Origin of the sequence: Thomasclavelia sp., from assembly GCF_047249845.1 — a bacterium.
In the GTDB taxonomy this organism is placed as follows: domain Bacteria; phylum Bacillota_I; class Bacilli_A; order Erysipelotrichales; family Coprobacillaceae; genus Thomasclavelia.
The window spans coordinates 1-57,671 of the sequence record NZ_JBKTWO010000009.1 but is presented as its reverse complement, the minus strand read 5'-3'; the positions used below and the strand labels follow the sequence as shown (position 1 = coordinate 57,671).

Below are 57,671 nucleotides of genomic sequence, written 5' to 3'. Positions count from 1 at the left end.
TAATATTTGGCTTGATGAGATTCATCATAATAAGATTGGAATAGATGGTGGTTTAGCTTGTGGAACAGTAGGACAGTTAAATTGTTTATGTTTAAATGATGGTCAAATTACAATAATTCATAAGGAGGGTTAAAGATGAGAGGGGCTTTTTATAATTTGATAAATTTCATTAATACAAATAACATTAATGATGTTTATGCAAATGCTGCAAAAATGATATTGAAAAATATTTATTTAATACCTGATAGCACGATTACTGATGTTGCCAATTATTGTTATGTTTCAACTGCAACAATTTCAAGATTATGTAGAAAACTCAATTATGAATCTTTTGCAGATTTTAAGATGGATGTTACAATGAATCTTAATTATTTTAATAAAGATGCTTTAAGACTTCAATTTGACCATCAATTACCACAACGAGAATATTTACACCGTGGTAAAGAGGTATTCAAGAATCATTTTGAAAATATTATAAGTAATTTACGTGCTACATATGACAGTATTAATTATGAGGACTTAGAATTTATTGTTGATAAAATTTATGAATCCAGTAGAATTTGTTTTGCAGGAAATTTTTTCACACAATCAGTTTCAATGCAGTTACAAATTGAACTCTCATATCTAGGAAAAGAATGTAGTGCAATGTATCCATTACAACAACAGCTTTTAGTAATTGAACAATTAACTAAAAATGATTTAATAATTGTTTCAAGTATTGCTGGTGGTTTTATGATTAGTCATCCTGATATAATGAGAGCTATTTCTAAATCGCCAGCATATAAAATCGTTATTACACAATTAGATGAGTTTGTATATAGTGAAATGGTAGATATGATCTTGCAAGTAGGGACAGATCATCATTCATTAATAGGGAAATTTTCAATCACATATATATTTGAAGTATTAGAAGCAATGTATCATCTTAAATATGGAAATAAAAATATTAATAATGAAAACTAGACAGGGTATTTATAGTACTCTGTCTAATTTAATGGAAATCATTTTGTTTGACTCGTTTGATTGAGCCCCAGGAATGTTTTTTCTTTTTATATCCGATTAATGCGGTAGTTCTTACAAATGCTAGGATATAGCGAAAAAATAAGCTTTCTAATAAGCAAATAAAAATAGCTTTAATAGTATCTAGTGGTGTGATTTTTAAGTTTTGAGTATAAATTCGCTGGTAAAAAGCAGTTATTGTTAATATTGCCCCATAAATTGAATAGAGCAGTAAAAACTCAATCATAAAAGGGAAATTTAAATATCCATATCCAAATGCTAATAACATAGTTAAAATACCAAAAACCTCAATAACTGGGGACAATAGTTCAAATAATAAGTAATACATATAAGAAATAAAGCTAACTAAACCAAATCTTAAATTTAAAAATATTCGGTGATATTTTAACATTGATTGAAACAATCCTAAAAACCACCGTCTTCTTTGTTTCATTAGATCTTTAATAGAACTAGGAACTTGTGACCAGCAGATTGCATTGGGTTCATAACGAATAGAATAATTAATTAAATTATTACGACAGAAAACATGTAATTTCACAACTAATTCCATATCTTCACCCAATGTAGATGTATCATATCCTCCACAGGCAATAACGATGTCTTTTTTAAATAAGCCAAAAGCACCAGAAATAATTAGGTTACCATTAAATTGATCCATTAAGATTCTAGAAGCTAAAAATGATCGATCATATTCAATTACTTGCATACTAACAAGAGGGTCTACAGGTAATCGATAGCCAAGAACTTTACCATTTACCATTTCTACACATTGGGCAACTCGGATTAATCCGCCTACTGCTACAACATTTTCATCTTCAATGACTGGTTGGATAATTTTTTCTAATGAATCACTTTGAAGTAGAGAATCAGCATCTATGCAGATAAAATAAGGAAAGCGAGAAGCATTGATTCCCATGTTTAATGAATCACCTTTACCACCATTATTTTTACTAATCAAAGTAATATTGATATTATTGACTTTTGTTTCATAAATTATTTTATGTTTTTGACATTTTAAACGAAGATGAATAGGACGATTAACTTTAACAAAATCAAATGCATTAAGAAGATTTTTAACTGTGTTATCTTTAGAACCATCATCAATAATAATGATTTCATAAAGAGTATAATCTAATTTTAATAATGAATTAATACTATCAACTATTGTTACTTCTTCATTATAAGCAGGTACTAGAATTGAAATAGGAATATAATATTCATGTTTAAGTTGATTACGAACTCTTGTCATTTGATCTTTTTTATATAATTGTAGTGCTCCAATCAAAACTGATAAAAATAAATATGTTGTATAAAGAAATAGGTAAATTAAAAAGAATATGCCAACACCATCTAAAAATAATTCAACACTTTTCATAATTGCTTTTCTCCATGATAAATATATTCAATTATTTCTTTTGCAAAACGATCTTTACCTGTTAAGATATCTTGTAGTGATTCTAGTGATATATGTAAATTAAATAACGAACGTGCAGCATTGTAGCGTACATACCAGTTATGGTGATGAAGACATTTTTTTAATAATAAAATAGTTTTTTCATCTTTATATTGATCAATTGCAAAAGCTGTGACAATTAAAATACTTTCGTTGGTCTTATGATCGTCTAAAAAAGTATGTAAAATTGTTTTAGCTGGTGGATAAATATGACGACGGTAATAACGAATAATAGCAAGGCGAATTTCTAATTGGGTCTGATTAGATTGTAAAATAGGTAAAAATATTTCTTGGTAGGGACCATTACATTGATTAATGAATTGAACTATGGAAACCATAATATTTTCATCCCAATCATTTAAATGGGACCATAATTTTGCCATTAGCTTTTCTTTATCGCCATTAAATTTTGATAGTCCATCAGCTAATAATTTTTGATGGTGAAACCAATGATTATCATTAATAATTTGTAAAGCATTTTCAACAGCTTGAACATTACCTAAAGCGTATAGGGCTTTTAGAACATTTTCACGACAATAAATAGTAGAATCATTAAAATAACTTAATAATATTTGAATAATTAAAGAAAATTCATTTTTAGATTTAGGAGGATAGGTAGCAATAACATAAGCAAAGAAAGCTTTATTCATATTATCCTTTTTAGCATATTTCAAAGCTAAAAATTGCCAGTTTACATAGATTTCTTCTATGTATTTATTAAATAATTGGTCATTTTTTAGATTTTCTAAAGCTTCAATAAAAGCTAGTAATTCTTTTGTCTTAATAAGTTTTTTAGTTAATAATTTATGATGGGTAACTTCAATTTGGTGGTGATTCTTTAAATAGTTTAATTGGGTTTTAATCTTATTTTGCCAAAATAAAGAATGTTTGTGCTGTTTTCTTTTTTCAATTTGAATATTTATTATATAGACAATATTATAAATCAATAATGAAACGCAGATAAAAAGATATATATACATTACTATTTTAATATCTATACTCATTTCTTTTTCCCCCAGTTTTCCTTGATTAGATAATATGATCTTTTTAAATATTCATCAAATTTAAGTGATTTTTGTTTTTCAAGTTCTATTTTAGACATTTTTATTACCTGCTCTTTATTTAATCCAACCCCAAGATAAAGGTTAGAAACAGTAATATTTTTAACACCATAATTATTATAATAATCATCATGAATAAAATAATCAATTGGATTAGAAATATTTAATAATTGCCAAGGAATTCTGATCTCTATACCATTTTCACTATATTTATAATCAGCTAAAGAGTTATAAGCTTGATTTCCTTCTATTAGCTGTCCGGTTTCATATGTATCATGTAATTTTGCTTGATATGTTTCTTCGGGATTATAATTAGTTTCAATAATATTTTTATTTTCACAAATCATCTTTATATCAACAAAGAAAGGAGCATTTTTTTTAGGATATTCTATAAAAGGATCTTTTCTTTCGATTTGATAAAGATAGTTTTCTCTTAGTGATTCATAACGTGATTGCACAAGTATTTGACTTTTCTCAGGTTTTAGACAGATTAAAAAATCAGCTGCTCGATTAAAGTGTAATCCTCGATCTTGGTCAATTTTAGTTCCACTGTTTGGGGTGATATCAATAGGAATATAAATTTCATTATTTCGCTGTAGATCTTCTTTTTCTAAAAATAGATTAAGTCCTACTTCATCACAATAACTAAATAATTTAAAATCTTTAGTTTTAATAACTAATTTTTTATTAGGCCAATCACTATAACTACCATCAATTAAATTATTATTTGATTTGAAAGATAATAATCCATAACTACTGCTTTCACTTTGAATATCATGCCAGCGATGATTTTCTGTAAGCATAATCGAATAACTAGTATTCCACATTCTTTTTTCCCAACTGTCTTGCCATGAGTCTATAAAGGCACCTTGAAGGCCACTATTAATTATATCCTGATAGGTCGTGATTATTTGATTACCTTGTTCACTTTCATTTAAAGGACCATTGATATTATCTGTTCCTCGTGCGCTAGAGTAGCCAAAACTACTAATTATAACGGGCATAGTATGATATTCATTTAATAATTGTGAATAGCTAGTATAATAGTTACTTTTATTTAAATTATTTAAAGTATTAACTAAAGTATTTTTTTGTGATGAGGAAAAGTAATTATAAAAAGTTTCACAAAAATCATAAAGTCGATAAGATGCAAAATAACCACTTAAAAGATTATTTTCTGTTTTTATATGTTCAAAATCAATAGACGTATATTTATTTAATTGTTTAGCATAAAATGGTTCATATTCAAAAGGATCAGTTTCTGGCGATGAAGCAAAAGTTATTAATGATTGACTTTTATATTTGCTGCTTTCATAGTTTATCATTTCATCCATAATTTTTGTTAACATCGCCTCAAATACAGTTGCATTTTCAGTTGTACTAAAATATTTGCCTTTGTAATTAGATGAGTAATCCTGGTGATTAGTATATTCAATGGTATCAGGACTCCATTCATTACCAATGATATAACCAAGTAAATATGGAGAAACATCTTTTTGGTAATAACCGCTTCCTTTCATATTATTTGCAGTAATAATTTTTCTACCATGAATTACATCAATAATATCAATCGAATCTTTTTTTAAAGTATTATAGAAATCTTTACTATAAGCATCCTCTTTAGAATTATTGGCATCATCAGAAACTTGTAACCCTTGTAATAAATATAGAGGATTTTCTTTGTTTAAATTGTAGTCATATAAAGCATTATAAAAAGTGTCATCATAGATTGTATAGGTTCTAATCGTATTAGCCCCCATTTCTTGAATTAGTGTGAACCATCGAAGATAAGTTTCATAATCAATAGCATAATCAGTTGCATTATTGCCAGCAATACTACTTGGTAAATCAACTCCTTTAATTATTATCGAATGATATTGATCTAGTTTGTTTTTAACTAAAATTTGATTGTTTTCTATTTTTGCATAAACTGATATTTCTTTGTCTGGGTGAAAATCAATATAGAATCCTTTAAAATAAATTGCATAATATACTGATAGAAGACTTAAAACTAAGGCACATGCTAGAACAATAAACTTTTTCATTTTCTCACCTACCTTAACATTTCATTAGCATTTTTAGATTCAGAACAATATTGATATAAGGATTCAATATGTTTATCTAACCATCGACCTCTTTGAATCAGATAATCTTTTAATTGTTCAACAGCTTCATCATGACTTTCAATATTTCTTTCTACTGGTTTTAGATAATTAAGTTCATTATAATTATTTAAATCATATACATATCCCCAAACTTCATCATTTCTTTGTATCGCGCTATCTAGCCAGGTATTCGTATTATCAATATATTCAATCAAATAATCCTCAGATAAGATACTTTTACGTAATTGATGATATATTCTAACAATTGAATAAACAAAATCTTTGTCTTTTATTAATTGACTAAACCATGGCGTATAGATTAATGAAAATCCCTCTTCATTCCATACATCATCAATATAATTATCACAACTATTATTAAAATCCCATACACAAGGTTTAATCTTACCTCTAATGTCTTTATAATAATAAGTTGAATAATTTCCAGCATCAACATTTCTAAAAAATTCATTAATAATAAAATATTGTGCAAAAGCAGTAGTATCTAGATACTTACTATAGCTATTATGATTACTCCACAAATCTATTGAATATAAAATTCTTTCTACTGTATCGATCTGTTTTTGGATATATTTTTTTCTTCCTTCACTAATTAAGTTCTTACCAGGGTAAAGAACATCTAAAGCTGATTCACCAGTCTTGTATGTATAATATGAGTAATTATCTAAAGGTATGGTAGATTTATTTTGTCGATCAAATCTTACAATGAAACTTGTTAAATCATTATTCTTACTGGGCTTTGTTATATTAATTCGGCCTTCACTACGAGAAATTGGTTCCATTAATAAATAAATTCCTTGATAATTATCATTGACATAAAGTTCACAGAATCGAACATTTGGAGCATATGACATGATTTCACCTGAGATATTGAAACAAAGATAGTTTCGTAATAAAGAACGGTCTAAAAAAGGACCGTTTAATATCCATTCATCATGTTTGTACATTCCTGCTAATTCTTTTTTATTTTCTTTACCCTCATTATCAATAAAGTGAATGGAATAAGATTTTTTATCAAAATGGCGTGATGAATTACCACGATAATGAATGAGGCTGTTTGTCTTAAGTGATGTTTTATCAGTTAATTTATTACTACCTTTTTGTTCATCGATAATAGTAAACTCTGCTTCAATTGAAGTTTCACCATTAGCCCCAGTTTCATATAATTGAGTATCATTATTTGTAATTATTGGTGCTCCAGGAATCTTTTGTTCATGAGTATTAAGTGTAATAATTGGTAAATGAGTTTGGAAAATACTACTGTTTTTAGAAATATTTTTTTGCCAGCGGCTATCGAGATGCTGGTGAATACGCTTTGTTTTATGATCTAATTGATAGAAACTGATACTTGCTAGTAGGACACATATTATGGTTAATAAATAAATGATTTTACTTTTCATATCGGTTACCCGCTTATTTCATCGTTCTGTGTAACAATATTGACATACTCAATATTTCCTAAATCATATATTTTTTGTGTGATGCTTTGATCTTTTTGATAAGTTATATTATAAATACTTCTAGATAATTCAAAAATAAACTCAATTGATTCTGTAGTAGTATTTTTAACTCGTAGTAAAGCTTTTTTATCAAAATACTCAAAAATTAAACCCTCAATATCACTTTCCTTACCTCGAGCAGCTTTAATAATCAATAAAATACGATTTTCATTTCGTACTCTGCCTAAACACAATAAAATAATAAAAACGATCGCTGTACCAATACTAGCTACAATATAATCACCAACACCACAACAAATCCCTACAATAATTGCCCAAAAAATATAAGTTGTATCTCTAGAATCTTTAATTGCAGTTCTAAAACGAACGATTGATAGAGCTCCGACCATTCCTAATGATAATGCAATATTATTGCCAATTACTGTCATAACAGTTGCGGTTAAAACAGTTAACGTTATTAATGATACATTAAACTTTTTACTATAAGCAGTACCAACGTGTGTGTACCAATACGAAATATAAATTGCTAGTCCAATAATTGCAGCAGCAACAATATGGATAATGATTTCTTCAAAAGTTAAAGTTGATTCTTGCTCTAACATAGTTCTTAGTATATCTTTCATTTTTTCTCCATTTCCCCGCGCTTAAAGTCGCACAGACACAAATATTTAGCCAAACTCAATTCCATCAAAACTCTATTAATATTTTATTAAATTACATAGTTTAATAAAATATTAATAGAGTATGTAGGAGTGAGTAGGCAATTTTACTCTATTAGAATATCTTAAATTTTTATAAGTCACTACTATCTTTTCAAGTACAAATAAGCAGGACTTTGAACCTAAATATTTATGATTGAATAATTAATTGAGTAATATAGTTAAAATAGCAGTCAACTTCTCTTTTTATTTGAAATCAGGAGAGATTTTATATGCAGATTGTTAGATTAGTTTGCTATCTAATGTATTTACTATCAGTATTACAAACAAGAAAATGCGTATTACCAAGTACCCCTGAAATCATTTCAATGATCAATCAAAGTCTACTTTATCTTAAACAATAGCTTATTGAACATAATTGTTTTAATGTATATTAAAATCAACTTGTAAATATTAGATTCCTATCTTTTTTTACACGTTTTTTAATTTTTTGTTTCTCACTTTTCTTATTAAAATAAATAATGTTTTGCAATATTTCTACCTAAACAATATTTACTAACAGATGTTTTGCTTTTATCAATTGTGTTGAGCATATCTTTTATATATGATAATAAAAAACCATTATACTTAATCTCTAAAACTACCATAAAAGGATCAAAAGCACTATTTTGAATTAATTTATCTGAGAAAATATTAAAATTACTTTCATTTGAAACAATATGATGATCAAAAGTAATACGAATTTTATTCTCCTTTGCTACAAATGCTTTTCGTAAATAACTAACTACTGTAACTGGTCGATAACAGTACATATTCATTATTGCATAACATTCTTGTGCAAATGGTTCATGATACTTAAGCAAAACAGAATAATTACCACTAATTAATGTAAGGGCATCTTCTTTGTTCATTTTTAAAGAACGCTTTTTTTGTAATTGTCCTTGCTTTTGTTTCATTTCCAGCATAGCAAACATGCTATTGGAACCATAATTTCTTAATCTGATTTTTCGTCGTAATTCTATGCCATCCTCTTTTTCTTGATAATCACGATCATCAATAGAATCAAAGTACAGTGAACGAATTTCATAACCATCACCTTGGCTATGAGAATCAAGATGCATTTGATAAGTAAAATAATGACTATATTGATAATATTGTTCAAGTGTGATTAAATATTTTTTTTCTTGTCGTAATACTTCATTCATAATTTAATATCCTTCCCCTTTTTATTTAAATATAGTTTATTAATAGATATTTAAGATATAGTCACTAGCCTATTGTATGATATTTATATGATATTTTAAAGAGGAATTTATAAATAGATTTGAATTTTTGAGCTAATTTTGAACATAAGATAACTAAATTAATTAGGGAGTTACTAATTTTTAGTGATAATTAGAATAAAAGAAAAATGATTATTAGGATCATTTTTAAAAACTTATGAAATTTAAGCTAATTTTATATTCTAACATATATATAATAAAAAAACATTAAATTTTTAATGTTTTCAATTTATGCAAAAAGTCTTATTGATGTTATTAAAAGTAATATAATATTAATTAAAGGAATCATAACTAAAGGAGGTTAAAGAGAGTTATGAAAAAGTTAGGGAAAACGATACTTGGATTAGCTTTAGCACTTTCAATGTGTTTTAGCGTATTTGTTCCTGTTCATGCCCAAGGAGAAACAGTGGATACTTTGGTTGGTAGTCTGATTGGTTATTATCGTGATGGTGCAAGAACAGATGTTTTACGAACTTTAGATAATTTAAAAGAAGTTTCTAAAGACGATTACGAGCAATGGCAATCAATTATTAATTATTGGGATTGGATTGAAAATGACATGGTAGAAAGTATTGGTGTAGCACCAGATGGTTTACCAAATGATAATACTCATGCTTTTGTTGTTTTAGGTTTTGCATTAAAAAGTGATGGAACGATGCAGCCAGAGTTAGTAGGACGATTAGAAACAGCTCTAGCTAGTGCTCAAAAATATCCAAATTCTTATATTTTAGTAACTGGTGGAGTTAAGAAGAATGGTTGGACTGAAGGTGATCGGATGCATGACTGGTTAGTAGAACATGGTGTTGCTGAAAGTCGAATTTTAGTTGAAAATAAATCTGCCAATACTGCTCAAAATGCAGAATTTAGCTTTGACATTTTATATAATCATCCAACTATTAAAAGTATCTCAATGATTACTAGTCAATATCATTTAAAACGTGGAACAATTTTATATTATGCAGAATCATTGATTCGTGCACGTGAATTAGGAAAAACACCAATTAAATTAAATGGTAATGCTGGCTGGTATCGTGAAGATAAGACAAGTGAAACTTTGAGTCAAAAGGCTAGTAGTTTATCACAAATTGCAGGGGTAAGCATTCCTTATGGTGATAAATTGCCTAAATCTAAGTTAACAGGAATAGAAGTTAGTGGAAAAGACATTTATACAGTAGGTGATGGGCTTGATATCAAAGTTACATCAAGCTATGATACTGGATATACTCGAGATGTAACAGATATAGCTAAAATTATTGGTTATGATGCAAATAAAGTAGGTAAACAAAATGTTGTAGTTGTTTATACTGAGACATTACATCATTCTACAAGTAGTTCTGAAGATGTAACAATGACAGCAGAATTTGAAGTTGAAGTAAAAACTGCTCCAATTACAGTTCCTGTTAATCCTCAACCAACTCCAGATAAACCCGTAAATTCAGTCAAAACAGGTGACGATAGTTCATTAGCAATTGTAACTATGGTAGCAGGGTTAGCTGTAGCTGGTATGGTAATTACTAGAAGAAAAGAAAGTTAATTATAAAGAAGTCAAACCGTTTATTGGTTTGACTTTTATAATTGTTAAAATTTATTTTAGTTTAAAGTATACGACCACATAGCTTTTATTTGAGGTGCTAGTCTTTGGTATGACCATCTTTGTTGACTGTTTTCCTTATTATTTGGATCATTTATGCAAAACTTATTATCAACAACCTTAGTTATTACAATAAAATGTCCAGTTGTTGTAAAATCACCAGGTCGTACACTGCAAATAATTGGTTTACCCTGTTTCAACTGATTAGTCATTGCGGTTTCATCTAAAGGAACTGCTGTAGCTTTTAAACCAAATGCTTCACATCCTTTTTCCATAAAAGACCAGGTTGTTTTACTTCCGTCTAAATAACCATTTTCAATAGCATATTTAGCAACATAACGAGGATTATATTCAGTGTTACTAGTAAGTCCAACAGCAACCATTGATAAACTTGTTGGTCCACACCCTGCAGTACCAACAATTTCATCTCCATAGTGGGTATAAGCCCAGCGTTTATCCCATTGAATAAATAATGGTATTTCGTTATCAATTTCTAGAGTGATAGGGTCATTATTTTCAATATTTTGATAATTAGTTTTTAGTTCTTTTGCTTGGGGGTTGTTTTTAATAAATTCATCTATGTATTCAGGGCAATCAGTATTATCATTATATGAAATATTGGGAATTATTTGAATACTTAGATAACCTAATACTAAAATAATGATAAAAATAAAAATTTTTTTTAATTTCATAACATCATTGAATAATGTTTCATAATAATTGAAAAGATTGTAATTGCCCCTAAAATGATAATAATTATTACTTTTTCTTTATTAGATAATTTTTCCATATTTAAACTCCTTTTATATTATGAATGATGGTAATAATACTGGATAAAACCTATGTAAAGTTATAAAACCAATGATTCCAAAACTGACTAGAAAAATAGTTGAGGGTAATTTATTGTGTTTATTTTGAGAAATAAGATAATAAATTATTATACCAATGATCCCACCTAAAGTATTTAAAAAGATATCATCAATATCAAATACACCCCAGCCTGTTGATAATTGAATTAATTCAAATGATAAACTTGTAATAAAATTAGCAAAGATAATATTGCTGCAGGTAAGCGATTTGAAATAGTTAATTAGTATAATGCTTAAAGGAATGAATAAAGCAATGTTTCCAAAAATATTAATCATTAAAGTTTGGCTTAATCCCTGATTTTGATACTGATTTATAAAATCAAATAAAATAAAATTAGCATTATATCCATAGTTGATAAAACCATTTTTTAATAAAATAATTTTAATTAATATCCAGAGATAAACTAATGTACAAATTGCCAAGACAATATTTGAAAAACGTAATTTTTTTAAAGCCATAAATATTACCTCCAATCTAGATATATTTTCTACATTGTTATAATAACAAGATAAAAGATGATATGTATTGACATTTACTAAAGAAATTCTTACAAATTTCTTACGATGATAATTACATAATAATATGACAAGCTTGATGATGATACTAAGAGGATATCGTCAAAGTAAATATGAATTACTAATAAAAAGTATATGTAAAATTATTATAAATGTATTTACTTATATAAATATTATTAAAGGATAAGAAAGTTAAATTTCTGGATATATAGGAAATATAAAAAATGAGGTTTACAAGAAGTGGAATTAATAGATATTAATGGTAATTTTAGGACCTATATATTGCAAGAATCAATTGTGTAAAGAGTAATTTATCTAATTAAAAATATATTATTTTGATTACTGTATTAGTAAAGAACATGAAAAAGGTGAGGTATATAATTACGAAAAAATGCTTAACTAATCTATTATAAATTAAGGGTTTTTTGTATAGGAATTCCGTATAAATTTTTTTGGTAAGATTGATATAAAGTATAAATCTTGAATTTAATATATATTAAAGTTTTATAAATATAAAAACTTTTACAATTGTAATATTTATTTTTGTCATGTATACTTATAGTATGATATTAATAGGAGAATGATATGTCAAAAAATAGAGAAAATCCATCAGCAGTTCGTTCTCGAATAGCATTAGTTGATGCTTTAATTAGTCTAATGGAAGAAAAATCATTTAAAAAGATTTCTATTCAAGAAATAACTGATACTGCTGGGCTATCAAGACAGACATTTTATACAAATTTTAAAACAAAGGAAGATATAATAAATCATGCATTTGTAAAATTGTTTGAGATATTAGATATTCAAGATGAAAAAGATGTTCAATTCTTTTTAAAGTATTTTAGATTTTGGGAAAAACAAAAAGTTATTTTAAAGCCGCTGTTTTTACAATCTCTTGATTTTTTATTTTTAGAAAGAAATATGGAATATTTTTTTAAACATAGTAATTATATTAGAAATGTATTTAATATATCTAAGGAAGATTCTTCTTATATAGTTGGTTATCTTAGTAATTTAACGTATATCATGTTAAGAATTTGGATTATTGAAGGTGGTGAAAAAAATATTGATGAAGTATGTGATATAACATTATCACTTTTAAATGGAAATTATTTTAAAAATTCTAAAGTAAAACGATGATACTAGATCATCTGTCGGAGGAAAAATGGAAGAGGAGATAGCCATATTATCAAAAGGCATTGAAAGCCACTATATAACAGAATCGTTAAATATAAGTGTTAGTAAACATTTATTAGATGAGCATTTTACATTGGTAGCAGCAAATAATCGTTATTATGAAATGTTTGGATATGATAAGGAAGAATATGTTAGATTGTTTAAAAATCGGCCTGATTTATATTATGCTGATGATCCAGAGGGTTGGGAAGAATTGGGGACAATTGTTGCAACTGCATTAAAAAATGGAGATAGTGGATATACATATATAGGACGAATGAGACATAAAGATGGTAGAAAAATTTGGATTCATCTCGTAGCTCATTTTATTGATGAATATGTTAATGGATACCAGGTATCTTATTCAGTTATGATGGATATTAGTGATCTTATGCAAAGTAAGATTGAAAAAGATGTAACACAAAATATATTTCCAGGACTAATATCAAAATATAAGGTTACTGATATTGGATATGAATTTTTAGATGGAAATCAAAGATTTCATAAAATGTTTGAAAATACTAAGCTTTCGTTTCGATGTAATGAAGTTAGTGAAGCTAGTGAACTTCATACAATATGTACTATGTATGATGATTTTCGTAAAGGTATTTCAAAAACTTTTATAGTTGCTCCAAAAGATAAAAATGGGGAAAAATATTATTTAAAAGTTAGTGCTGAATGTATTGATTGGATCAATAATGATCCTATATATTTATTACTTTATACTGATATTACAGATTTAACAATACAAAGTCAAAAACTTGAAAACTATAATCGTTCAGTTCATAAGCTTGCTTATTCTGATGAGGTTACTGGTGGATTTAATCGTAGAAAATTTGATCAGGCTGCTTTTGAAGCTATTAATAGTAATGAGATTGAGACATATAGTATGATTTGGCTGAATCTTCAGAAATTTAAATTGATAAATGATATTGCAGGGATAGAATTAGGTGATAAAACTTTAAAATATGTCTATGAAAAAATTACCAAGTTATTAAATGATGGAGAATATGTGGCAAGATTATTTTCCGATAATTTTGTAATTCTTTTGAAAGAACAAAATGATCAAAAAATAGAAATGAGATTAAATAATATAATATCTCAAATTAATGATTTTAATGATAGTAGAGAATTAAAATATTATCTTACATTTATATGTGGTATTTATCATATCAACGATATTAAACTACCTATTACAACAATGGAAGATCGTGCTCATACTGCTTTGAAATCTATAAATAGTAAACAGTCGGATTTATGTGCATGTTATTATTATACTGATGAAATTCGTTCTATATTATTACAGGAAAAAGAAATAGAAAATATTATGAGGGATTCTTTAAAAAAGAAAGAGTTTCAAATATATTTACAACCTAAGTATTCATTAAAGTCAAAAAAAATATATGGGGCTGAAGCTTTAATTAGATGGATTCATCCAATTAGAGGATTATTATCACCAGCTGAATTTATTCCTTTATTTGAAAGGAATGGATTTATTATAGATATAGATCTTTATGTTTTTGAAGAAGTTTGTAATTTGATTAGGAAATGGCTAAATGCGGGAAAAGAAATCCATCCTATTTCTGTTAATATGTCAAGAGCCCATTTTGTAAATAATGATTTTTTTAAAGAATATATTAGAATAAAAAATGAATATGATATACCTTCTAAATATATAGAAATTGAATTAACTGAAACGATGGTATTTGAAGATCCAGAAATGTTTAGCAAAATTATTAAAAAAATTCATCAAGCTGGATTTAAATGTTCAATGGATGATTTTGGAAGTGGCTATTCTTCACTTAATTTATTAAAAGATTTAGAATTGGATATTGTTAAACTTGACAGAGCCTTTTTTTCATCAGAAATGATGGAAAATAAAAAAGAGAATATTATCGTTAAAAGTATAATTGATATGACACAAGCATTAAATATGTTAACAGTAGCTGAAGGAATTGAATCAAAACAACAAATGGAATTTTTAAGCAAAACAGCATGTGATTATATTCAAGGTTATGTTATTTCAAAACCTGTATCTATCAATGAATTTGAAAGAATGATTGAGATTGATAAATAAGTCGTTTAACTGATTTATAATACTTTAGTAAGAATATTCAAATAATTTTTATTATTGGATAAAATTAAAATACAAATATTTGTATACGATATTTATTGGATTATTTCTTAGTTTATTTATCATAATATAAAAAGGAACTGATTTGATATGATGCCTCTAAAGTAGACAATGTAAATAAAAAAACATTGTCTACCTTGGAGGTGTTTTCTTTTGAGCAGAAAAAACAAATTTTCAATAAACCAAAAGATTAATGCAGTTTTTGATTTTAAAAGTGGAAAAAAGAATGCCATAATTATGTATTGATTTAGGGTTGAGGAGTATATGGCTGGGTGGAAATCTATGAAAAGTAAGGGAAAATAGGTTTTCTTCCAAAACAGCATATCAGTAGTTGCTCTAAAGAGTTTAAAGAGGAAGTTGTTACTGTCTATCTTAATGGTGATGGTTCGTTAATTGATATCGCATTAAAATATGATATTTCCTCTTGCGAGACTTTAAGAAAATGGGCTTTTATAATAGTCATATAAAGTTAAGGGATTATAATTCACAAGGGAATATATATGACTAAATCAAGAAAAATAACAAAGAGCAAACTTATTAATGAAGAATTAACATAATTGATACTAGAATACGATGAAAGGTTTTATCACATTCTGTGATATAGAAGAATGATATGGGCGTTAAATCAGTGATTCACCAAAAAAAGAAGAAGTATAATAAAACTATAGCAGAAAATATTTTAAAAAGAGATTTTTATGCAATGAAACCAAATGAGAAATGGGCAACAGATGTTACAGAATTTAAAATTATAGGAATCTCTGAAAAATTGTATTTAAGTGCTATTATAGATTTATATGATAGAGGTATAGTAATTAATCCTAATAAATTAGTACGATATCTTTGATAAATCAATAGAAGCAAACCCAGGTGCTAGATCTATTTACCACCCAGCTAGAGGATTTTAGTACATAGGTAAAGTGTTTCAAGGAAAGCTAAAAGAGAATGAAATGATATAGAGTATGTCTAGGGTCGGCTGTTGTGTAGATAACAGACCTACTGAGGGATTATGTGGGATCATGTATTATTCAAACCAGTTTCATGATAAAGAGACATTAGAAAAAGCAATAAAAGAGTATATCTATTTTTATAATCATGAAAGATTCCAAGATATAATAATCAAACACCAATAGAAATAAGAGGTAAGGCATTGAATAGTGAAACAATAGAGCATTATCCAATACCAGAAAAAAGATTCAAAACTATTATCAACAATTAGAATTAAAGAATTAAATATATAAATAACAGCATAATAAAAGATGACCTATCACTAAATCATCTAATATAAACTTTATTTATTTCAACTTGACAAGAATCAGATCATTACCTTATTGTAGAGCTCTTTTTTTGTAAGAATATGTTAACATTAAATAATCAATTTTTTAACAAATACATATAAATTATTTATAATGGTAATTTAACAGTAAAAGTAATTAAGTTATTATTTAAATCTGCATGAATCGTACCATTATGTAACTCAATTATCTTTTTTGTTATTGCGAGTCCTAAACCAGAGCCGCCAGTTTTACTGTTTCGTGATTCATCGAGACGAACGAAGGGCTCGAAGATATGTTTTAGTTTATTTTTATCAATGTTATTAATAGAATTTGATAACTTAATTAAAATATAATTATTTTCTTTTTTAGCAGTAATTGTAATCTTTGAATCTTTATTACTATAATTGATAGCATTACGAATAAGATTATCAAAAACTCTTTCAAATTGATTTATATCAATTGATAGAGTAAGATTATCTTCAATTTCACTAATACATTCAAGGTTTTTTTCACGGTATAATGGCATGAATTCATATGTTATTTGAGCTAACATGATTGATAAATTAACAGATTGTTTTTCTAAAGTTATATCGCTTAAATTATATTTAGCAATCGAAAAAAACTCTTCTATTAATTCTTCTAAACGTATTGATTTATCATAGGCTACTTTAATATAATTTTTTATTTCTTCGGTTGATAAATTAGACTGATTATTTAAGAGATCTAAATATCCAACAATTGAAGTTAAAGGAGTTTTTAAGTCATGTGCTAAATATAGTAATAAATCATTTCTTTGTTTTTCAGATTGTTTTATAGCTGCTTTATTATTTAAAGAATCTTTTTTTATTTGATTCATTTGATCTTCAATTTCCTTTAACTCAAATGGAAGACTAATCAACCTGTCATTATCTTCAACTAAAGTTTTTCCTGCTTCCAACATTTTTTCGATATATTGTAGAGATTCTCGATATCTAAGCCAAAAGATAATAATTGTGTCGAGAGCGACAAGACTTATTGATATTGCAAGTAAGTTATCTTTGATAAATTGAGCAAGCTGATAAACGAAATCATATTCTTGCCAGACATATTGATGATAAACTTCATAAGAATAGACAAATAAAATGATAAATGTAATTACTGAAATACCAATTGTAACAGCTATCTTTTTAAATAGGTTAGCAGTTAAACTTTTTTTAAAATGTGAATTACTCAATGGTATAACCAACTCCCCAGACTGTTTTGATGAATTTTGGTTTACGGGCATTTTCATTCATCTTTTCACGTAATCTTGCTACATGAGCCATAACAGTATTGTTATTGTCTAAATATTTTTCTTGCCAAACAGCTTCAAAGAGTTCTTCAGATGTTACAACACTACCTTTTTTACTACATAAATACCATAAAATAGAAAATTCTAACGGAGTAAGATTTAAAGGCTGATCATAAAGTGTACATTTATGATTATCATTATTGATCATTAAACCATTAAAGTCATATATTTGCTGATTTGCAATTGCTTCATTGGCATTATAACGAAGATAGCGTCTTAATTGAGTCTTTACTCTAGCTGCTAACTCTAAGGGATTAAAAGGTTTGGTTAGATAATCATCAGCTCCTAATGTTAAACCATTTATTTTATCTAAATCATTACTTTTGGCTGTTAACATGATTACAGGGAAAAAATGATTTTTTCGGATTTCTTTTAATAAACTAAAACCATCTAGATCTGGCATCATAACATCTAAAATGGCTAGATCATAATGATTTTTTTGTAAACTGTTTAATGCATCTTGACCATGATAATATTTAAAAACATGGTAACTTTCATTTTGCAAATATAATTCAACTAAATCAGCAATTGATTGTTCATCATCAACTACTAAAATATTATATGCCATAGTATCACCTCATTTTTCATCTTAGCTTATTTTGAATAAAAAAACAAATTTAATGTTGATATTTAAGAAAATTGTAAGAATTTATTATATGAAAAAAGGTTCATTTATTTTGAACCTTTACCTTCATTTAAATAGATATCATTTAAAGCAATAACTTGTTTCATGGCCTCAATACCTGGAGCACCAATAGTATTACGCTTATTAACACATGTTTCAACACTAATAACTTCATAGATATCTTCATCAAATACATCACAAATAGTTTTAAATTCATCAATACTCAAATCATCTAAATCCTTATTTTGTTCAATTGCATATAAAACTAATCGACCAATGATTCCATGAGCATCTCTAAATGGAACCCCTTTGTTTACTAGATAATCTGCAGCATCAGTAGCATTAGTAAAACCACCAGTTGCAGATTTGCGCATTTTTTGTTTATTAAAAGTTGTTGATTTCAACATATCATTTAATAACTGTAAACATCCTTTAGTTGTTGTTAAAGCATCAAAAACTAATTCTTTATCTTCTTGCATATCTTTATTGTATGCCAGTGGTAAACCTTTCATAGTTGTAAGTAAACTAGTAAGGGCACCATATACACGACCAGTTTTACCTCGTATTAATTCTGCAATATCAGGATTTTTCTTTTGTGGCATTATTGAAGAACCAGTCGAAAAAGTATCATCTAGTTCAACGAACTGGTATTCATTTGTATTCCAGATTATTATTTCTTCACTAATTCTTGACATATGCATCATCATTGTAGACATTGCACTTAATAATTCAATTAAATAATCACGATCACTGACACCATCAATACTATTTAAACAAGGGCCATCAAAGCCTAGAAGTTGAGCAGTATATTCGCGATCTAGGGGATAAGTTGTACCAGCTAATGCACCTGATCCCAAAGGGCATATGTTCATACGAGTATAGATATCTTCTAAACGGCTGCTGTCACGTTTAAACATTTCAAAGTAAGCTCCTAAATGATGGGCTAAAGTAATAGGCTGAGCTTTTTGTAAATGTGTGAATCCTGGCATAATCGTATTTAAGTGTTCTTTCATGATTTCATTTATTGTTGTTAAAAGATTATGAACTAACGTATTCATCATAATAATTTGGTCACGAGTATATAAACGCATGTCTAGTGCTACTTGATCATTTCTGCTTCTGCCAGTATGTAATTTTTTACCTGTAGCTCCAATTCTTTCAATTAAAGTTGATTCTACAAAACTGTGGATATCTTCTTGTGAATTATCGATTTTAAGATCACCATTGTTAATATCTATTAAAATTTGGTTAAGTGCAGTTTCGATTTGTTGACCTTCTTCTTGAGTTAAAATATTTTGCTTTGTCAGCATCTTAACATGAGCAATACTACCCTGGATGTCTTGTTGATAAAAAGTTTGATCGAAATTAATTGATGCATTAAAATCATACACTAACTGATTAGTTGGCTTAGTAAATCTGCCACCCCATAAATTCATTTTATTTCCTCCTATTATAATAAAAGGGCTATAGCCCTTTTTTATTTTTTATTATTTAATTTCATCGCTCTAACTTTAGTTGATAAACCATATAAAGTAATAAATCCTTCAGCATCATGATGATCATATAGTTCACCAGTTGCAAAACTAGCGATATCTTCATCATATAATGAATATGGTGAAGTTGTTCCTTCTTTAATAATATTACCTTTATATAATCTAAACTTTGTAGTTCCACTCACGACTTCTTGAGTTTTATCAACAAAAGCAGTTAAAGCTTCACGTAGCGGTGAAAACCATTTAGCAGCATATACTAATTCTGCGAATTCTACTGAAACTAAACGTTTATATTTTAATGTTTCACGATCTAGAACTAATTCTTCTAGTTGACGATGGGCCTCCATTAAAATTGTTCCTCCAGGTGTTTCATATACTCCACGTGATTTCATTCCCACAACACGGTTTTCAACAATATCAACTATACCAACACCATTGCGGCCACCAATTTCATTTAACTCTTCAAGAATTGCAGTTAAAGACATTTCTTTTCCATTTAATTTTACTGGAACACCTTTTACCCATTCGATTTCAACATGTTCAGCTTTATCAGGAGCATTTTCAGGTGCTGTTGATAGCACTAATAGATGATCATAATTTGGAGTATTTTCAGGATTTTCAAGCTCTAGACCTTCATGAGAAATATGCCAAATGTTACGATCACGTGAATAACTTGAATCTACAGAAAATGGTAGATTGATTCCATGAGCTTTACAATATTCAATTTCTGATTCACGAGAATCCATATCCCATTTAGGATCACGCCAGGCAGCAATAATTTTTAAATCAGGTGCTAAAGCTTTGATTCCAAGTTCAAAACGAATTTGATCATTTCCTTTACCTGTTGCACCATGACAAATTGCAGTTGCTCCTTCTTGGCGAGCAAGATCAACTAATACTTTTGCAATTAAAGGTCTTGCAGTAGCAGTACCTAATAAATACTTATATTCAAATACAGCATCAGCTTGAACTGTTGGGATAATGTAATCTTTTACATATTCATCAACAACATTTTTAATATAAAGTTTTGTTGCTCCACAAGCTTTAGCGCGTTCTTCTAAACCGTCTAATTCATCAGCCTGTCCAACATCAATACAACAACAAACAACTTCATAATCATAATTTTCTTTTAACCAAGGAATAATAGCAGTTGTATCAAGTCCCCCGGAATAAGCAAGAATAACTTTTTCTTTCATCATTTAATCCCCCTTAGAATAACTTTAAATTATCATTATCATAAACTATAGGAATAATAATTGCAATAATTTATCGCAATTATGCGATAAATTTATTATTTGTTCATATTTGAGCAACAGTGGTAAAATAAAATATAAATATATTATCAGGGAGGAATTTATGAAAGAAATTAAACTTGATTATCGTAAAATACTAGAAATTGTACTAATTGCAATTGTTTGTTATTGGGGACTTAATAATTATAAATTAATTTTTAATTCTTTTAATAATATACTATCAGTTATTATGCCATTTTTAATTGGCTTTATTATTGCTTTTGTGTTAAATGTATTGATGATTAGAGTTGAGAAGTTATTAATGAAGTTTTTTAAAGGTAAAGTATTTAATTATTGTAAGAGAATTATAAGTATTAGTTTATCAATTTTGATTTTAATTGGAATTTTAGTATTAATAATAAATTTAGTTATTCCAGAAATATCAAATGCAATAAAATTAATTGTTAATAGTCTACCAGAAGTATTTGAAGATATTCAGGCATGGAGTAAAAGTAATAGTGATATTTCACCACGTTTGGAAAGCTTATTGAATAACATTGATTTAAATTCGATAACAAGTGAATTTAGTAATATTGTAAAAATAGGTTTTACTGGAGTTTTAGGTTCAACTGTAGATATACTTTCGATGATTGTAGGAGGTATTTTTAATTTAATTGTAGGATTTGTATTTGCGTTTTATATTTTAGTAAGTAAAGAAACTTTAAAACGTCAAACTCATAAATTAATAAATTCTTGTTTACCAGAAAAGGCATCTACTAAGTTAGTTGAGATAGCTACTTTATCAAGAACAACCTTTACTAATTTTATTATTGGTCAAACAATCGAAGCGATTATTTTAGGTGGATTATGTGCTATTGGGATGCAGATATTAGGTTTCCCATATGCTCCGATGGTTGGAACATTGGTAGGAATAACTGCATTTGTACCAATTGTTGGTGCCTTTATTGGTGGAGGAATTGGTGCTTTTATGATCATGACAGTTGATCCAATGCAAGCGGTGTTCTTTATTATTTATTTAATTGTTTTACAGCAGTTAGAGGGGGATTTAATTTATCCAAGAGTTGTAGGTTCTTCAGTTGGATTACCATCGATTTGGGTATTATTTGCAGTTACTGTTGGTGGTGGATTATGGGGAATCGCAGGAGTATTGTTCAGTGTACCAGTATTATCAGTTATTTATGCATTGGTAAAAGAGCATATTAATAATGTTAGTAAAAATTGAATGATTTAATGATTTTTGCATATCCTGTAATATTGTTACAGGATATTTTTTATAATCTATTTAGAAAAACTTCTAAATAGATTAGGTCTATGATATAATCTGTTTAGATATTTATCTAAATAGTTATAAATGTCTTGCAATTATATTGATATAGGGATATTATATATAATATAAATAATAAAAATAATTTATTTATGAAATGAGGAGATGCATATGTTAAGAATTGAAAATCTAACTAAAAGTTATGGTAGTAAAAAAGCTGTTGATGATTTATCATTGCATATTGAAAGTGGCCATATTTATGGATTTATTGGTCATAATGGGGCAGGGAAGACAACAACTTTAAAATCAGTGGCAGGAATCATGGAATTTGATCAGGGGAATATTTATATTGATGGTAAATCAATTAAAGACGATCCTCTTGCATGTAAATCAATTATGGCATATATTCCTGATAATCCCGATTTATATGAGTATTTAACAGGGGTTAAATATTTAAATTTTATTGGTGATGTTTATGGAGTTAGTCAGAGTGAACGAGAATCAAGGATTAAGAAATATGGAGATATGTTTGAGCTTACAGATTCGTTAGGGGAACCGATCAGTGCTTATTCACATGGGATGAAACAAAAACTGGCTGTAATTTCAGCTTTGATTCATGAACCTAAATTAATAATCATGGATGAGCCATTTGTAGGTTTAGATCCTAAGGCATCACATTTATTAAAGGGATTGATGCGAGATTTATGTGATCGAGGAGGGGCTATCTTTTTTTCAACACATGTACTTGAAGTGGCAGAAAAACTTTGTGATAAAATTGCAATTATTAAAGCGGGGAAACTTGTCGTATCCGGGAATACTCAAGAGGTTATTGGTGATGACTCTTTAGAAGAAGTATTCTTAGAGTTGGAGGATGACAATGCTTAAATCATTAATTAAGATTCGTTTACAGGGAATCTTTATGCGCTCGATGAAAGGCAGTAAGAAGCAAAAGATAACGGCTGGAAAAATAGTTTTTATGCTTGCTATATTTGCATATATAGCTGTTGTATTTGGAGCAATGTTTGGATATATGTTTAATCAAATTTTAAAACCGTTTATAGCAATTGGTTATGAATGGCTGTATTTTGGAATTATGGCAATTTTAGTTGTTATATTATGTTTTATTGGTAGTGTTTTTACGACCCAGCAGGAGATATATGGAGCTAAGGATAATGAATTGTTATTATCGATGCCTATTAAAACAAAGGATATTTTACTTAGTAGAATATTTGTCGTATTAATTATTAATTATCTCTATGAAGCTTTAGTAGCTTTACCTTGTATGGTTACTTATTTTACACAGGTTCCTTTTGATCTAGTAAAGTTTCTATTCTTTATGATTGTAATTATTACCTTACCTCTTCTAGCATTAGCTTTATCATGTGCTTTTGGATGGATCATGGCAATGATCATGAAAAAAATTAGAAATAAAACAATTATTACTATGATTATTTCTTTAGGTTTTTTAGGAGCGTATTTTTATATTATTAATAAGGTACCTGATTACTTGATGACTTTAGTAGCTAATGGTGAATCAATAGGTGATGCTATTAAAAATACTTTATTTCCAATTTATCATCTAGCAATTGCGATTAGTGAAACGAATTTAATTAGTTTATTTATATATTTACTTAGTGTTTTAGTACCTTTTGCAATAGTAATATATTTACTTTCAAAGAATTTTATTGGTATTGTAACTAGTAAAGCACCATCTAAGAAAGTAAAATTAAAAGATTCAGATATAAAATACTCTAGTCAAAAAACAGCTTTATTTAAACGGGAATTAAAGCACTTTACCTCTAATCCAATGGTAATGTTAAATGCAGCTTTAGGAATTGCATTTACAGTATTGCTTGCAGGAATGTTATTAGTTAAAGGTACAGAGATGGTGGATATGCTAGGGGTTATTCCTTTGCAGTATAGGAATATGATCGATGAATATATAGTAGCTTTACTTTGTATTGCAGTAATTGGGACTAGCTCGTTGAATATTATTAGTGCAGGATTAATTTCTTTAGAAGGTAATCGATTATGGATTATTAAATCATTACCAATTAAAACAATTGATATTTTACACAGCAAACTTTTCTTGCACTTAGCTTTATGTATTCCACCGGGATTATTATTTTCAATTATTGGGTCATTTGTTTTTTCTTTGAATATAGCTGATTGTATCGTTGTTATATTGGCTCCGATTACTTTTACTGTTTTGGAAGCTTTGTTTGGTTTGATTGTTAATTTATGGAAACCAAAATTTGATTGGATCAATGAAACAGTAGTTGTAAAGCAGAGTGCTTCAGTTATGATTGCTTTATTTTCAACTATGGCTTTTGTAATTATGATTGGTATTTGTTATTTTGGCTTTTTAAGTGACTTTATTAATGTTAAAACATATGTTTATGTTTGTTTAGGAATTTTTATAGTTGTTGATTTAGGACTTTATTATTTATTAAAAACTTGGGGAGTAAGAAGATTTGAAGAGTTATAAGCTAGGATTTTATTCCTAGCTTTTTTGTGTAAAAAAATAATCAATTAATGTAAATACATATAAATTATGTGATGTTATATTATTTATGTAATCGTTTACAATTGTTGTTTATGATTAGTGGAAGGGAGTGGTCATTAGGTATTAATAATATTTGTGAAAGATAGATATTTTGGGATACTTAAATAATGAAGGGAAGGAATTTATAAATGAAACTAAAAAGTATCTTAAAAAAGATGACTATTTGTACAATGACAGTAATGATGGGTTTTACCTGTATGTCAACTTTAACAACTGTCAAGGCTAATGAGCTAGTAATGGCAAAGACTACTGATGATTTAGGTAGTGTTATAAAAGAGCCGGTAGTTAATGAAAATCGGGTTGATGCTCAATTAGAGAATGCTGGATTAAGAATCACATTTTATCGTGATGATGTATTTCGAATCTATGTGGATCCAACAATGGAATTTGCTGATCCTACACCAAATTCACCAGATCATGAGGGGAAAATGATATCTAAAGGTGAAGAAGAATATATAAATGAATATGGAGCAGTTACACCACAATTAACTGAAAATAATGATTCTTATGAAATTTCTACTGATAGTATAAAATTATTAATTCGTAAAAGTGATGCTGTTATGACATTAATTAATAAAAATACAGGAGAAATCCTTTGGAAAGAGGCATCACCTATAAAAATTGGTGGTAGTAAAAGTACTCAAATACTAGAAGAACAAGAGCATGAATATTTCTTTGGGGGCGGAATTACTAATGGTTTTGTCAACCAAAATGGACGTAAAGTAAAGATTGAAATTGGTTCTTACTGGACTAGTGGTGCTAATTCATCACCAATACCTTTTTATTTATCAACAAAAGGATATGGAGTAATGCGTCATACATGGAAATCAGGTCTATATGATTTTGGTAACAGTGATAAAAATATTGTCAATGCAACTCATAATGAAAATAGATTTGATGCATTTTATTTTGTTGGTGATACGATGACGAATGTTGTTGATGAATATACTGAATTGACAGGTAAGGCATCTATGATGACAAAATATGGTTACTATTTGGCACATTTAAATTGTTATAATCGTGATAAATGGGTAGAAAATAGTGATGGTACGCGCACAGAATATCAATCAGGTAAAGGTGCTCCAGCTAATGCTGTAATGGAAAGTTTAAATGGTCAAGATAAAAACGGGAACAAAGATGAAGAAGCTTATAAATTTTCAGCACGAGCTGTAATTGATGATTATGTTAATAATGATATGCCCTTAGGATGGTTTTTACCAAATGATGGATATGGCTGTGGTTATGGACAAAGTGATAGTTTTGAAGGTGATTTACAAAATCTAAGTGATTTTGCTTCTTATGCTAAAGACAATGGAGTTATAACTGGTTTATGGACACAACAAGATATCTGGCCAGCTGATAAAAATAATCCTCAAAAAGGTGAACGTGATATTGTTGCTGAAGCAAAAGCTGGTGTTTCAGCATTAAAAACCGATGTTGCATGGGTTGGAAATGGTTATTCAATGGCTCTTGATGGCATTAAAACAGCCTTTGAAGCTATAAAGGATCATACTAGACCATCAATTATTTCTTTAGATGGATGGGCTGGTTCACAACGCTATGCAGGAATGTGGACAGGAGATCAAACTGGTGGAAACTGGGAATATATTAGAATGCATATTCCTTCATATATAACAGCAGGTATGAGTGGACAGTTTAATGTAGGAAGTGATATGGATGGAATCTATGGTGGTGGAAATCCAGTTGTTCAAACACGTGATTTTCAATGGAAAGCTTTTACACCAATGCAATTAGATATGGATGGCTGGGGTAAAGAAGATAAAAAACCATGGGTATTTGATGAGCCATATACTTCAATCAATCGAATGTATTTAAAATTAAAGGCTGAAATGTTACCTTATAATTATACTTTATCAAGAGAAGCTTATGATAGTAGTGTTCCGATGGTAAGAGGAATGTTTTTAAGTGATGCTAATGAGTATACATATACAAATAAAGTTAATGAGAATCAATTTACTTGGGGTGATTCTATTTTAGTTGCACCAGTTTATCAAGATATAGCATCTGATGAAAAAGGCAATGATATTCGTAATGATATTTATTTACCAGGTGAAGATAATGTTTGGATTGATTATTTCAGTGGTCAACAGTATCAAGGTGGAATGATTTTGAATGGTTTTGATGCACCTGTTTGGAAAACACCAGTCTTTGTTAAAAATGGTGCAATCATACCAATGACAGTAGAAAATAATTCACCATACGAATTAACAGGTGATGAAGATCGGATCTATGAAATTTATCCTTCTGGAAACACTGAGTTTGTTCAATATGATGACCAAGGTGATACAGAGGCTTATAAATTAAATGATTTTACAACAACAAAAATTACTTCTAGAGCACCTGTTAGTGGAGATGGCCAAGCAGTTATTACAGTACAACCAACTAAAGGTGATTTTAAAGGAATGGTAGCTAATAAAGCAACACAATTTGTTGTAAATGTAGCCAAAGAACCAACAAAACTAAGTGCACAAGTAGGCAAAGAAAAAGTTACGTTACGTAAAGTAACATCGATAGAAGAGTTTAATGCTGGTGAAAATGTTTATTATTATAATGAAGCACCAGATATGAATAAATATGCTACAGAGGGTAGTGAATTTGCTAATGTCGAAATTATTAATACCCCTAAGTTATATGTTAAAGTAGCAGCTACTGATACGACTAAAAACGCTGTTTCTCTTACAATTGAAGATTTCAATAATACTCAACCACGGGTTCATGATAATCAAACAGTGTTACCAGAAACACCAGCTAATTTGCATGCTGTTGATAAAGGAGATACTACTATTTCAATTGCTTGGGATAAGGTTGATACTGCAACAATGTATGAGGTTCAAGCTAATGATCGAATTTATTCAAATATTACAGATACAAATTTTACAGTTCCAAACCTAAATTCTGTAACAACTTACCAAATCAAAGTTAGAGCAGTTAACTCAAAAGGTATTTCATCATGGAGTGAGCCAATTGAGGAAACAACAACTTTAGATATTTATCGAAATAAAATAAAAGATATGGATGTTAGTGTATCTTCACAATCTTATCAATGGCCTAAAGAAAATATTATTGATAATAATAATAGTACTGTATGGCGTACTGACTATAGTCAGACTGATAATTTGCCAGCATATGCCTTATTTGATTTAAAATATGTTTATGATTTAGACAAGCTTGAATATTCACCATTAAACGAAAATTATGCTAACGCTAAGGCAAAAGATATTGAAATTCAAACAAGTATGGATGGAAGAGTTTTTAAAACTGTTAAAGAGGTAACTTGTCCTGATGATGAAAGTATGATTACTTTTGATTTAGAAGGTGTGTCTGCAAGATTTGTACGTTTCTATATAAAGAATTCATATAGTTATTATTCAGGAGCTGCAGAAATTAGCATTTATAAAGAAGAGGGTTCTGGAACTAAAGTTGTTGGTGACTATAATGAAGATGGTCAAATTGATGAATCTGATTTAATTTTCTTTGAAAACTATGCAGGAGTAAAAGAAGGGGCAACAATGTGGGAAAGTCAGGTTAAAAAAGCTGATCTTAATCAAAATGGATATATTGATGCTTATGATATAAGTTTTGTATCTAGCCAGATAGATGGTGGTATTGTTCCAACTAGAAAGCATATTAATGGAGAAATTATTTTAGAACCTTCTGTAAAAGAAGTGAAGAAGGGTGAAACTTTTACAATTGATGTAATGGCTAATCGTTTTGCAGATATTAATGCTTTTAATTTTGAAATACCATATGATACTTCTAAATATGAAGTAGTTTCATTGCCTGAAGCTGTAGATAGTATTAGTGAGATGAGAAATTTCTCAATAAATTTTGAAAAAGAGGGTTATTTATCAGTTTCTTTTGCTAATGTCGGTAATAAGAGTAGAATTAACGGTAATGGAAAATTAGCTACAATTGAATTTAAAGCTAAAGAAGATAGTATTATCGCTTTGTCTGGTCAAAATGGATTAATAGTTGATTCACGTTTAAATACTCGTGATGCTTTTGAAGAAATTAGAGTGATCGAAGGAATTAGTGCTACTTGTGCTCAGGAATCCTCACCTAATTCAACAAAGAATATTTTAGATGGTAATGATACAACTTACTTATGGTCAAGTTGGGTAAATAATGACATTATGGAAGCTGATAAAGAAATTTATCTTGATTTAAAAGATATTTATGAGTTAGATAGTATTAATTATTATCGTGGTCAGGAATATTCATGGTTATGGTTTAATTATGCAGATATTTATATTAGTGAAGATGGTAAAGATTATACTTTATTTAAAAAGAAAGTAAAAGCTGATACGACAAATGAGCCTGCAGTATTTGATATTAGTGGTGCTAAAGGACGTTATATTAAAATCGTTCTTCCTAACGAATATCTTCCATACAAATATTTTGCAATTGCAGATTTAGAAGTTGTAAAAGCTGCAACTAAGTAGGGGGATCAGAAGATGAAAAAATATATTAAAATAATATTTTCAGTATGTTTGGTTCTATTATGTATAAGTAATATCAAACAAGTATCTGCTCAAGAAGCCATAGGTGAAATTAAGGTGACGGATATTGAATATAATGATGACCAAGCTATTGTAAAAGTAACTGTTACAAATAATACATATACTAATGATCAATTAAAAATTATGTTTTTAACAGCTGAAGCTAAAAATAATTATGGTTATTATTATAGTGAAAAAGGTACTAAAATAGATAATAATGTATATGAGTTTACATTAACATTGCCAAAAAATGATATTTATATTATAGGAACTGATGGTATTTCAGGAGCAAATACATCTATTTATACAGAATGTAGTACGATTGAAAATCCTTCAGTAGATAAATCAGAATTAGAATCATTGATAGAGAAAGCAGAAAAACTAGATTTATCACTTTATACTCAAGAAAGTGCTGATAAATTAAAAGGTGTTTTAAAAGATGCCAAGGAATTGATACTAAATGAAAAAGCAACTCAAGACGAAGTTAATGAAATGATTAAAAAACTTCAAAAAGCGATAGATGAATTAGTTGAAATATCAGTAACTGAAAAACCAGGAAATGATTCCAACTCATCAAATACTGATGGAAATTCAGCAAGTACAGGTGATGATAGTAATGTACTATTATTGTTATGTGCATTATTTAGTGTTACAGGAGTAATGTTGATTGTAAAAAAGACTTATAAGAAAAATAATTAGTATTTATAGGAGGATTTGATAATTTTCAAATCCTTCTTTTATTAGTTACAAATGATAATAGAAAATCAGTTAGAAATATAAAAACTTTATAATTTAAAAACAGGAAAATGATATGTTATCTAGATAATGTATTAAGACTATCTTATTTTAGTGATTATGATTAGGTAATCCTTAAATGAATAGTTCCTACCAATTTTTAAAAGTTTTATATTTTTTACTAAAAACAAAATTTGATTTAATTATTGTATCTACAGGAATAGCCTCAATGTTTCTTTTTGTGGTTTTAGAATAAATTTAATTTTTCTAGTATCTAAAAAATAATAAATTCTTTCAGACTAGGAAGATTATTTTTTAAATAATAGTTCAAATATGTTTCTTTATTTAAAATAGGTCTATTTATCATTTTTCTCCTGTTTTTATAAAATTAAGAAGATTTTAATATACTTATTTCGATTGTTAAATTATAATAAAATAAAAGAGGAGGCAAAGAAATGTCATTTAATTTTCGAAATAAAATGCATAAGATTCGTTTTTATGGTGCCTTGGAACAGGAACGTGAACAAAAAAACCGACAGGACAATATCGTCAGTAGACGTCTGATCGTTCTGCTTTGTTTTATCATTGCTATTACTTCGGTTATGGCTGTTAGACTGGCTCTTATTCAGTTTAATGATGCCGATGAACTCGCTGTCAAGCTCGAAAAATATGGTACTGCTACTTATTCGACTGATGCCCCCAGAGGCGAGATCGTCGATCGCGAATACAAGAAACTGGTTCAAAATACCAATGTCATCTGTGCTACATATTATGCTCCTAAGAAGATCTCTGACAAGCAGCTTCAGACTTCAGCTAAATTTTTAGCTAAGACTATCAAGCTTGACACTTCTTTGATCTCTAAGCGCAATAAGAAGGACTACTTTATTATTGCTTTTCCTGATCTGGCTAAGAAACTGGTCAGCGATGAGGAAAAGGAGAAACTTAAAAAGCAGGAAAACTATGAAAGAGCTTTATTAAGTCTGCAGATTGACCGGATCACAGACGAAATGCTCGATGAGCATCTGGATGAGGCTACGCTGACATATACCCACTTTTATTATCTGATGAAAAGCTGTACGAGCGGTTCATCGATCCTGGCAGAGGGGATAAGCGAACAGGAAGCCAGCATCATCGGAGAAAATGCTGATATTCTGCCAGGAATCAATGTGACAACAGACTGGTCGAGACAGTATGTATATGACAAGGAGTTTTCTCAGGTGCTGGGAAAAGTAACAACGAAGAAACAGGGACTGCCAGTAGAGCTGAAGAATCAGCTGTTAGCTTTAGGATACCAGAACGATTCAAGGGTAGGGGTATCAGGACTGGAAGAACAGTATGAAGAGATTCTAAGAGGAAGTGACAGCAGCTATACGCTTAATTATGACAGTAAAGGAAATCCGATCATAACGAGTGCAAAGGCAGGAACAGCAGGATCGAATATCCGTTTATCGATTGACTGGGAGCTGCAGCAGCTGGCAGATACAGTGATAGAAAATGAACTTAAGGCAATGAACAGTCAAAACCGATTTTTTAATAAAATGTTTTTTACGATGATGGATCCCTACACAGGAGAGATTATTGTAATGTCAGGAAAGATAATCAATAAAGAGACAGGAGAGGTAACGGACTATGCAGCAGGGAACTATCTAGATGCCAATCTGATAGGTTCGACAATTAAGGGAGGGACAGTCTATACCGGATTCAAGGAAGGAGTCATCACACCGGGAACGACATTTATGGATGAACCGATCAAGATAAAGGGAACGAAGGAGAAAAAATCTCATCGAGATATGGGACTAATCAATGAAATAGATGCACTGGCATATTCATCAAATGTATACATGTTCAGGATAGCAATGCTGCTGGGAGGAGCAAATTATATTTATGATGGACCGCTGAAGATCAATGATGCGGCATTTGAGACTCTAAGAAGAGACCTGGGAGAACTGGGACTGGGAGTAAAGACTGGAATAGATATACCGAATGAAGCTTTTGGATATAGAGGAAATAAGAGAACCGGAGGATATCTGTTAGATGCCTCAATAGGGCAGTATGATACTTATACAAACATTCAGCTGGCGCAGTATGCATGTACACTAGCAAATGGAGGAAAAAGGGTCAAACCAAGATTAATGATGGATTCATATGTAACAGATCAGGATGGAAAAGCGAATGCAAACTATACAGCAAAGACAGAGATACTGGATGATGTATCAAATCAGACAACGGCATTTGGACAGATCAAACAGGGGATGAGGGCATGTGTGACAAGAAGCAACGGGACATGCAATGCATTCTGGAGCAGCAAGCCGTATGTAACATATGCTAAGACTGGAACAGCTGAAGACTATACTGGAACTGGAAAAACCGATTATCCTAACCATCTGCAGATAGGATATGTACAGGCAGATGAAAACAGCAGGCCAGCAGTAGCATTTGCATGTGTAGCAATTAGACAGACAAAATCATCAACAGGGACAAGTTCAGCACCATATATTTCTCAACAGATCGTTGATAAATATGTAGAAAAGTATTTGCAGAATAGATAATAAATAAATTTTTGTTTGACAAAATATTTTTTAGTAATATAATAATAATCAAACTCGATGACTAAAAGAGTAGTGCTGATGGTGATTTTTAGCGAGCTAACGTAGGTGAAAGGTTAGTAATCAAATCAGGATGAAGCGCATTTACGAGAGGAAAGTGGGAAATTGATAGTATCGCTTTCGGGTAATCACCCTTATTGATGAAAGAGATCATAAGGTCAACTTATGATAAGTAGAGTGGTAACGCGGTTAATTCGTCTCTTATTTAAGAGGCGTTTTTTTATTTTAATGAAAAAGGAGGACTAAGAATGATTAGAGTAGGAATTGTGGGATCAACTGGATATGGGGGATGTGAGCTAGTTCGATTTTTATTAACTCATAAGGAAGTTGAGATTAAGTGGGTTTCATCAAGGACGTACACTGATCAAGAATATAGTTCAGTTTATGCTAGCTATTTTAAATTATTGGATCAAAAATGTGTTGATGAAAACATTGAAAATTATTTAGATGATGTAGATGTTATTTTCTTTGCAACCCCTCAAGGGGTTTGTGCAAAAATGATTAATCAAAATGTTTTAAATAAGGTTAAGGTAATTGATTTAAGTGCTGATTATCGAATTAAAGATGTAGCTGTTTATGAACATTGGTATGGAATTAAACATGCTTCACCTGAATTTATTAAAGAAGCTGTATATGGGTTATGTGAAATTAACCGTAATAAAGTGAAACAAGCACGGTTAATTGCTAATCCAGGATGTTATCCAACATGTTCTATTTTAACAGTTTATCCTTTAGCTAAAGCTGGATTAATAGATATGGATACATTGATCATTGATGCTAAGAGTGGGGTTAGTGGCGCTGGGCGAGGAGCCAAAGTAGCTAATTTGTATTGTGAAGTAAATGAAAGCATCAAGGCATATGGGGTAACGACTCATCGACATACCCCAGAAATAGAAGAACAATTAGGTTATGCTAGTAAACAGGAAGTATTATTAAATTTTACACCGCATCTAGTACCAATGAATCGAGGGATTCTGGTGACTGCTTATGCAAAGTTAAAAGAAGGGGTCAGCAAAGAAGAAGTAGAAGCAGCTTATCAATGTTATAATGGTGAATATTTTGTAAGGGTCTTAAATTCTGGCAACATACCTGAGGTCCGGAATGTAAAAGCTAGTAATTTTGTTGATATTAGTTATAAGATTGATCCACGAACTAAACGAATTATAATGATGGGTGCAATGGACAATTTAGTAAAAGGTGCAGCTGGTCAAGCGATTCAAAATATGAATATTATGTTTGGCTTAGATGAAAAAGAAGGATTACTGTTAGCACCAGCAGTGTTATAGGGGGAAAAATAATGAAAATAATAGAAGATGGAACTGTAACATCACCAATAGGTTTTTATGGTGCTGGAGCACATGTAGGAATAAAAAAAGAAAATAAAGATCTAGCATTAATATATAGTCAGGTTGATGCTAAGGCAGTTGGAACGTTTACTAAAAATATTGTTAAAGCAGCACCAGTGTTATGGGATAAAATGCTTGTTGAAAATTATGATCATGCGAGAATTGTTGCTATTAATAGTGGTGTAGCTAATGCTTGTACTGGTGATGAGGGATTAAAGTGCAATGAACAGTTTGCAAAGACTGTGGCTGACTGTTTTAGTGTTGAAAAAGAGGAGGTTTTGATTTGTTCAACGGGGGTAATTGGTAAACAATTACCAATGGATAAAATTATTACTGGGGTACCTCCAGTAAAGCAGTTATTAAGTGATAGTCAGGAAGCTGGGAAACTAGTTGCAGAGTCTATCATGACGACAGATACAAAGCCAAAACATCTAGCGGTACAAATAGAAATCGATGGTAAAGTCGTTACACTTGGTGCTTGTTGTAAAGGTTCAGGGATGATTCATCCCAATATGGCTACAATGTTAGGCTTTATTACAACGGATTGTAATATTTCTAAAGAGTTATTAAATAAAGCTTTAAAGGAAGTTATTCCTGATACATTTAATATGGTATCTGTAGATCGTGATACTTCAACTAATGATACAGTTTTATTATTAGCTAATGGATTAGCTAATAATAAAGAAATTGTTAATGAGGGTAAAGATTACGATACTTTTAAAGATGCTTTATACTATGTTAACGAATATTTAGCTAAAGCGATTGCTGGTGATGGTGAAGGAGCAACAAAATTATTAGAAATACAAGTTCATGGAGCTAATAGTATTAAACAGGCAAAAGTGATTGCAAAGAGCGTATGTACTTCACCATTAGTAAAAACAGCTGTATATGGTAATGATGCTAATTGGGGACGATTATTGTGTGCAATGGGTTATTCAGGGGAAGAATTTGATCCTTATAATGTTGATTTAAGTATCGCAAGTGAATTTGGAAATTTGCAATTAGTAACTAAGGGGATGGCTACTAATTATGATGAACAAACAGCAACTAAGATTTTATCAAGTAGTGAAGTAAAAGCAATAATTGATCTTCATAACGGCAATTATCAAGCGACGGCATGGGGATGTGATCTAACATATGATTATGTTAAGATCAATGCTGATTATCGTTCATAAGGGGGAATAATAGTATGCATACAACAGAACAAAATAAAGCTCAGGTCTTGGTAGATGCTTTAAGTTATATTCAAAAATTTGCAGGGGATACGGTTGTCATTAAATATGGTGGTAGTGCCATGACGAATGAAGTTATAAAACATTCTGTATTAAAAGATATTGCTGTACTAAAATCGGTTGGTATTAAACCGGTAATTGTCCATGGTGGAGGAAAAGATATTAATAGCTGGTTAAATAAAGTTGAGATAAAGAGTGAATTTAAGAATGGACTAAGAGTTACAACTAAAGAAACATTAGAAGTTGCTGAAATGGTGTTATCAGGAAAATTAAATAAAGGTCTTGTTCAGCATATGGAAAGAATTGGTACTCATGCAGTTGGTTTATCAGGTAAAGATGGAAATATGCTTACAGTTGAAAAATGCTTGTCTAAAGGTGAAGATATAGGTTATGTTGGTAAAATTACTCGTGTTGATACTGAGTTAATTGAGACATTATTATTAAATGGGTATACTCCAATTATTTCAACAATTGGCTTGGATGAAAAATATCACGCTTATAATATAAATGCAGATGATGTAGCAACAGCTATTGCTAGAGCGCTAAAAGCAAGTAAATTAGTATTTTTAACAGATATTGAAGGGGTTTTAAAAGATCCTAAAGATCCTAATACTTTAATTTCTAGAATTAATACAAATTCAGCTAAACAATTGTTTGAATCAGGAGTTATTCAAGGAGGAATGATTCCTAAATTACAAAATTGTATTGATGCAGTACAAGATGATGTAAAAAAAGTTCATATTTTAGATGGACGAATGGAACATAGTTTATTAATTGAAATCTTTACTACTAGTGGAGTAGGAACAGAAATTAAAAAGTAATCTTTAGAGATTACTTTTTAATTTGGTAAAGAGTTAAAAATAATATATTAATGGTAATCTTTGGGTTAGTTATTTCGTTTGTTGTATTGTCTGTCTTAAAAATTATAAATACATAGATATTAATTCTTTGTCCCATGTTAATATTTTTAATAGAAAGGAAGAAATTTTATATGAAAAAAAGAATTAATATTAACTATTTTAATATCACTGATTTTATTACCGATTTCTGGATGTGACAACAATAAAAAAACAATGAGTCTAAAGATGTATTTGTAAGTACTAAGACTGATTCATATAAAATAATTGAAGAACTTGAAAATGCTGGTGATTTAATAATTATTGGTACTAGAGTTAAAGAATTAAAATTTGATGTTGTATATGATGAAAATGGTGTATATCAAATTGCTTATACTTACTCGTTTTTTAAAGTTGATGAAATTGTAAGCAATAATGTTGAAGAACCAAAAAAGAAATAACTATTTTTGAAAATTAAGTATATGATAAAAAAATAACGAAATTTTGCATATTGCAGGATATACTAATATGGTGATGGGAAATAAATATGTCTTATATCCTAGATTAGCAGATGAAGGTTATTTTATTTCTTTGGTAGTCACTTTTGGTAAAGTTCCATTAACAAATTCTGAAATTAATAGTTCTAAAATAAATATGAAAAATGATGATAATGAAAGTAACCAAGTTATTGACAATTTGTACAAAGAAATTTAAAAGAATATAAAAGCAAAACAATTAAGAAATAGAAAATAGGTAGCAGATTCGCTACCTATTTTAATGTAATTATATTAATTTGATTCGGGCAAAAGAGACGATATTCATATCCTTCTTCCATTGATAAACCATTAGAAATAACTAATTGGCTTTTATTTTTAGAATGGTATCCATGAACATATTTGCTACCATTATTTTTTTTCAATAATCCGCCAATTCCTGGTAGGCATATATATCCCCCCATTGTATGCCCAGATAACTGTAAAGCAATGTTACTTTTAGAAGTAACAGTAAAATAATCTGGTTCATGAACTATTGCTAGTTTATAAAGCTCTTGATTGTTTTCGTTAATTAAACCAGAGATATCTCCATTACCTTCTAAACCAAATAAAGCAATAGTTGCATTATTTAGATAAATAGGACGATATTCGTTATGAAGTACCTCAAATCCACCTTCATTTAAAATATTAGTAACATCATTTAATGAAGCTAAATCTTTTTCTCCTAAAACAGCAAATTTACCAAAACTTGATTTTATATTTGATAATAATCTAATTACTTTTTCATTATCAAAGGGAGTATTTGAGTATAAATCACCACCAAAGATAACCATATCTACATGTTGCTTATTTAATGAATTAATAATTTTTTCTAATCTTGTAATATCACTACTCTTTTGGAGATTAATATCACTAATAAATCCTATTTCAAAGTTTTTGAATTCATTAGGAAGACTATTATTATTAATAGTTGTTTTTTTAATAGTATAATCATCAGGAGCGATATAACGGCTATGATAATAGCCAAAACCGCCCCCAATAATTATAATAACTAATAAAAGAATTTTAATAGTTCTTAATTTTTTTCTCATGGTTTTTTGTTCATAATAACTGGAATAATCATTGGATTTCTTTTAGTTTTACGATAAAAATATGAAGACAAGATATCCCGAGTCGTGTTCTTTATTTCTCCAAATGTAGTTTTACCCTGTAATAATTTTGATAAAGAATTTTCAACTAATCTTTCAGCTTCTCGAATCATATGAAAACTATCTTTCATATATACAAATCCACGAGAAATGATAACTGGATGAGTTAATAATTTTCCTGCTCTTGAATCCATACTAATTAAGATTGATACCATTCCATCTTCAGAAAGAATTTGACGATCACGAAGTACAGCAGTTGATAAACCACTAATATCATTACCATCTACATAAATATCTTCAACATGGATTCTTGGACCTAAACGAGCTTCTCCATTATTTAAAAGAATCGTATCTCCATTTGAAAGAACAAATGAATTTTCTGCAGGTACACCAACTTCTTGTGAAAGGGCAGCATGAATTTTTAACATTCGATATTCACCATGAACAGGAAAGAAATATTTAGGTTTTGTAAGTAGCATCATTAGTTTTTGTTCTTCTTGTGAAGCATGACCAGAAGTATGTAGATTATTAAAAGCGGTATTTGTTAGAACCTTGGCACCTGCTCTAAATAATTTATTTACTACTACATTGACGCTATAAGCATTACCTGGAATTGGATTTGATGAAAATACTACTGTATCACCAGGTTTTATTTTTACATATTTGTGAGTTCCATTAGCAATTCGACTTAATGCTGCTAAGGCTTCACCTTGAGATCCTGTACACAAAATCAAAATTTCATTATCAGGTAATTTTTTTGCTTGATCATTTTTAACAAAAAATTTATCTGGACATTTGATATAACCCATTGCTCTTGATACCTGGATATTATTTTCCATTGAACGACCATATACTAAAATCTTACGATTAAATTTAACGGCAGCCTCAACGATTTGCTGTACACGATGAACGTTAGAAGCAAAAGTCGCTACAATTAAACGTCCTTCAGTTTTTCTAAACTCTTCTTGAACACTATTTGCAACTTTCTTTTCACTGATTGAAAAGGTTGGTACTTCAGAGTTAGTAGAATCACTCATTAATAAAGTAACCCCAGTTTCTCCTAAAAATGACATCTTTTGATAATCAGCAGCATCACCTACAGGTGATAAATCAAATTTAAAATCACCGGTTTCTACAATTCTACCATTAGGGCTATTAATGATTATCCCCATAGATTCTGGAATAGAATGATTTGTCTTAAAAAATCCAATATTAAAATATTTCGATTTTATTTGATATTCATCATTTATTTGAATTATCTTTGTAACATTGGTTAATCTTTTTTCATCAAGTTTCCTTTTGATCATTGCACTAGCAAGTGGGGTTGCATAGATAAAGGGTATTTTAACGATCTGTAATAAAAATGGAATTCCACCAATATGATCTTCATGACCGTGAGTGATCATTAATCCACGAATTTTTTTCTCATTTCTTTTTAAATATGAATAGTCTGGTATTACATAATCAATTCCTGGAAGACCTTCTTCGGCAAATTTAACTCCAGCATCAATAATAAATAATTCATTATCATGTTCGATACAATACATATTCTTTCCGACTTCATTAAGTCCTCCTAGGGCAAAGACTTTTGTATCGATATTATTACGAGTTATTGTTTTTTTAGGTACTGAATTTTTAGATCTATTATAATTTTTTTGATTAGTTCTGCCAGTTTTTCTATTATTTGTGTTTGGCTTTTCTTGCATAATTTCCTCCTTATTTTAGTTTGTCTCTTTTTAAGTATTATAACACATAAAAAGGCAAGAAACGAAGTTTCTTGCCTAGATAATTTTTTTACATGCTGCAATTGCAAGCGCATGTGGTCCAATATGACATGAAACACTTAACGATAACGGATCGCAGATAATTGTTGAATCTGGATATATTATCTCTAATTCTTTTTTTAATTCTAATGCTGGTTGTTTATCAAATGTATAAGCAATACATACATGAACATTTTTCCCTTTTTGTTCAGGATCTAAGCGTTCATCAATGTCTTTTTTTATTGCTTCGATCATAATTTTTGTTGCTTTTGACATTGTTCTTGATTTACTAAAAGTATCAAGTTTTTCACCCTGGATTTGTAAGATCGGTTTAATTTTCATCATCCCACCTAATATTGCTACAGCAGGAGTGATTCTTCCACCTTTACGAAGATACTCTAACGTATTGACCGTAATATAGATAGAGGCATTTAATTTATTTGCTTCAAGAATTTCTTTGATTTCTTTAGCTGATTTTCCTTGTTTAACAAATTCGATAGCATCAAAAACATCACGTTTTTGAGTGACAGATACTCTTTGTGAATCAACAACTTGAACCCTTCCATCGTACTCACTAGCTAACATTAATGCAGTTTGGCAAGATCCGCTCAAACCACTGGACATAGGAATGTGGACGATTTCATCATAGTCTTTTAATACCTCATCCCACAATTTGCTAACATCACCAACTAGTGGCTGGCTTGTGAATACTTCAGCCCCGCTCATCAGTTTATCAAAAAACTCATTTTGTGTTAAATTAATATCTTCATAGAAGGTCTGACCATCAATAGTGAAAGGCATTGGTAGTACATAAATACCTAATTCTTTACTCTCGTTTTGTCTAATTCCAGAATTACTATCAGTGACAACTGCTACTTTACTCATAAAAAACCTCCTATCTCTAAAACATATTTTACTTAAAATAATAAAAATTGCAAACTATTTAAGTATTATTAGTGAAATATTTCTATATAAATATAATTGAATGATTAACTGTATTATATCTTGTAATACAGTTTGATGTTTGTTATACTACTAAGTGTAGAGATGATTTTAGAAAGGAGATAGTATGAAAATAGATATTAATAGCTCCATACCAATTTATGAGCAGATTTATAAACAGCTTTTGGAATATATAACTACAGGATTAATACAAGCTAATGATAAGTTACCTTCAGTTAGAGAATTATCTTCATCGATTCATATCAATCCTAATACTGTAGTAAAAGCTTATCGACTATTAGAAGAACAAGGTTTCATATATTCTTTACCGGGGAAAGGAAGTTTTGTTAGTTCAAAACAAAATGTTCAAACAAAATTATTTCTGCAGCAAATTAATGAATTGAGTCGTGAAATAGTAACTAAAAGTAAATATATTGGAATGAGTTTTGAAGAATTGTGCCAGTTGTTAGAACAAACATGGGAGGGTAAATCATGTTAAAAGTAAAAGAACTTTCAAAAAAAATTGATAACAATCAAATTTTAGACAATATTAATTTAAATATACCTAAAGGATCAATATATGGGATTATTGGTGAAAATGGAGCTGGTAAAACAACTTTGATTCGTCATTTAGTAGGAGCATATCAAGGAGATCATGGATTTGTAGAATTAGAGGGGATGAGAGTTTATGAAAACCCGGAGGCTAAAGCAAAATTGGTTTATATTCCAGATGAATTTTTTGATACATTTGGTCAAAATATCAAAGATATTAAAGAGTTATATCAAGGAATTTATCCAACCTTTGATGAAGAACGATATATAAAGTTAATGAAATTATTTAATTATAATAGTTTAGAAAAGTTTAATAAATTTTCTAAGGGAATGAAAAAGCAGGTGATGTTTATTTTGGCACTTTCAATCATGCCAGAGTATCTAATAATGGATGAGCCTTTTGATGGCTTAGACCCGCATATTCGAAAAATTATTTGGGATATTTTAATTCAAGATGTAAGTGAACGTCAGATGACAATATTTATTTCAAGTCACCATTTAAATGAATTAGACAGTATGTGTGATCATATTGCATTAATTAACAAAGGGAAAATAATTTTTGAAGAATCACTGGATCATTTAAAAGAAGGATATCATAAATTGCAGATTGTTTTAGAATCGGGTGATGAAATGTATGCATTAGAAAAAGAATTAAATGTTTTAGCTCATCAGATGATGGGGCGAGTTCATACTTTAGTTGTTAAAGGAAATCTTGAAGAGATAGATGCTACGGTGTTAAAATACAGCCCAATTATTAATGAGACATTGTCATTATCATTAGAAGAAATTTTCTTATTTACATTAGGGGGAAAGTATGATGAACTCAAGGAAGTCATGGGTTAACAAAACATTATTAAAAAATATTGTTAAAAATAATCTTTTTCCAGCTAAAATTTCTTTAATTATTTTTGTTGGTTTCTTTATTTTGGCTTCAATATCGGCTGATGGAACAGGAATTGGGCAATTATGTATTGGTCTTTTTGGAATTAGTGCAGTAGTTTTAACAACTGTTTATCCATGTTTTATTCAAAGTTTTTTAATTAATAAAACAAAATCTTCAATGATGAAATCAATTCCTTTAGATAGTAGAACAGTTTGGTTTACAAATTATTTAGCGGGTTATTTAATTGTTTTAGTAACACTATTAATGGAAGGAATTGGGATTGTTTTTATTGATTTTACTAGATCATATAATCTTGTATTTTCTGGAAATATGTTATTTCGATTTATTTTAATGATCTTTGTGCTGTTATTTATTTACTATACGATTACTTTTTTGGTTTCTAGTATGGCAGGAAACCGTTTAGGACAGATTGTTTTTAGTATTGTAGTATATACTTTACCAGTAGTTTTATTGGGGAGTTTTATTGTTTTTACCACTTATCTAGTACCAGGAGCAGTTAATCAGATTGAAAATTATTATATCAATATGCTATTTCCGCTTGCAGCAGGACTAGAATTTATTAGCATAGGAAATTTGACTATCATAATTCATTGTTTTATAGCTTTAGCATTACTTGGATTGAGTTATTATGTATATAAAAATCGTGATGATGAGTATATAGATGAACCACTCGTATTTAATAAAATAGGAATTGTTTTAAAATCTGGGATTGTATTAATTGTAACAATTACAGTATTCTATTTGATTTTATTGTTTAGTCATATTGATATTACCTTTGGAATAAAAGGAATGTTGATGTTATTAACGATATATTTAATAATTGGTATTATTATTGCAATTTTTATTGAAATAATCTTTAAAAGTCAGTATATATATCGAAAGCTTTTAATATATATTCCAGTATTATTAATTTTCTTTGGAGTTAATTATATTATTGCTAATGGTCAATATTATAAAGCAGTGAATGAGGTTACTGGAAAATCTGATGTTGTAGGTGAGTTGTATATTTTTGATGCTAAAAGTGAAAATACATTTACAATGAACATTGAACATACTCAACTATTTGATATGATTAAATATCTAAATGATAACCGTGATAATATTCATTTTGAACAAGTTGAAAATAGTAATTCTATTATAGTCTTTAATTTGTATTATGAAGGTGTTAATGATAATTATCATGATAATCTTCTTCAATATCAATTTGATCAAAAGCTTTTAATTGATTATTTTAAGAAACATGAAAATGCTTATTTAAGTAGCAATAGTTTTAATTTTGAAAAGGAAAGTTATTTAACATGTTATTATGACAATACAGAAATTTATTTAAATTCATCTGAAACTAAACAGCTTTATCAAATGACTAAGGAGCAAAATATTGTAGTTGATGATTTTTTTAATGGAGAGATGATAAATTTATTTGGAAGTAGTGGCAACCAATATATTCTAAAAGTAAATGATAAATTTCATGAGTTTTTAAAAGATAAGAAGCTAATTGGGCAAACTGAATTTATTAACCGCTGCAATAAATTTATTTATGATGAAACACTATTATCTGATGAAACAGATAATAAGATATTTCAGTTTGTAAAAGAGCAGTTAAATATTGAGACATTTACTTTATATGATGATGGGATTGAATTAATTGAATTTGATAATAATTATGCTACTTACTCAATGAAGTTAACAATAGTAGATGAAACTGAAAATCATAAGATAACTTTGATAATTGGGCTAGAAAATGAAGATGATAAAATTATAATCAATTCAATTAATCGAAAGGCTGGTGAATAACAATGCTAAGTTTATTTAAAAATGATTTAAAACAGCTAAAGAATTATGTTGTTATTTACATGGGGTGTTTGTTATTAAATTTTATTATTAATGTCTTGTCCTATCATAAAGATTTACCAATATTTACATTCTATTTTATTGTATTTGTATTTAGTTTGATATTACCGATTATTAATCTAAAATATTTATTTAATACTACTAGGCAGACTCATTTTAATTCTTTACCTTTTTCACGAATACAAAGTTTTCTTATCCATTATCTAAGTGGGATCGTTTGTCTAATTATACCAGCAATATTATATTGCTTTTTAAGTCAAGGAATAATTTTAAATAATAGCATTGCACTTATTTTAATGATATTTATGTATTATACACTAGCGAACTTAACTGCTTATCTAACAACGTCATTTTTTATGAATGTTGTTTTACAAGTAGTAATTATCTTAGCACCATTAATTTTCTATTATAGCTTATTTGCAGTATATACAACGTTTATTAAAGGTATTATTTCCAGTGGGCTTTCATTAGAAGTTATTAGTTATCTAGTTCCGGTTATCAGATTAATAATTGCAAGTACTGTTGGTTTGGAATGGAACTTTTGTTTAATCTATTTAGGTTATATAATTATAACTTTGATTTTAGGTTTATATGTATGTAAATATCGTAACTGTAGTAATAATTATTATGGGTTTACTAATAAGGGTATGGCTCAAATCATTAGTATAGTCATCATTATTAGTGGTTCATGGATGCTTACATCTGTTTTAGGGGTTGCATCAGAATTAATAAGAACTTTTATCATGGTTAACATTATTGCAACTGTAATTGTAACGTTTATCGTACAATTTATTCAATATAAAAAAGTTAGATACCAATTATGTCTTGTTCAATCAACATTGATTATTATTGGAACAGTAGTTATATTTATCTTTTCTAAAGGTTATTTAGAAAACTATATTCCAAAACAAATAGCTTATGCTGCAATTGAAAATAATATTGACAACATCAATTCAAATATAAAGATTAGTGATAGTCAGGATATTGATAAAATAGTTTCAATTCATAAACAGCTAATAAATACAAAACAATCACAGGACAGAATCAAAAGAATTGATATTACGTATTATCGTAATGATGGAAGTAAGGTAAAACGAGGATATTATGTTAGTGATGATAAATTTAAAGAGTTTGTTAAAAAAATTGATGGTGATTTAATTAAAAGCTGGAATGGTATGTATTATAAGTTGTTAAAACAACTTGATAAAGCTCGAAGTGTTGAATTTCAGTTAGCTGAAGAAAATTATTTGAAATTAGAAGAAAAAGAAGATATCCAGTTATTAAAAAACATATTACAACGTAAATTAGCTGATTTTGAAAATAATCCTAGTTTGCTTCAAAATATTAACTATGAAGATACTCAGGGGTGTGATATCTCTTATGAAAATACTAGAACCTGGATCAATTATAGTTTAAATGACCCTCTATCTCTTACAATAGAAGATTTTTATAAAATAAATGCAAATTAGTTGTAATTATTTTAATATCAGGCATAATGTTAGATGAGGTGAGAATAATGAAAATATTAAATAGTAACGAATTTGATAGCGCTATTGCCAGTGGAATCGTATTAGTTGATTTTTATGCTGACTGGTGTGGTCCATGTAAAATGTTAGCACCAGTATTAGATGGAATAGCTGAAAAAATGACACAAGTAGATTTTTATAAAATAAATGTTGATACTTCATCAGACATTGCTGGTCGTTATGGTGTGCAGGCAATTCCTAATTTAATTATTTTTAAAGATGGAAAAGCAGTTGATCAAATTACTGGTTTTGTACCAGAAAACGAAATTGTAAAACGTATAGAAAACTTATTTTAAACCATGGAATATCCATGGTTTTATTTAATTGTTTATCTGTCGGTTTATGTGATATAATGGATTATAAGGAGGGATTATTATGGCTAAAAAACCCCTTAAGTTAACGAAGAATGCATTGATGCTGATTAGTGTGATTGTCTTGATATTAGTAGTTTTTATTGTTTTGAAATTTGGAACGGAAGATGTTAAAAAAGAACCTAAAGATGTAAATAGAGAAACTTTAAGTTCATTAGTTCTTGAAAACCAGGTTTTAAAAGTTGATTTATTAGATTTTATTTCATCTAAAAACTATGATGAAAAATATCAAGAAGTTTCAATGAATATTAAAGCAAAAGAGGAAATTCGAGGATATAAAATAGCTAAAAGTCAGATATTTAATAAAGTAATGCAGTTACTACCCCCAGGTGAGCAGTCTCCATTATTGAATAATAGTAGCGAAATGCCAACACATGAAGCATATATATTAGTTTTAGTTGGGGATATTGCACAATATAAAAATTCTCAAGGAAAAGATATGTATAAAATTGTTAATGCTCGATTAGATTATTATAAACAGTCATTGTTATTAGAAAATGATTATGATAGTGTCTATATTGCTTCAATTGATGGTAAAAAAGAAAAAATGGTTAAAATAGATGAATATAAACAAGTACTATCTAATCCAGACGAGTATATGTCAATGTTACAATGGTAGTGTAAGACCCTAGCAAACTGCTAGGGTCTGTTTTATTATATTTTCAAACCATCAACAAAAGCTAGGTCGATACCAAACATAATACCAGTATTAGGGTTGTTAATACCACCTAAAGTTTCATCAATGATTTTTCTAGCATCTATTACATCTTCTTTTTTTAAAATGAAAAATAGAGTTTTGCTAGCTTCACGAGGATCTTCTAGAAATATTCGTAAAGATTCAATAATAAAGTTATCATTATTTTTCAAAGCATTGATCATTCCCTTACTATCAATAATCGTACCCCCAGTTATTCCGTTATTTTGTAAGGCGATTAATAAATCATCTAACTTTTCAATCTTGTGTAGAACTAAAAACAATGCCTGCATAAAATCACTCCTTTTAATTATTATAAACTAAATTATAATTCTTTGCATTAGGAAATGTTTGGTTTATAATAAACCTATAAGTTAAGGGGGTAAAAAAATGAATTTTGAATTTTCAAAAAGAATAAGCGGTGTTCAGGCATCAGCAATTAGAGAAATATTAAAAATGATGAATGATCCAGAAATTATTAGTTTTGGTGGGGGGAATCCAGCTAGTGAAACATTTCCAGTAAATAAATTAAAAGAGATTAGTAATGATATTTTTAATACTAAACCTAATTCAATTTTAGAGTATGGAATTACTGAGGGGGATATTAATTTTAAAAAAGCGGCACTTGATTTTTTATCACGTCATGAAACGGTCTTAAAAGATTATGATGAAGTAATGGTAACTTCTGGTTCTCAGCAAATCATGGATTTTATGAGCAAATGCTTATGTGATGAAGGGGATGTTGTAATATGTGAAAACCCAAGTTTTTTAGGTGCTTTGAATGCTTTTAAAAGTAATGGGGCTAAATTAGTGGGGATTGAGATGGAAGATGATGGGATTAATTTAGCTAAACTTGAAGAAGCATTAAATAAACAGAAAAAACCTAAATTTATTTATTTGATACCAAATTTTCAAAATCCAACTGGAATTACTACATCATTAAAAAAACGGCAGGCAATCTATTTTTTAGCAAAAAAATATCAAGTGATGATTCTTGAAGATAATCCATATGGTGATCTACGATTTAAAAACGAACCAATACCTTCAATTAAATCATTAGATGATGAAGGATTAGTAGTATATGCTGCTAGTTTTTCTAAAATCATTGCACCTGGTATGCGAGTAGCTATTATGGTTGGTCACCATGATTTATTAGCTAAGTGTACTGTTGCTAAACAGACAAATGATGTTCATACTAATGCTTGGGCTCAAAGTGTTATGGCTCGCTTTTTAAATGAAACAGATATGGATGAACATTTGAAAAAGTTACAAGCAGTATATAATAAAAAGTGTAACTTGATGTTAGAAGAAATGGATAAACATTTTAGTAAAGACTGTAAATGGACTATTCCTGATGGCGGGATGTTTATTTGGGTAACATTACCTGAAAGACTTGATATGCCAAGTTTTGTTAAAAAGGCAATCGAGCATAAGGTTGCAGTAGTGCCGGGGAATGCTTTTTATGATGATGATAGTAAACATTGTCAGTCATTTAGAATGAACTTTTCGATGCCATCTGATGAACAAATTATTAAAGGTGTAGCTGTTTTAGGGGCATTAACTAATGATTAAAAATATTGTTTTTGATATGGGAAATGTAATTTTAAGATGGGATCCTGAATATATTGCTAACAAGTTGAGTAATAATTTAAATGAACAGAGAGTAATTATTAAAGAGCTTTTTAATAGTCGACAATGGCAGATGTTAGATCAGGGAACTATAAGTCTTGATGAAGCTTTACAGCAAATCTATTTACAAACGAATAAGGAATATCATGATTTGTTAAAATATGCATTATATCATTGGTATGATTATTTAGAAATATTTGATGAAATGGTTCCTTTGATTAAAGAATTAAAACAACAAGATTATAAGATATATTTATTGTCAAATTGTGGTTTACAAATTAAAGATTATTTTCATAAAGTAGCGGCATTTAAATATTTTGATGATTTTTATATTTCTGCTCATAATCATTTATTAAAACCGGATATACAAATATATAAACATTTCCTAACAAAGTTTAATTTAGTGGCAGAAGAGTGTATTTTTATTGATGATATTTTAGTTAATGTTGAAGGTGCTGAAAGAGTCGGGATGAGTGCATACTTATATGATGGAAATATTGATGATTTAAGATCGTTTCTTAAAAAAAGTATATCCATGATAAATTATTAATAATTCTTAAAAATACCATGTCTATAGCTGTTTAGGTTGACAATTAAAGGCAAAATGCTAGAATGCATATTGTAAGTAATTATGAAGAATTGGGAAAAATCAAGAAAAGACAAGAGGGAATTATGGACAATATGAGTAATGGAGAGGCAGTGCTGAACTGTAATAAAAACAAGACATTAAAGAAAAAGCGGAAAATTCGTAAAGAGTTTATTATCATTATCACCTTACTGATTGGAATTATTACAATATATTTGATAGGCAGCTTTTATTTTAATAATAAATTTTTAAATAGTACTTATATTAATAATATAAATGTGGGTGGTTTAACTTTAGATGAAGCTAATAAAAAGCTTTCTAAAACTGTTGATGATCATACTTTAGAATTAAAGTTTAATGATGGAACATCGGAATTTGTATCGGGTAAAGATTTAGGGGTTAAATATAATACAGATAATGATGTTGCTAAGATTTTAAAGAAACAAAATTCTTTTGCCTGGATACAAGCGTTTTTTATAAAAAATAATAAGAGTGTTGATAACCTGGCGATACTAGATGAAACAACTTTAAAAAGTAAAGTATTATCATTAAATCATCTTCAAGAAGGAACACAGGTACCTCCAGAAGATGCTAAAGTAGAATATATTAATAATGAGTTTACGATTAAAAATGAAGTTGCTGGTTCAATGATTGATCAAGATAAAATGCTAGAGGCTATTAGGCTGGCTTTTAGTGAGGGGAAAACAAGCGTTGATTTACATGCACAAAATTGTTATGTAGAGCCAGCTTTAAAGGCTAGTGATGCTAAAATTCAGCAGTTATATGAAGCGGCTAAACAGTATGCCTCTGCTGTTATCACATATAAAACTAACTCAGGGGATGTAGTTTTAGATGGTAATACATTAATAACATGGCTTTCTATTGATGAAAGTGGTAATTATTATCGTGATGATGATGTTTTCAAAGAAAAAGCTACAGAATTTGTTAGTTCATTAGCTAAGAAGATAAATAGTGTTGGAGGAACAAGAACTTTTGTTGGAGCTAATAATCGAACAATTACTGTAAGTGGTGGTAATTATGGTTTGCGTTTACAAAATTCAAAAGAAATAAATGGCTTGTTAGATGACATATATGCTAATAAAGTAGGGGTACGTACTCCAGTAACAACTGGAAAAGAAGCTTCTACTGATAATGGTGGACTTGGTAATACATTTGTTGAAATTGATTTAAAGAGTCAGCATATGTGGTATCATAAAGATGGTCAAATTGTTTTAGAATCAGATCTTGTTTCAGGAACATATAATGATCCAGATAGAAGAACACCTGCTGGAGCCTATTATCTTTATAATAAAGAACGTAATCGTGTATTAAGGGGAACTAAATTACCAGATGGTACTTGGCCATATGAAACACCAGTATCATATTGGATGCCTTTTAATAAAGGGATTGGGCTGCATGATTCATCTTCTTGGCGTAATAAGTGGGGAGGCACTATCTATATGAATAGTGGTTCTCATGGATGTATTAATTTGCCTACAAATATTGCTGCTCAATTATATAATAGTATCGAAATTAATTGTCCAGTAGTTTGTTATTATTAATTTTAGTATGACTATAATGTTTTATCTTCGATTATTATAAAATATTTTGTCAATCTTTTAGTGAATAGTCGAGAATTGTATGGTATAATTATGAAGTGACATTGACATTGTTAAGGTATTTTGTTAGTATTTGCGTGTATTGTTGGATGTTTATTTTTGTAGAATATTGTAAAACTAATTGCGCTGTAGATAAGTTGATTATGGAGGAGGATTGTGTGATGAATAAGAAGAGAAATATAATGGATATAATCAATAAAACAATCTTTGTGGAAGAAGAGGTCGAAGAAGAAGTGATAGAAAAAAAGGATAAAAAAACTGCTGAAAAGAAAATTGAGCAAAGGAAGTTTGAATCAAAAAAAGTTGATTCTAAACCTCAAAAAGTAGTAGAAAACAAAAAAGTTAATATGCCTAAAGAGGAGCCTGTTTATTCTAAGCCTCAAAAAGTAGAACCTGAATATGTTGCTTCAGTTATTTCTTATGGAACAAAAATTACAGGTGATATTACTTGTAAAGCTGACTTACAAGTCGAAGGTATAATTGAAGGAAATATTAGCTGTGATAAAGCTGTAACGATCAAAGGTAAAGTTAAAGGAAATATTAAAGCGGATTCATTAACTACGATTGATGCATCTATTGTTGGGAATGTAAATTGTAAAGGTATTGTTAATATCTTAGGTAAGACAAATTTACAAGGTGATGTTAATAGTAGTGATGTTGTTTTAGAAGGTGAAATTAAAGGTAATATTATTGCTGAAAATAGAGTATCGTTAAAAGGAACATCTATTTTGGATGGGAATACAACTTCAGCTAAGATCATGGTAGAAGAAGGTTCAACAATTATTGGTAGTATTCAAACTGTTTCAAATAAAAAACCTAAAAACTAAGCTATGCTTAGTTTTTTATCTTATAATGAATATTAAAAAGAATGAAAGAATAATTGATTTTTGTTATAATCTACATATGTGTTATTATTTGGAAAAAATATAGGAAGGAGGATGCTGAGATCAATTTACTCAGCTAACCTGGATGCAAAGTAAATATCAAAAAATATCTCAAGACTTAATCAATAAAATTGAAAGTCAGGAAATAGGTGCTCATACATATTTACCTAGTGAAAATGAACTTATGAAAATGTATAAAGCTTCACGAGATACGATTCGTAAAGCTTTGGATATTTTATTAAAAAATGGTTATATTCAAAAGAATAAAGGAAAGGGGTCTTTGGTTTTAGATGTTGATAAAGTATCTTTTCCGGTTTCAGGTGTTACTAGTTTTAAAGAATTAGCGAAAACAATAAATGGTGAAGTGGTTACAGAAGTAATAGAGGTTTCATTGAATCCTGTAGATGAAATAATAAAAAAAGAATTGTATATGGAACAAGGTAATTATTATAAAGTTAGGCGAATTAGAAAAATTGATGGTGAAAGAGTTATTTTGGATACAGATTTTTTAAACGCTAAAATTGTTCCTGAGATTAATACAGAAATTGCTAAGGATTCATTATATAGTTATATAGAAGATGTATTAGGTTTAAAGATCAGTTTTGCTAGAAAAGAATTCACAGTTGTAAAAGCTAGTGATGAAGAAAAACAATTATTAGATATGCTTGATTATGATTTATTAGTTTGTGTTAAATCATACACATATCTAGAAGATGCTTCTTTATTTCAGTTTACTATTTCAAAACATCGTCCTGATAAATTTAGGTTTGTCGAATTTGCTAGAAGGGCACAATTGTGATTTTTAAAGGAGAGAGTATGGAGTGTAATGATTATTTATTGTTTCAAAATAAACTAATAAAAGAAATTAAAGATTTAGAAAGCAGCTCATTAAAAATATCTGTTTTTAGATTTATTGCAGGTACTTTAATCTTAGTGTTTTTATTAAGTGGTTATTTTTTAAAATTAGAATATATATACTTATTTATGATCATAGCAATAATAATTTTTATTCTATTAGTTTTTAAGCATACAAAAATAACTGATCAACTTACTTATTTAAAAGCAAAATCGAAAGTAATCGAAAATTATTTAGCTCGCTTTGATAATAAATGGAAAGAGTTCGAGGAAACAGGTCTTGATTATATCGAGCAAATAACAGGAGTAATGAAAGATCTTGATATAGTTGGAAATAATTCATTGTTTCAATATTTAAATACTGCAAATACCTTAAGAGGAAAGAAAAGATTGTTATCTAAACTGACAAGAAATGAATTTGATCATGATTTACTTATTCAAGAGCAAATAGCTGTAAAAGAATTAGGGGAAAGAAATGATTTTGTTATTAATATTGAAACATATGGAAAAATGCTGCTTAAACCAAAAATGATTGAGAAGGTTATTGAAGAATTTATTGTTAATATTTATACTAAACAAAGATGGAAGAAATGGAAATTAGTTAGATATATTATACCTATTTTAACTATTATAGCCTTAATAATGTTTTTGTTTGATTATATTTTTAAGTTGGCAGTAATCCTTCTTCCGGTATTGATATTTGGTCAATGGATCATTGCAATAATTAATTTAAACAAAAATAGTGAGCTATTTAAACAAATAACTCAAATTTCTAAATGTTTAACTAGTTATCAAAATATTTGTGAATTAATAGAAAAGACAACTTTTAGATCAGTCCATATAAATAATTTAAAAAACAGTTTATTAGAATCTAGTCAAGCTTTTTGTGAGTTAAAAGCAATTAGTTCTTCTGTAAAGCAACGTAATAATTTACTAGCGGCACTTTTACTAAATGGAATTTTATTGTGGGATATTAATTGCCGTGAACGCTATGAGCTTTGGGTTGATAAATATGGAGAACATGTAAATGATTGGTTAGATAATATTGCTGAACTGGAAAGTTTGATCAGTTTACAAGTACTATTACAAACTAAGCACTCTACAACATTTGCCACATTTACAAATGAGCTTTGTTTAGAATTTAATCAAGCATATCATCCTTTAATTAATGAAAAGCAAGTTGTTTCTAATTCTTTTACAATGAAAAAACAAGTTTGTGTTATTACTGGATCAAATATGTCTGGGAAAACAACTTTTTTAAGGACAATTGGTACAAATTTAGTTTTAGCTTATGCGGGTGGTCCTGTTTTGGCTGATTCATTTAAATGTTCATTAATGAAAATATTTACATCAATGCGTTTAGAAGATGATATTAGTGGAATATCAACATTTTATGCTGAATTATTAAGGATTAAAGAAATTGTTGAGGCTAATCAGCAGGGTGAAAGAATGATTGCTTTAATAGATGAAATTTTTAAGGGAACGAACTCTAAAGATCGAATTTATGGAGCAACAGAAACCGTTAAGCAACTATCAACATCTAATATTTTCACTTTTATTACGACTCATGATTTTGAATTATGCGAATTAGAAAACCAGGTACCATGTATAAATTATCATTTTAGTGAATATTATGAAAATAATAAAATCAAGTTTGATTATTTAATTAAACAAGGTCGTTGTAAAACAACTAATGCAAAATATTTATTGAAAATGGTAGGAATAGTAAAATAGCTGATAAATTCAGCTATTTTTTATTTAAAAGTATTGACAAACATATACGTACAAGTTATGATGTATATGTAAAAGATGTACGTACATGTAAAGGAGGAGAAATATGGGCAAATATGATAAGGATGTTAAAAAACTTTTAGAATTTATTGGTGGGAGAAACAATATTAAAGCTGTGAGTCACTGTATGACAAGAATGCGATTTGTTTTATTTGATGATAAAAAAGCAAATATTGATAAAATTGAAACTTTATCTAGTGCTAAAGGAACATTTACGCAGGGTGGACAGTTTCAAGTAATTATTGGAAATGATGTTCAAAAATTTTATAACGATTTTGTTGCAATATCAGGAATTGAAGGTGTAAGTAAAGAACAAGTTAAAAATAATGCTCAAGATAATCAAAATAAGTTACAGCGTTTGATGGGAAATCTAGGAGAAATTTTTGCTCCACTAATACCTGCTCTTATTTGTGGAGGATTAATTTTAGGATTTAGAAATATTATTGGGGAGATTGCTTTTTTTAATAATGGAACCCAGACATTGGCTGATATTTCGCAGTTTTGGCAAGGGTTGTATAACTTTTTATGGCTAATAGGTGAAGCTGTGTTTCACTTACTACCTGTAGGGATAGTCTGGTCGATTACTAAAAAGATGGGGACAACTCAAATTTTAGGAATAGTTTTAGGGTTAACTTTAGTTTCACCTCAATTATTAAATGGTTTTGAAGTAGCTTCTACAGCAACAAAGGATATTCCAGTATGGGATTTTGGCTTTACTCAAATTCAAATGATTGGTTATCAGGGACAGGTTATTGCTGCAATGATGGCAGGATTTGTACTTGTATATTTAGAAAAGTTTTTTAGAAAAATAACTCCAGAAGTTATAAGTATGATCATTGTTCCTTTTTGTTCGTTATTGCCAGCAGTAATTATTGCTCATACTATTGTAGGACCAATAGGCTGGATGATTGGTAATTGGATTGCAGATGTAGTATATGGTGGTTTAACTTCATCGTTTGGGATTTTATTTGCTGCTTGTTTTGGTTTGATTTATGCCCCAATTGTTATGACGGGATTACATCATATGACTAATGCGATTGATACAACACTATCAAATATGTTTGGAGGTACGATATTATGGCCAATGATAGCTTTATCAAATATTGCTCAAGGATCTAGTGTACTGGCAATGTCCATTTTACAAAAAAAGAATAAAAAAGCACAACAAATAAATATTCCTGCCTGTATTTCATGTTATTTAGGAGTTACAGAACCAGCATTGTTTGGTGTGAATTTAAAGTATGGTTTTCCTTTAATTTGTGGAATGATAGGTTCAGCAATAGCGGCAGTTATTTCCGTAGGATTTGGGGTTCAGGCTTTTAGTATTGGGGTTGGTGGGTTACCAGGAATTATTTCGATTAAATCTCAGTATTGGCTGGTATTTTTAGGAGCAATGGCAGTAGCTGTTATAGTCCCTTTTGTTTTAACATATTTTATTGGTAAAAATAAATTAACTAATAAAGAATTAGGTATTTTAGGAGAAACGATTAAAGATAAAGCTTTTATATCACCAATGACAGGTAAATTATTAAAGATAGAAGATATAGAAGATCAAGTTTTTGCTTCAAAAACTATGGGGGATGGTTTTGCAATTGAATTAACAGAAGGACTTGTTAGAGCACCGATTAATGGAGAAATAATAATGACTTTTCCAACCAAGCATGCATACGGTTTAAAAGGTAACGATGGAACAGAATTGTTGATTCATATTGGAATGGATACAGTAGAATTACAAGGAAAAGGTTTTGAATCATTTGTTCAAGTTGGTGACCAGATAAAACAGGGGGATAAACTAGTAAATGTTGATATTGAATATATTAAAGAACATGGAAAAACACTGGTATCACCAGTAGTTTTTACAAGTGGTCAAAGTGTTATTAATTTAAAAGCAGGCGAGTTAGTAAAAGTGATGGAAGAAAATATTATAGAGGTAGGTAAATAAAATGAGTTTCAAAGAAAAAACAATTTATCAAATTTATCCAAAGTCATTTAACGATAGTAATGATGATGGGATTGGAGATATTAATGGAATTATAGAAAAACTAGATTATTTAAAACTTCTTGGAATAGATATGATTTGGATATGTCCGATTTTTGCTTCACCACAGCAAGATAGTGGATATGATATTAAGGATTATTATAAAATTGATCCAATCTTTGGAACTATGGAAGATTTAGAACGTTTGATTGCTGAAGCAAAAAAAAGAGATATTTATTTGATGTTTGATATGGTATTCAATCATACTTCAACTGAACATCAATGGTTTCAGGAAGCTTTAAATGGTAATGAAAAATATAAAAATTATTATTATTTTAAAAAAGGAAAAGGCAAGAGTTTACCAACTAATTGGGATTCTAAATTTGGAGGAAAAGCTTGGAAATATGTGCCAGAATTTGATGAATATTATTTGCATCTTTATGATGAAAAACAAGCAGATTTAAATTGGAAAAATGAAGAAGTTAGAAATGAATTAATAAAAATTATTAATTTTTGGTTAGAAAAAGGAATTCGTGGATTCCGTTTTGATGTGATTAATAATATTGACAAACGATCTTTTGAAGATAGTCCTGATGGATTAGGCAAACAATTCTATTGCGATCAACCAAAAGTTCATGATGACCTCCATGAGCTTAATATTCGTTCATTTGGTAAAGTGGATGATTGTGTAACCGTAGGTGAAATGTCGGCAACAAGTGTAGAAAACAGTATAAGATATACCAATCCTGCCAATAAGGAATTAGATATGGTTTTTAGCTTTCATCATTTAAAAGTAGATTATGTAAATAAAGAAAAATGGACAACAATGCCTTTTGATTTTCAAGAATTAAAAGAATTACTAAATACATGGCAAATAAAAATGCAGGAAGGAAAAGGATGGAATGCATTATTTTGGAATTGTCACGATCAGCCTCGAAGTGTTTCAAGGTTTGGAAATGATAGCAAGTATCGTGTAGTTTCTGCTAAGATGTTGGCTACTGCGATGCAATTAATGCGTGGGACACCTTATATTTATCAAGGTGAAGAAATTGGTATGACCAATCATTATTTTACAAATATTAATCAATATTGTGATATTGAAAGCATTAATGCTTATCATATTTTAAAAGAGAATAAAATAGAAGAAAGTCAAATTTATAAAATTTTACAAGAAAAATCACGTGATAATTCCCGTACTCCAATGCAATGGAATCAAGATAAAAATGGTGGATTTTCTAATCATGTACCATGGTTACAAGTAAATCCAAATTATAAAAATATAAATGTAGAAGATGCTCTAAAAGATCCCGATTCAATTTTCTACCATTATCAAAAACTGATCAAACTTAGAAAAAAATATAAAATAATTAGTGAAGGGATGTTTGTACCGATTTTTGAAAAGCATCAACAAATCTTTGGTTATAAAAGGATTTTAGAGGAACAAGAACTAATTGTTTTAAATAATTTTTATGATCAAGAAGTATCGTTGGATTTAGATGTTAGGGATTACCAAATATTAATTGATAATTATAAAAATACTGATATTCATAATTTTTATCTTAAACCATATCAAAGTATTGCATTATATAATAAATAACATCTATCGATGTTATTTTTTATATAATAATTTTTTATTTGTACGTAAAATTTAATGCAAAA

Annotated in this window: 47 protein-coding genes, 1 pseudogene and 1 other annotated feature (1 of these 49 running past the window's edge); of the genes and pseudogenes, 32 read left to right on the top strand and 16 right to left on the bottom strand. The window is 28.9% G+C overall.

Features of this window, described 5'->3' with window-relative positions:
* Both ACLR9T_RS03825 and ACLR9T_RS03820 read left to right on the top strand, forming a co-directional pair.
* Positions 1-133 carry the 3' portion of a metallophosphoesterase gene (locus ACLR9T_RS03825; protein WP_413108211.1) on the top strand. Its footprint begins 614 nt before the window's first position, so only the last 133 of its 747 coding nucleotides appear in the window; its start codon lies beyond the left edge, outside the window; the stop codon is at positions 131-133.
* Positions 134-135: 2 nt separating this feature from the next.
* Positions 136-963, top strand: a complete 828-nt coding sequence (locus ACLR9T_RS03820) for a MurR/RpiR family transcriptional regulator (protein WP_413108210.1) — start codon at positions 136-138, stop codon at positions 961-963.
* Positions 964-991: 28 nt separating this feature from the next.
* On the opposite strand, the gene ACLR9T_RS03815 is transcribed toward ACLR9T_RS03820, so the two are convergent.
* The 5 genes from ACLR9T_RS03815 to ACLR9T_RS03795 are packed head-to-tail and all read right to left on the bottom strand — an operon-like array spanning position 992 to position 7,740.
* Positions 992-2,395: a glycosyltransferase family 2 protein gene (locus tag ACLR9T_RS03815; RefSeq protein ID WP_413108209.1), complete on the bottom strand. Its 1,404-nt coding sequence runs from the start codon at positions 2,393-2,395 to the stop codon at positions 992-994.
* On the bottom strand, positions 2,392-3,477 hold the full coding sequence (locus ACLR9T_RS03810; RefSeq protein ID WP_413108208.1) for a HEAT repeat domain-containing protein: 1,086 nt from the start codon (positions 3,475-3,477) through the stop codon (positions 2,392-2,394). Before ACLR9T_RS03810 ends, ACLR9T_RS03815 begins: the two co-directional genes overlap by 4 nt.
* Positions 3,474-5,579 carry a hypothetical protein gene (locus tag ACLR9T_RS03805; RefSeq protein WP_413108207.1) on the bottom strand — a complete coding sequence of 702 codons (2,106 nt, stop codon included), beginning with the start codon at positions 5,577-5,579 and terminating at the stop codon, positions 3,474-3,476. The genes ACLR9T_RS03810 and ACLR9T_RS03805 overlap by 4 nt, the downstream gene beginning before the upstream one ends.
* Positions 5,580-5,587: 8 nt before the next feature.
* Positions 5,588-7,057 carry a CotH kinase family protein gene (locus tag ACLR9T_RS03800; protein ID WP_413108206.1) on the bottom strand — a complete coding sequence of 490 codons (1,470 nt, stop codon included), beginning with the start codon at positions 7,055-7,057 and terminating at the stop codon, positions 5,588-5,590.
* A gap of 5 nt (positions 7,058-7,062) precedes the next feature.
* Entirely contained in the window at positions 7,063-7,740 is a 678-nt protein-coding gene (locus ACLR9T_RS03795) for a DUF4956 domain-containing protein (protein WP_413108205.1), read from the bottom strand.
* Between the two features lie 308 nt (positions 7,741-8,048).
* On the opposite strand from ACLR9T_RS03795, the gene ACLR9T_RS03790 reads away from it, so the two are divergent.
* A complete protein-coding gene (locus tag ACLR9T_RS03790; protein ID WP_413108204.1) occupies positions 8,049-8,180 on the top strand; it encodes a hypothetical protein in 132 nt (43 codons plus the stop codon).
* Positions 8,181-8,285: 105 nt separating this feature from the next.
* Here the strand turns inward: ACLR9T_RS03790 and ACLR9T_RS03785 are convergent, their stop codons facing one another.
* On the bottom strand, positions 8,286-8,981 hold the full coding sequence (locus tag ACLR9T_RS03785; protein ID WP_413108203.1) for a polyphosphate polymerase domain-containing protein: 696 nt from the start codon (positions 8,979-8,981) through the stop codon (positions 8,286-8,288).
* Between the two features lie 391 nt (positions 8,982-9,372).
* Between ACLR9T_RS03785 and ACLR9T_RS03780 the strand changes: the two genes are divergently transcribed.
* Complete coding sequence (locus tag ACLR9T_RS03780; protein ID WP_413108202.1) at positions 9,373-10,593, top strand: YdcF family protein; 1,221 nt, start codon at positions 9,373-9,375, stop codon at positions 10,591-10,593.
* 56 nt (positions 10,594-10,649) lie between these two features.
* Here ACLR9T_RS03780 and ACLR9T_RS03775 read toward each other — a convergent pair whose 3' ends face one another.
* Both ACLR9T_RS03775 and ACLR9T_RS03770 read right to left on the bottom strand, forming a co-directional pair.
* Positions 10,650-11,342: a C39 family peptidase gene (locus ACLR9T_RS03775; protein ID WP_413108201.1), complete on the bottom strand. Its 693-nt coding sequence runs from the start codon at positions 11,340-11,342 to the stop codon at positions 10,650-10,652.
* A gap of 111 nt (positions 11,343-11,453) precedes the next feature.
* Positions 11,454-11,978, bottom strand: coding sequence for a VanZ family protein (locus ACLR9T_RS03770; protein ID WP_413108200.1), 525 nt, complete (start codon positions 11,976-11,978; stop codon positions 11,454-11,456).
* 642 nt (positions 11,979-12,620) lie between these two features.
* On the opposite strand from ACLR9T_RS03770, the gene ACLR9T_RS03765 reads away from it, so the two are divergent.
* From ACLR9T_RS03765 to ACLR9T_RS03750, 4 genes and pseudogenes are all read left to right on the top strand, one after another.
* Positions 12,621-13,175: a TetR/AcrR family transcriptional regulator gene (locus tag ACLR9T_RS03765; RefSeq protein WP_413108199.1), complete on the top strand. Its 555-nt coding sequence runs from the start codon at positions 12,621-12,623 to the stop codon at positions 13,173-13,175.
* Between the two features lie 25 nt (positions 13,176-13,200).
* Positions 13,201-15,288 carry an EAL domain-containing protein gene (locus ACLR9T_RS03760; protein WP_413108198.1) on the top strand — a complete coding sequence of 696 codons (2,088 nt, stop codon included), beginning with the start codon at positions 13,201-13,203 and terminating at the stop codon, positions 15,286-15,288.
* A gap of 697 nt (positions 15,289-15,985) precedes the next feature.
* Positions 15,986-16,156 (top strand): annotated as a pseudogene (locus ACLR9T_RS03755) (IS3 family transposase); the annotation flags it as partial.
* A gap of 148 nt (positions 16,157-16,304) precedes the next feature.
* On the top strand, positions 16,305-16,475 hold the full coding sequence (locus tag ACLR9T_RS03750) for an IS3 family transposase (protein WP_413108197.1): 171 nt from the start codon (positions 16,305-16,307) through the stop codon (positions 16,473-16,475).
* 271 nt (positions 16,476-16,746) lie between these two features.
* Here the strand turns inward: ACLR9T_RS03750 and ACLR9T_RS03745 are convergent, their stop codons facing one another.
* The 4 genes from ACLR9T_RS03745 to ACLR9T_RS03730 form a co-directional block, all read right to left on the bottom strand.
* On the bottom strand, positions 16,747-17,889 hold the full coding sequence (locus tag ACLR9T_RS03745; protein WP_413108196.1) for a sensor histidine kinase: 1,143 nt from the start codon (positions 17,887-17,889) through the stop codon (positions 16,747-16,749).
* Positions 17,825-18,517 carry a VanR-ABDEGLN family response regulator transcription factor gene (vanR, locus tag ACLR9T_RS03740; protein ID WP_413108195.1) on the bottom strand — a complete coding sequence of 231 codons (693 nt, stop codon included), beginning with the start codon at positions 18,515-18,517 and terminating at the stop codon, positions 17,825-17,827. Before vanR ends, ACLR9T_RS03745 begins: the two co-directional genes overlap by 65 nt.
* 104 nt (positions 18,518-18,621) lie before the next feature.
* Entirely contained in the window at positions 18,622-20,010 is a 1,389-nt protein-coding gene (gene argH / locus ACLR9T_RS03735; protein ID WP_413108194.1) for an argininosuccinate lyase, read from the bottom strand.
* Between the two features lie 41 nt (positions 20,011-20,051).
* Positions 20,052-21,263: an argininosuccinate synthase gene (locus tag ACLR9T_RS03730; RefSeq protein ID WP_413108193.1), complete on the bottom strand. Its 1,212-nt coding sequence runs from the start codon at positions 21,261-21,263 to the stop codon at positions 20,052-20,054.
* 160 nt (positions 21,264-21,423) lie between these two features.
* Between ACLR9T_RS03730 and ACLR9T_RS03725 the strand changes: the two genes are divergently transcribed.
* The 10 genes from ACLR9T_RS03725 to ACLR9T_RS03680 all read left to right on the top strand — a co-directional run bounded on the left by ACLR9T_RS03725 (position 21,424) and on the right by ACLR9T_RS03680 (position 37,139).
* Positions 21,424-22,542: an AI-2E family transporter gene (locus ACLR9T_RS03725; protein ID WP_413108192.1), complete on the top strand. Its 1,119-nt coding sequence runs from the start codon at positions 21,424-21,426 to the stop codon at positions 22,540-22,542.
* Between the two features lie 213 nt (positions 22,543-22,755).
* Positions 22,756-23,469 (top strand): ABC transporter ATP-binding protein, encoded by a 714-nt coding sequence (locus ACLR9T_RS03720; RefSeq protein WP_413108191.1) that lies wholly within the window; start codon positions 22,756-22,758, stop codon positions 23,467-23,469.
* Positions 23,462-25,072, top strand: a complete 1,611-nt coding sequence (locus tag ACLR9T_RS03715) for a hypothetical protein (RefSeq protein ID WP_413108190.1) — start codon at positions 23,462-23,464, stop codon at positions 25,070-25,072. The genes ACLR9T_RS03720 and ACLR9T_RS03715 overlap by 8 nt, the downstream gene beginning before the upstream one ends.
* 206 nt (positions 25,073-25,278) lie before the next feature.
* The gene (locus tag ACLR9T_RS03710; protein WP_413108189.1) at positions 25,279-29,613 is read left to right on the top strand and encodes a discoidin domain-containing protein; all 4,335 of its coding nucleotides are present in this window, start codon (positions 25,279-25,281) and stop codon (positions 29,611-29,613) included.
* Positions 29,614-29,625: 12 nt separating this feature from the next.
* The gene (locus ACLR9T_RS03705; protein WP_413108188.1) at positions 29,626-30,369 is read left to right on the top strand and encodes a hypothetical protein; all 744 of its coding nucleotides are present in this window, start codon (positions 29,626-29,628) and stop codon (positions 30,367-30,369) included.
* Between the two features lie 491 nt (positions 30,370-30,860).
* Entirely contained in the window at positions 30,861-32,954 is a 2,094-nt protein-coding gene (locus ACLR9T_RS03700) for a peptidoglycan D,D-transpeptidase FtsI family protein (protein ID WP_413108187.1), read from the top strand.
* Between the two features lie 48 nt (positions 32,955-33,002).
* Positions 33,003-33,216, top strand: a binding site (T-box leader).
* 43 nt (positions 33,217-33,259) lie between these two features.
* Positions 33,260-34,297: an N-acetyl-gamma-glutamyl-phosphate reductase gene (gene argC / locus ACLR9T_RS03695; protein WP_413108186.1), complete on the top strand. Its 1,038-nt coding sequence runs from the start codon at positions 33,260-33,262 to the stop codon at positions 34,295-34,297.
* An 11-nt stretch (positions 34,298-34,308) separates the two neighbouring features.
* Positions 34,309-35,532, top strand: coding sequence for a bifunctional glutamate N-acetyltransferase/amino-acid acetyltransferase ArgJ (argJ, locus tag ACLR9T_RS03690; RefSeq protein WP_413108185.1), 1,224 nt, complete (start codon positions 34,309-34,311; stop codon positions 35,530-35,532).
* 14 nt (positions 35,533-35,546) lie between these two features.
* A complete protein-coding gene (argB, locus tag ACLR9T_RS03685; protein WP_413108184.1) occupies positions 35,547-36,410 on the top strand; it encodes an acetylglutamate kinase in 864 nt (287 codons plus the stop codon).
* A gap of 549 nt (positions 36,411-36,959) precedes the next feature.
* Complete coding sequence (locus tag ACLR9T_RS03680; RefSeq protein WP_413108183.1) at positions 36,960-37,139, top strand: hypothetical protein; 180 nt, start codon at positions 36,960-36,962, stop codon at positions 37,137-37,139.
* Positions 37,140-37,194: 55 nt separating this feature from the next.
* Here the strand turns inward: ACLR9T_RS03680 and ACLR9T_RS03675 are convergent, their stop codons facing one another.
* From ACLR9T_RS03675 to ACLR9T_RS03665, 3 genes are all read right to left on the bottom strand, one after another.
* Positions 37,195-38,010 carry a metallophosphoesterase gene (locus ACLR9T_RS03675; RefSeq protein WP_413108182.1) on the bottom strand — a complete coding sequence of 272 codons (816 nt, stop codon included), beginning with the start codon at positions 38,008-38,010 and terminating at the stop codon, positions 37,195-37,197.
* Positions 38,007-39,773: a ribonuclease J1 gene (gene rnjA / locus ACLR9T_RS03670; protein ID WP_413108181.1), complete on the bottom strand. Its 1,767-nt coding sequence runs from the start codon at positions 39,771-39,773 to the stop codon at positions 38,007-38,009. The genes ACLR9T_RS03675 and rnjA overlap by 4 nt, the downstream gene beginning before the upstream one ends.
* Before the next feature lie 75 nt (positions 39,774-39,848).
* Positions 39,849-40,715: a DegV family protein gene (locus ACLR9T_RS03665; RefSeq protein WP_413108180.1), complete on the bottom strand. Its 867-nt coding sequence runs from the start codon at positions 40,713-40,715 to the stop codon at positions 39,849-39,851.
* Between the two features lie 184 nt (positions 40,716-40,899).
* Here ACLR9T_RS03665 and ACLR9T_RS03660 point away from each other — a divergent pair, with 184 nt between their 5' ends.
* The 6 genes from ACLR9T_RS03660 to ACLR9T_RS03635 all read left to right on the top strand — a co-directional run bounded on the left by ACLR9T_RS03660 (position 40,900) and on the right by ACLR9T_RS03635 (position 46,595).
* Positions 40,900-41,271, top strand: a complete 372-nt coding sequence (locus tag ACLR9T_RS03660) for a GntR family transcriptional regulator (protein ID WP_413108179.1) — start codon at positions 40,900-40,902, stop codon at positions 41,269-41,271.
* Entirely contained in the window at positions 41,265-42,167 is a 903-nt protein-coding gene (locus ACLR9T_RS03655; RefSeq protein ID WP_413108178.1) for an ABC transporter ATP-binding protein, read from the top strand. Before ACLR9T_RS03660 ends, ACLR9T_RS03655 begins: the two co-directional genes overlap by 7 nt.
* On the top strand, positions 42,142-44,022 hold the full coding sequence (locus tag ACLR9T_RS03650) for an ABC transporter permease (protein WP_413108177.1): 1,881 nt from the start codon (positions 42,142-42,144) through the stop codon (positions 44,020-44,022). Before ACLR9T_RS03655 ends, ACLR9T_RS03650 begins: the two co-directional genes overlap by 26 nt.
* A gap of 2 nt (positions 44,023-44,024) precedes the next feature.
* A complete protein-coding gene (locus ACLR9T_RS03645; protein WP_413108176.1) occupies positions 44,025-45,548 on the top strand; it encodes a hypothetical protein in 1,524 nt (507 codons plus the stop codon).
* A 47-nt stretch (positions 45,549-45,595) separates the two neighbouring features.
* Positions 45,596-45,901, top strand: coding sequence for a thioredoxin (trxA, locus tag ACLR9T_RS03640; protein WP_413108175.1), 306 nt, complete (start codon positions 45,596-45,598; stop codon positions 45,899-45,901).
* Between the two features lie 79 nt (positions 45,902-45,980).
* Positions 45,981-46,595: a hypothetical protein gene (locus tag ACLR9T_RS03635; RefSeq protein ID WP_413108174.1), complete on the top strand. Its 615-nt coding sequence runs from the start codon at positions 45,981-45,983 to the stop codon at positions 46,593-46,595.
* 35 nt (positions 46,596-46,630) lie between these two features.
* Here ACLR9T_RS03635 and ACLR9T_RS03630 read toward each other — a convergent pair whose 3' ends face one another.
* The gene (locus tag ACLR9T_RS03630; protein ID WP_413108173.1) at positions 46,631-46,963 is read right to left on the bottom strand and encodes a hypothetical protein; all 333 of its coding nucleotides are present in this window, start codon (positions 46,961-46,963) and stop codon (positions 46,631-46,633) included.
* A gap of 97 nt (positions 46,964-47,060) precedes the next feature.
* On the opposite strand from ACLR9T_RS03630, the gene ACLR9T_RS03625 reads away from it, so the two are divergent.
* The 8 genes from ACLR9T_RS03625 (at position 47,061) to treC (ending at position 57,609) form a co-directional block, all read left to right on the top strand.
* Positions 47,061-48,242: a PLP-dependent aminotransferase family protein gene (locus ACLR9T_RS03625; RefSeq protein WP_413108172.1), complete on the top strand. Its 1,182-nt coding sequence runs from the start codon at positions 47,061-47,063 to the stop codon at positions 48,240-48,242.
* A complete protein-coding gene (locus ACLR9T_RS03620; RefSeq protein WP_413108171.1) occupies positions 48,235-48,849 on the top strand; it encodes an HAD family hydrolase in 615 nt (204 codons plus the stop codon). Before ACLR9T_RS03625 ends, ACLR9T_RS03620 begins: the two co-directional genes overlap by 8 nt.
* A 62-nt stretch (positions 48,850-48,911) precedes the next feature.
* The gene (locus ACLR9T_RS03615) at positions 48,912-50,447 is read left to right on the top strand and encodes a L,D-transpeptidase family protein (protein WP_413108170.1); all 1,536 of its coding nucleotides are present in this window, start codon (positions 48,912-48,914) and stop codon (positions 50,445-50,447) included.
* A gap of 218 nt (positions 50,448-50,665) precedes the next feature.
* Complete coding sequence (locus ACLR9T_RS03610; protein ID WP_413108169.1) at positions 50,666-51,331, top strand: bactofilin family protein; 666 nt, start codon at positions 50,666-50,668, stop codon at positions 51,329-51,331.
* Positions 51,332-51,473: 142 nt separating this feature from the next.
* On the top strand, positions 51,474-52,187 hold the full coding sequence (treR, locus tag ACLR9T_RS03605; RefSeq protein ID WP_413108168.1) for a trehalose operon repressor: 714 nt from the start codon (positions 51,474-51,476) through the stop codon (positions 52,185-52,187).
* Positions 52,188-52,204: 17 nt separating this feature from the next.
* Positions 52,205-53,977: a MutS family DNA mismatch repair protein gene (locus ACLR9T_RS03600; protein WP_413108167.1), complete on the top strand. Its 1,773-nt coding sequence runs from the start codon at positions 52,205-52,207 to the stop codon at positions 53,975-53,977.
* Positions 53,978-54,080: 103 nt separating this feature from the next.
* A complete protein-coding gene (gene treP, locus ACLR9T_RS03595) occupies positions 54,081-55,976 on the top strand; it encodes a PTS system trehalose-specific EIIBC component (RefSeq protein ID WP_413108166.1) in 1,896 nt (631 codons plus the stop codon).
* Between the two features lies 1 nt (position 55,977).
* Positions 55,978-57,609: an alpha,alpha-phosphotrehalase gene (gene treC, locus ACLR9T_RS03590; protein WP_413108165.1), complete on the top strand. Its 1,632-nt coding sequence runs from the start codon at positions 55,978-55,980 to the stop codon at positions 57,607-57,609.
* Positions 57,610-57,671: the final 62 nt, after the last annotated feature.

Excerpts from the sequence above, each read along its gene's own strand:
- ACLR9T_RS03820 (WP_413108210.1), top strand. The coding sequence starts at position 136 with ATGAGAGGGGCTTTTTATAATTTGATAAATTTCATTAATACAAATAAC.
- ACLR9T_RS03815 (WP_413108209.1), bottom strand. The coding sequence starts at position 2,395 with ATGAAAAGTGTTGAATTATTTTTAGATGGTGTTGGCATATTCTTTTTA.
- ACLR9T_RS03810 (WP_413108208.1), bottom strand. The coding sequence starts at position 3,477 with ATGAGTATAGATATTAAAATAGTAATGTATATATATCTTTTTATCTGC.
- ACLR9T_RS03805 (WP_413108207.1), bottom strand. The coding sequence starts at position 5,579 with ATGAAAAAGTTTATTGTTCTAGCATGTGCCTTAGTTTTAAGTCTTCTA.
- ACLR9T_RS03800 (WP_413108206.1), bottom strand. The coding sequence starts at position 7,057 with ATGAAAAGTAAAATCATTTATTTATTAACCATAATATGTGTCCTACTA.
- ACLR9T_RS03795 (WP_413108205.1), bottom strand. The coding sequence starts at position 7,740 with ATGAAAGATATACTAAGAACTATGTTAGAGCAAGAATCAACTTTAACT.
- ACLR9T_RS03790 (WP_413108204.1), top strand. The coding sequence starts at position 8,049 with ATGCAGATTGTTAGATTAGTTTGCTATCTAATGTATTTACTATCAGTA.
- ACLR9T_RS03785 (WP_413108203.1), bottom strand. The coding sequence starts at position 8,981 with ATGAATGAAGTATTACGACAAGAAAAAAAATATTTAATCACACTTGAA.
- ACLR9T_RS03780 (WP_413108202.1), top strand. The coding sequence starts at position 9,373 with ATGAAAAAGTTAGGGAAAACGATACTTGGATTAGCTTTAGCACTTTCA.
- ACLR9T_RS03775 (WP_413108201.1), bottom strand. The coding sequence starts at position 11,342 with ATGAAATTAAAAAAAATTTTTATTTTTATCATTATTTTAGTATTAGGT.
- ACLR9T_RS03770 (WP_413108200.1), bottom strand. The coding sequence starts at position 11,978 with ATGGCTTTAAAAAAATTACGTTTTTCAAATATTGTCTTGGCAATTTGT.
- ACLR9T_RS03765 (WP_413108199.1), top strand. The coding sequence starts at position 12,621 with ATGTCAAAAAATAGAGAAAATCCATCAGCAGTTCGTTCTCGAATAGCA.
- ACLR9T_RS03760 (WP_413108198.1), top strand. The coding sequence starts at position 13,201 with ATGGAAGAGGAGATAGCCATATTATCAAAAGGCATTGAAAGCCACTAT.
- ACLR9T_RS03750 (WP_413108197.1), top strand. The coding sequence starts at position 16,305 with ATGTCTAGGGTCGGCTGTTGTGTAGATAACAGACCTACTGAGGGATTA.
- ACLR9T_RS03745 (WP_413108196.1), bottom strand. The coding sequence starts at position 17,889 with ATGAAAATGCCCGTAAACCAAAATTCATCAAAACAGTCTGGGGAGTTG.
- vanR (WP_413108195.1), bottom strand. The coding sequence starts at position 18,517 with ATGGCATATAATATTTTAGTAGTTGATGATGAACAATCAATTGCTGAT.
- argH (WP_413108194.1), bottom strand. The coding sequence starts at position 20,010 with ATGAATTTATGGGGTGGCAGATTTACTAAGCCAACTAATCAGTTAGTG.
- ACLR9T_RS03730 (WP_413108193.1), bottom strand. The coding sequence starts at position 21,263 with ATGAAAGAAAAAGTTATTCTTGCTTATTCCGGGGGACTTGATACAACT.
- ACLR9T_RS03725 (WP_413108192.1), top strand. The coding sequence starts at position 21,424 with ATGAAAGAAATTAAACTTGATTATCGTAAAATACTAGAAATTGTACTA.
- ACLR9T_RS03720 (WP_413108191.1), top strand. The coding sequence starts at position 22,756 with ATGTTAAGAATTGAAAATCTAACTAAAAGTTATGGTAGTAAAAAAGCT.
- ACLR9T_RS03715 (WP_413108190.1), top strand. The coding sequence starts at position 23,462 with ATGCTTAAATCATTAATTAAGATTCGTTTACAGGGAATCTTTATGCGC.
- ACLR9T_RS03710 (WP_413108189.1), top strand. The coding sequence starts at position 25,279 with ATGAAACTAAAAAGTATCTTAAAAAAGATGACTATTTGTACAATGACA.
- ACLR9T_RS03705 (WP_413108188.1), top strand. The coding sequence starts at position 29,626 with ATGAAAAAATATATTAAAATAATATTTTCAGTATGTTTGGTTCTATTA.
- ACLR9T_RS03700 (WP_413108187.1), top strand. The coding sequence starts at position 30,861 with ATGTCATTTAATTTTCGAAATAAAATGCATAAGATTCGTTTTTATGGT.
- argC (WP_413108186.1), top strand. The coding sequence starts at position 33,260 with ATGATTAGAGTAGGAATTGTGGGATCAACTGGATATGGGGGATGTGAG.
- argJ (WP_413108185.1), top strand. The coding sequence starts at position 34,309 with ATGAAAATAATAGAAGATGGAACTGTAACATCACCAATAGGTTTTTAT.
- argB (WP_413108184.1), top strand. The coding sequence starts at position 35,547 with ATGCATACAACAGAACAAAATAAAGCTCAGGTCTTGGTAGATGCTTTA.
- ACLR9T_RS03680 (WP_413108183.1), top strand. The coding sequence starts at position 36,960 with ATGGGAAATAAATATGTCTTATATCCTAGATTAGCAGATGAAGGTTAT.
- ACLR9T_RS03675 (WP_413108182.1), bottom strand. The coding sequence starts at position 38,010 with ATGAGAAAAAAATTAAGAACTATTAAAATTCTTTTATTAGTTATTATA.
- rnjA (WP_413108181.1), bottom strand. The coding sequence starts at position 39,773 with ATGCAAGAAAAGCCAAACACAAATAATAGAAAAACTGGCAGAACTAAT.
- ACLR9T_RS03665 (WP_413108180.1), bottom strand. The coding sequence starts at position 40,715 with ATGAGTAAAGTAGCAGTTGTCACTGATAGTAATTCTGGAATTAGACAA.
- ACLR9T_RS03660 (WP_413108179.1), top strand. The coding sequence starts at position 40,900 with ATGAAAATAGATATTAATAGCTCCATACCAATTTATGAGCAGATTTAT.
- ACLR9T_RS03655 (WP_413108178.1), top strand. The coding sequence starts at position 41,265 with ATGTTAAAAGTAAAAGAACTTTCAAAAAAAATTGATAACAATCAAATT.
- ACLR9T_RS03650 (WP_413108177.1), top strand. The coding sequence starts at position 42,142 with ATGAACTCAAGGAAGTCATGGGTTAACAAAACATTATTAAAAAATATT.
- ACLR9T_RS03645 (WP_413108176.1), top strand. The coding sequence starts at position 44,025 with ATGCTAAGTTTATTTAAAAATGATTTAAAACAGCTAAAGAATTATGTT.
- trxA (WP_413108175.1), top strand. The coding sequence starts at position 45,596 with ATGAAAATATTAAATAGTAACGAATTTGATAGCGCTATTGCCAGTGGA.
- ACLR9T_RS03635 (WP_413108174.1), top strand. The coding sequence starts at position 45,981 with ATGGCTAAAAAACCCCTTAAGTTAACGAAGAATGCATTGATGCTGATT.
- ACLR9T_RS03630 (WP_413108173.1), bottom strand. The coding sequence starts at position 46,963 with ATGCAGGCATTGTTTTTAGTTCTACACAAGATTGAAAAGTTAGATGAT.
- ACLR9T_RS03625 (WP_413108172.1), top strand. The coding sequence starts at position 47,061 with ATGAATTTTGAATTTTCAAAAAGAATAAGCGGTGTTCAGGCATCAGCA.
- ACLR9T_RS03620 (WP_413108171.1), top strand. The coding sequence starts at position 48,235 with ATGATTAAAAATATTGTTTTTGATATGGGAAATGTAATTTTAAGATGG.
- ACLR9T_RS03615 (WP_413108170.1), top strand. The coding sequence starts at position 48,912 with ATGCATATTGTAAGTAATTATGAAGAATTGGGAAAAATCAAGAAAAGA.
- ACLR9T_RS03610 (WP_413108169.1), top strand. The coding sequence starts at position 50,666 with ATGAATAAGAAGAGAAATATAATGGATATAATCAATAAAACAATCTTT.
- treR (WP_413108168.1), top strand. The coding sequence starts at position 51,474 with ATGCAAAGTAAATATCAAAAAATATCTCAAGACTTAATCAATAAAATT.
- ACLR9T_RS03600 (WP_413108167.1), top strand. The coding sequence starts at position 52,205 with ATGGAGTGTAATGATTATTTATTGTTTCAAAATAAACTAATAAAAGAA.
- treP (WP_413108166.1), top strand. The coding sequence starts at position 54,081 with ATGGGCAAATATGATAAGGATGTTAAAAAACTTTTAGAATTTATTGGT.
- treC (WP_413108165.1), top strand. The coding sequence starts at position 55,978 with ATGAGTTTCAAAGAAAAAACAATTTATCAAATTTATCCAAAGTCATTT.